Consider the following 48,554-nt stretch of genomic DNA (forward strand, 5'->3'; position numbering starts at 1 on the left):
GAAAGGCTTGAAAATAAAGGCGCTTTTTGCCTTTATCTTCAAGACTGAAGCGACCCGAGCGGCTGGCGCCTGGAGCTAGACAATAAAGAAAAGCGCAAAGTACCATTAAGCATCAAAATGTGGTAGAAACTCAATTAAGTCACCGATGTATTTTGTTAATGTCGGAACAGAAATTCCAAATGTGCTAGCAATTGTTGTTTTTGTTACCCCTGTATCCCGAGACGACTGGAACATGTAATCCGCTGCGGCTGCAAGTGCTGTCGGATTTCGGAATGGATACGAGCGACTGAGAGCCGTCTCGCATAGGGTAAACCACATCTGAAAGAGATGTGTTGCCTGTGTATCCAATGGACGGTATTTGGAATAGAGCATATCCGTTGTCTCTAGTGCACGGATGAATGATTTATCGAATGCTGTTTCCGGCATGAACTCATAATCAAGTCCACTGGTTAGAAACAGTCGCTCCATATCGGAAAGTTTTTCAATATCGATATACGAAGGATGCGAAATAATTTCTTGCTTATGTCCCGATTTACCAAGAAGGTAGAATCCAAACATTCTTTCGCTTCTGTATTCGTTGCGTATTTTACCTAGCAAAAAACTCCTATTTTGTTCCAGTGAATCTGGTTGAATATCTGCCTGGACATCTTTCCATGGCTCGTAGCCAACCTTTGTTGGATCCATTTCAACCAAGGTCGCAAAAGCTTTTCGCGCAACCCCTTCATGTCCTGATAAGTAAGCCGAATGAGCAAACCAGAAATAGAAGCCTACATCCCCGTCAAAACCATGTTTTTGGAGACTCCTAAGCCAATTGTATGCTTCTTTATGTCTCCCGACGAGCGCAAAAGTTGAGCCGAGTTTAAAGCGATGTTCAAATTGATAAGGTTTAATTTTCACTAGCAATTCGAGCAAGGATTCTAGTTCTTCTTCCTGCTTTTCATAGTAATAAAAGACAGCCAGATTGCAAAGAGCATGGATGTTTCCTTTGTTACGATTAAGGACCTCGTGCAGTAATTCACTTGCCCGCTCAGTTTTCCCGATATAGAAATAGGCGAGCGCTAAATTATTATATGCAGCCCAAAATTCAGGATGATCAACAATAATCGACTCAAGTAATTCTACAGCCGTTTTGAAATCACCTGACTCCATAAGACGGCGTGCTTTTTCCTGAAGAAAATAGACTTCCCCATCCGGCATTTCATCATCATTAAACGCCTCTTCCTGTTCCGCGAAATCAATGATTTCCATCGATTCATCAGCAAAAGGACCATCAGGGTCAAGCGATATATATTTCTCTGCATACATTTTCGCGTCACGCAACATTCCCAGATGCGCATGTACTTCTGCCAAATAGAAAATAATTTCCTCTTCTGTCGAGTCGAGTGAATAGGCAGTCATGAGTAATTCATGGGCTTCTTCAAAACGACCTTCTTCCATGACAAGCACTCCGTACTGCATCAGAAATAGCGGATCATTCGGACTAAGTTCCGTAGCCCGCTTCAAATATTTATGTGCATCTCCAAAACGTTCACGCTGTAATGCCTGAACTGCTTTCTTATAATAAAATTCACCGTCTGGAATGAACGAAATGACTTTTCTGTCTTGTTTCTTACGCTTTTTATCCAATCATATTCCCCCGAAAAAATAAGAAGGAACGCACGATACGTCCCTTCTCGTAATGATGCTCATTATATCATACCTTACACCGACGTCATCAGTTTTCAACTTTTTTCATCCGAAAACCAAATATACCTTGGCGTATTTGCGCCCAGATTTTTATCAAGCTTGCTCGATAAATTCACCCGAAAAATCTGTGGCATCCGCCAGAGGATGTAACTTAATTCAGCAAGGGGTTGGGAGCCCCCACTGAATTAAGTTAATTTTTGTTGCCGTTCTCTCATCTGCTCCGCCGTGAAAATAATTTTCACTGGATTTCCACCTGCGAATGAACCTGGCGGTATATCTCGGTTGACAAGTGACGCTGCGGAAACAATCGCCCTATCACCAATCTCCACACCCGGAAGAATCGTCGTATTCGCACCAATCAGTACGTTTTTACCGATGATAACGTCCCCAATCCGATATTCATCAATCAAATATTCATGGGCAAGAATCGTCGTATTAAAACCAATCACTGAGTTATCACCCACTTTTATCCGCTCAGGGAACATAACGTCTGGCATTACCATTAGTGCAAAAGACGTCTTCTTGCCGACTTCCATTCCCAGAAATGTTCGGAACAAAAAGTTCTTCACTGGGATGAAAGGCGTGTACCTTGATAGTTGTATGACAACAAAGTTTTTTGCCACTTTGAAAAATGGAACCGTCTTATAAATATGCCAGAGTGAATTTGCATCACCTTGTGCAGGATACCGTTCTGTGCGTCTCAAATTTCTTCCCCTCTAACAATTTTGAGTAGGTCTGAAATATGATGCAACATATAATCTGGATTGTATGTTTGTAAAAACGCTTCCCCTTTGGCGGACCATGCAACTCCAGCAGTGCGAACACCTGCATTTTTTCCACCTTCGATATCGTGGAAATTATCCCCAATCATTAGCGTCTCTTCTTTCGTGGTATCTAATCTTTCAAGAGCAAGCAGGATTGGTTCGGGATGTGGTTTTGTATTCGTTACATCGTCAAATCCGATGACTGTGTCGAATACTCCTTCTGCGTCTAAAAGATCCAGACCCTTCATCACCATATCATTTTTCTTTGTGGATACGATGGCCATCTTCATGCCGGCCGCTTTCAGAAACTTCAATGTTTCCGATACACCATCGAACTCAATCGCAAGTTCATCATGCATAGAAACGTTCCACGCTCGATACTCTTCTATAAATTGTTCGACCTTTTCAGGATCTACGGAAGCGAACGACTCCATCAATGTAGGGCCAAGAAACGGAAGAATGTCAATCCGCTCATATTTACCGGGGTAATGGTTGTTCAGAACAGATTGGAATGTCTGGATAATCAGCTCATTTGTATCAAGTAAAGTTCCGTCAAAGTCAAATAACAATGTAGTAATTGGTTTAGTCATTTGCAATCGATGCCCCCTTTTTCTTCTGAAGTTCTGTTCGTTTCCAGATAAACGCCACGATAATTGTTAGGACAAATGCCGTAATAACCCGGATAATTAATAGAGGTAAAACGGGTATACCCAGCGGAACGAAAAGGAGTGTATCTTCAATGACCGCATGACAGGCGACAAGGAATATGAACGCGAGCGTCGCATCCTTTTTACTAACGCCATGTTCATGTACTGCTTGAATCATGATACCGGCACCATAAGCTAGGCCAATCACCAACCCAGCGACAAGCGTCATTGAAGCATTCGACTGTACACCAATGACTTTTGTAAAAGGGCCCAATTTCTCGGAAAATCTCTGTAAATAATTCCGATCTTTCAATAACTGAACGACAATCATTAGTGGAATGACAATTAAAGCAAGTTGCAAAACACCAAACGATGCTTTTTGTACACCTAACATCACCAATTCCAACCAGCCAGTCGGTATACTATCCGTTTTGGGTACCATTCCGTACTGCGCCGTCTCACCTCCACCTTTCCAGAGAAGGTTGATAATAATCCCAGACATCGCCGCAAGTCCGAAGCGCACCAGAAGTACAATCCATAATTTCACACCCACCTTTAAAGCGACACCTGTTTCGATAAATAGATTATGTGAAAACGACAGCATAACCGCGATGATGAATACTTCTTTCACAGTCAACTCGAGTGATAAAACACCCGCAATTCCTGCGTATAAATTGAGTGCATTCCCTAGAACTAACGGAATTGCAGCTTCCCCACTCAATCCGAACAAGCCCATAAAAGGAGCAACCAGACCGACAAGCCATGGTAGAACGGGCGTATATTGCAAAATAACAACGAGGATTGTAATGGGAAAAATGATTTTCCCTAATGTCCACGTCGTGTTCAGTCCCGCCTTTAAACCGTTTTGAAGTGTTCCCATTTCCCAGATCCCTTTTTTATTCATCCTGATATGTGGCCTTTATTTTCTGGATATAGCGTCTTACGAAGAAAATCGCAATCGCCGCAACAACCGTAACGACGGAGATAAGTTGCGCAGCACGCAGTTCACCGATGACATACAAGCTATCCGTACGCATACCTTCGATAAAGAACCGACCGACCGAATACCAGACAAGATAAAACAGAAACATCTCGCCCCGCTTCAAACGTACCCTGCGCAATAATAGGATAATGACCAAGCCAACGACGTTCCACAATGATTCGTAGAGGAAAGTTGGGTGATACGTCACACCGTTAATCGTCATCTGATTCATGATCCAATCGGGAATTATCGTATTTTGAAGAAATGTTTCCGAAATGGGTCCACCGTGGGCTTCCTGATTTATGAAGTTGCCCCATCGACCGATAATCTGGCCAATCAGAAGTCCAACTGCTGCGATATCGACCGTTTTCCAGAACGATATTCCACGGTGTTTCGTGTAGAAATACGTCGTTAGGAACGCACCAATCAGCGCACCGTGGATAGCAATACCACCTTCCCAAATCTGAAAAACCGTCCACGGGTTGTCTTTATAATCATCCCAAGAAAAAACAACATAGTAAATCCGTGCACTGATGATTGAAATCGGGACGGCCCAGACGAGTAGATCCGTTAAAAAGTCTGGATGCATCCCTCTTTTCACCATTTCCCGTTGGACAACGATGAATGCAAGGACGATGCCAAGAGCTATAATTATCCCATACCAACGGACTGAAATCGGACCAAGTGAAAACGCCACCGGGTTAATTGCTAGTAAATCAAACACAATCATTCCACCTCTCCCTCAATTTTCTTCGCTTTTAGTTCGATTGCTGAATCCAGTTTCTTTGAAAACTCTTCTGCAGTATTCACACCAAGCTTTTTCATTCTATAATCCATTGCCGCCACTTCAATAATGACAGACAAGTTACGCCCAGGACGTACTGGGACAGTTAGTTTCGTCAATTCAGAATCCATGATTTTCATCTTCTCGTCATCTAGACCCAGTCTTTCATACATTTTTTGAGAATCCCAGGTTTCAAGATCAATAACAATTACAATCCGTTTATCTCCTCTTACAGAACCTGCACCGAACAAAGTCATCATGTCGATAATTCCAACCCCACGAATTTCGAGCATGTGCTCAAGAAGTTTCGGCGCATTGCCAATCAATACATTTTTAGAAACTTGTCGAATTTCTACAAGGTCATCAGCTACTAGACGGTGCCCCCTTTTCACAAGTTCGAGCGCGGTCTCACTTTTCCCAACACCGCTCTTGCCGGTAATTAGAATTCCGACACCGTATACATCAACGAGTACTCCATGAACCGCAGTCATCGGTGCGAGCTTACCTTCCAGATAATTCGTTAACATGCCGGCAAATTTCGTTGTCGGCACTTCCGTTGTCAGGACTGGAACGCCTATACTTTTAGCTGCTTCCTCCAATTCAATTGGCACTTCCATACCATGTGCGATAATAATTGCCGGCGTGTTTTCTGAACATAAACGTACCATTCGGTCTACCCGTTCAGCATCAGATAGGTTTGCGAAAAATGCCAGTTCCCTCTTCCCAAGAATCTGTACACGATGAGGCGTGTAATAATTGAAAAACCCCGCCATTTCAAGACCCGGCCGTGAAATATCACTCGTATGTATTTGCCTCTCATCATCCACACTTCCGATGCTGAGTTCGAGACTGAATGTGTTTTGAACATCTTTTACTGTTACACAAGACACGGATTTGCCCCCTTTATCGCTATTTTTTAACATGCCTACGTTCCATTTTACCATGCCTATTTTCAAATGAAATGAATTTACGCTGAAATTGTCCACTAACAAGCATTCCCCTCCTATCTATCGAACGAGGAGGAATAATATGACAATAATAATGATTGACGCTGGTCATGGCCCGAATACGCCAGGAAAACAATCGCCGGATGGTGTGTTACGCGAATTTAATTTCAATAACAGTGTAGCTGAAATGATCAAACGCCTACTTTTCGAAAATGAGATGACGGTGATCTTTGCACATGAATTGGGAAGGGATGTCCCTCTTGTCGAACGAAATGCATTGGCAAATAAGATGAACGTCGATGCCTTCATTTCTATCCATGCGAATGCGTATGGCCCCGATTGGAATGGTGTAAGTGGAATCGAGACGTTTCTTTATCCTACGGCAAGTAAAGAATCTGCTGCGCTTGCTTCACTTTTGCAAAGTTCCCTCATTGCGGCCTGCAACCGCACAGACCGTGGTGTAAAGAAAGCAGATTTCGCAGTCCTGCGCGACACGAAGATGCCAGCCGTTCTTATCGAATGCGGTTTCATGACGAACCGAGAGGAGGCGACCTTGTTACTGAAAAAGGATTATCGGTTGCAATGTGCCAAAGCGATTGCCTTCGCCATATCTGCGTGGCTGTATCGCGGGAAGAAGTGACATTCGTAACTGTCATGGCTCGGATGAACTGTAAGGTCAATCGGGGAAACTGTCATGGCTCGAGCGAACTGTAAGGGCAATCCCTGAAACTGTGAGGACAACCGTGGAAACTGTCATGGCTCGAGCGAACTGTAAGGGCTATCCGTGAAACTATAAGGACAATCGTGGAAACTGTCATGGCTCGAGCGAACTGTAAGGGCTATCCGTGAAACTGTAAGGACAACCGTGGAAACTGTCATGGCTCGGCTGAACTGTAAGGGCTATCCGTGAAACTGTAAGGACAACCGTGGAAACTGTCATGGCTCGGCCAAACTGTAAGGGCTATCCGTGAAACTGTAAGGGCAATCGTGGTAACTGTCATGGCTCGGCTGAACTGTAAGGGCTATCCGTGAAACTATAAGGACAATCGTGGAAACTGTCATGGCTCGAGCGAACTGTAAGGGCAATCCCTGAAACTGTGAGGACAATCCCTGAAACTGTGAGGACAATCCCTGAAACTGTGAGGTCAATCGTGGTAACTGTCATGGCTCGGACGAACTGTAAGGGCAATCCCTGAAACTGTCATGGCTCACGACATCCATCCAGCTGGCCATCAATATCATTTTAACTCTAAAAGGACTGCATGACACCGATTTTCTCGGTGTCATGCAGTCCTTTCCATTTCAAAGCTGATTATTCAGGTTTCGCATTATAACAAACCAGAACAGATCCAGTTTTCGCTTCACCAAAAATGTGGAGCGGAGATGAATTTCCTTCTACATCTTTTTTAAAGCGAATTGTCCGGTGGAGAAGCTGTTCCTGTTCAGCAGTACGGTTAATATCATCAAGTTGCAAGTCTAACCGTCCCATATTCGAAGCGATTTCGCCCGACAAGGCTACATCTGATGGAATATAGATTTCAACAGAACCGCTCATCGTCTTCGCTTCGATTTTTTCTGCCGCCGAATCCGTTGTCGTTACGACGACATGCCCATTAAGCGACTTCGCTTCCACATCTTTCACTGCACCATCAATGTAGACGCGGCCATTAAATGCTTCTGCTTCAAGCCTATCGCCCGTCATCCCGGTAAGATTAATGGCACCATTGGCCGTTTCAAATTCACCGTCTTTGAAGGTCAGACTTGAAATTTCAATTTTACCGTTTGCTGTTTTCACGCGCACTTTTTCTGCTACAACGTCTTTCATTTTGAAAGAACCATTCAGCAATCGTGCAGAAATTCGCTCATAGTCTTTTTTTGGAATGAACAATTCAACATTCACTTGAATCATCTTCAAGTCGCTCGAAATCCTCATTTTCCCTTCGTCATTAACAAACAACAGCTTATCAAGGAAATCCGCCCTAGCCTTCTCTTCCGAATCACTCGTATACGCTTTCACTGTAAACTCCGCACGTACCTCTTCATCTTCACTCGTATGGACTGTCAATTTCCCATTATCGATATCGACAATCAATTCCTGAATTCCGGCCGCTGTTTTTGTCATCGTATGATTGAAAACGACTGAATTACCGAAAGGTGTTTCAAAATCGAAGGATTTCACTTTCTGTACAGCGGTCTGCATGAATTGCATAAACCGATCGCCGACAGTCGAAAAATCAGTGCGTAAGTCTTCAAGGAATTCATCCATGGAAGGTTGTGCACGACGTTTTCCGTCTGAATCGGGTTTCGTTTCATCAATCGGCCCTACTTCAACTTTTTCACTTTCGGCTTTCTGTTCATGCGATGTATACGTATCTTCCGTCACCTGTTTAGTTTCAACCTGTTTCATTTGTCCCAATTTTTCTAGAAGTGTCAGCGCTTCATCGGTCGTGATTGTCCCATTCTCCAGCATTGCTAAAATCCGTTTCCGTTCATTTTGCATTGTTACTCCCCCTAGTGTTATCGTTTTCCGGATTTCTCCGTTCACCTAACTATATATACGAGTAGGCTCAGAAAAAGTTTCATTGAACTACTTTTTCTGCCTCTTTAATTATCATTTCCGTCCGTTTACGATCACGCTCGATAATCGGTTTCAAATAATGGCCGGTATAGGAATTCTCGAACTCTGCAACCTTTTCAGGTGAACCTGTTGCAATAATCTGTCCTCCTTTATCGCCTCCTTCAGGACCTAGATCGATAATATGGTCCACAGTCTTGATAACGTCCAAGTTATGCTCGATAACCAGCACCGTGTTCCCTGTATCGACAAGTCTTTGCAGGACGACAAGCAATTTCGCTATATCGTGGACATGAAGACCTGTTGTCGGTTCGTCAAGAATGTAAAACGATTTGCCGTACGACCGCTTATGCAATTCGGATGCAAGTTTTACCCGTTGTGCTTCACCACCAGACAAAGTTGTTGCCGGTTGTCCTAACTGGATGTAGCCTAATCCGACGTCTACAATCGTTTGGAGTTTCCGGCTGATTTTAGGAATGTTTTCAAAAAACATAAGACCATCCTCGACTGTCATCGCAAGGACATCCGCAATATTTTTCCCTTTGTAGGTTACTTCAAGTGTTTCCCGATTGTATCGTTTACCATGACATACTTCACAAGGTACATAGACATCCGGCAAAAAGTGCATTTCAATTTTAATAATTCCATCGCCACGACATGCCTCACATCGTCCACCTTTGACGTTGAAACTGAAACGGCCTTTTTTATAACCGCGCACTTTCGCTTCGTTCGTCGAAGCGTAAACATCACGGACATCATCGAACATGCCGGTATACGTCGCCGGATTCGATCTCGGTGTTCTACCGATTGGTGATTGGTCAATTTCAATAACTTTTTCTAATTCTTCAAGTCCTGTCACCGTTTTATATTGGCCCGGTTTCTGCTTTGAACGGTTCAGTTTCTGGGCAAGTACTTTGTGTAACACGTCATTAATGAGTGTGCTTTTCCCTGATCCCGATACGCCTGTCACTGCAATAAATTGGCCAAGTGGGATATCCACGCTGATGTTTTTCAAGTTGTTTTCATTCGCACCTTTGATGGTAATTTTCCGTCCATCTGATTTACGTCGTTCCAAAGGTAGCGGTATGAACCTTTTACCGCTTAAATACTGGCCGGTTAATGAATTCGGATCATTCATCACTTTTTCAGGAGTTCCCGCGGAAACAATCTCTCCACCTGCAACACCTGCTCCTGGTCCGATATCGATTAAATAATCAGCGGCCATCATCGTGTCCTCATCGTGTTCAACGACAATAAGCGTATTGCCAATATCACGCATGTTTTTCAACGTACGGATAAGACGGTCATTGTCTCGCTGATGCAGACCAATGGAAGGTTCATCGAGAATATATAGAACCCCCGTCAAACGCGAACCAATTTGCGTAGCTAGCCTGATCCGTTGTGCTTCTCCACCTGAAAGCGTGCCTGCTGCTCTCGATAACGATAAATAATCAAGTCCTACGTTTATGAGAAAACCAAGCCGTTCATCAATTTCACGCAAGATGAGCTTGGCTATTTGGGTATCTTTTTCAGAAAGCACAAGGTTTTTGAAGAATTGATCCGCTTCCACAATCGATAATTCCGTCACCTTTCCGATATGAATGTCGTTTACTTTTACCGCAAGCGTTTCTTCTTTCAAGCGATAACCTGCACATGTCGGACAAGAGTGTTGCGCCATGTATTTCTCCATTTGTTCACGGATGTAATCTGAGGAAGTCTCTTTGTAGCGGCGTGCGACGTTGGCAATAACCCCTTCAAAGTAAATATTATTATCCCGCGTGCCTCCGAATTCATTCGTATATGTGAAACGAATTTTTTCCTCATTGGAACCATACAAAATCTTATTAAGTTCGTCATCTGGCAATTCACTTACCGGTGTATCCATAGAAATACCGAAATGATTGGCAACCGTTTTCAACAATTCCGGATAGTATTGTGAACTTGTGGGTTCCCAAGGAGCGATAGCATGCTCTTTGAGGGAGCGCGACGGATCCGGGATAATAAGTTCCAGATCGACTTCGAGCTTCGTTCCAAGTCCATCACACTCTGAGCAAGCACCAAATGGGCTGTTGAATGAAAACATTCGCGGCTCCAATTCACCGATTGAAAATCCGCAGAGTGGGCATGCATGATGCTCGCTGAATAACATCTCTTCGCCATCCTGAACGTCAATCAAGACATTCCCTTCCGCTAGGCGAAGTGCTGATTCAAGAGAGTCGCTTAACCGCGGCGCAATATCTTCTTTCATGACAATTCGGTCGATAACCACTTCAATAGAATGTTTTTTGTTTTTGTTCAACTCGATATTGTCATCTAGGTCGATGATTTCACCATCTATACGGATACGGACATAGCCTTGTTTTTTTATATCTTCTATCAACTTCACATGCGTCCCTTTGCGACCAGAAACAATGGGCGCCAATACTTGGATACGCGACCGTTCTGGCAACTGCATTAGGCGATCAACCATTTGCTCGATTGTCTGAGATGAGATCTCTGTACCGTGAATCGGGCAAATCGGTTTGCCGATTCTCGCGTAAAGAAGTCGGAGATAATCGTATATTTCAGTAACAGTTCCAACTGTCGAACGTGGATTACGGCTTGTCGTTTTCTGATCGATTGAAATCGCAGGCGATAACCCTTCGATCACATCCACGTCCGGTTTGTCCATCTGCCCTAAAAACTGCCGTGCATAGGAAGACAGTGATTCAACATATCTTCGTTGCCCTTCTGCGTAGATTGTGTCAAAAGCAAGGGAGGATTTTCCCGAACCTGATAAACCAGTCATAACAACTAATTTGTCACGTGGAATATTGACGTCAATATTTTTCAAATTATGAGCACGTGCCCCTTGTATAACAATTTCCTTATTTCTCATAAGTCCTCACCTTTCCACTTTCAATTCCAATATCGTATCCCTAAGCTCTGCAGCACGTTCGAAATCAAGCGCTTTGGCAGCCTCTTTCATCTCTTTTTCGAGTGTTATGAGTAGGGTTGTTTTTTCGTCTTTCGTCAACTTCTTACCTTGTGTTACTTTTTCTATATAGGATACCGTTTCATCCGCCACTTGTGTCGCACGGATGACATCACGGATTTCTTTTTTGATGGTCGTCGGTGTGATGCCATGTTTTTTATTGTAATCAAATTGAATATCGCGGCGCCGCTGTGTTTCATCAATCGCCTTCGTCATGGAGTCTGTCATACGGTCCGCATACATAATGACATGTCCATTGGAGTTACGTGCCGCCCTACCAATCGTCTGGATAAGCGCCCGTTCAGAACGAAGGAAACCTTCCTTATCCGCATCGAGAATCGTGACGAGTGAAACTTCAGGGATATCGATTCCTTCCCTTAGAAGGTTAATCCCTACAAGTACGTCATATATGCCCAGTCGTAATTCTCGAATGATTTCAATTCGTTCAAGCGTCTTAATTTCAGAATGGAGGTATTGTACTTTAATACCGATTTCCTTCAAATAATCAGTTAAGTCTTCGGACATCTTTTTCGTCAAGGTCGTTATAAGAACTCGTTCATTCTTTTTTGTCCGTTCATTTATTTCATAAATCAAATCATCTATTTGTCCTTCAATTGGTCGAATATCAATTGTAGGGTCAAGAAGCCCTGTCGGACGGATAATCTGCTCAACCATTACAGGTGTATGCTCGATTTCATAAGGTCCCGGAGTTGCAGAAACGAAGATGGCTTCTTTCATATGACCTTCGAATTCCGCAAACGTCAGCGGTCGGTTATCAAGTGCTGATGGCAGGCGGAAGCCATGTTCTACGAGAACACTTTTACGCGCCTGGTCCCCATTATACATACCCCGTATTTGCGGAAGTGACACATGACTTTCATCGACAACAATAAGGAAGTCATCCGGAAAATAATCCAGCAATGTGTAGGGTATCGCCCCCGCCGGACGGAGCGTCAAGTGCCGAGAATAATTTTCTATTCCTGAACAAAAACCCATTTCCTTCATCATTTCAAGATCATATCGAGTTCGTTGCTCGAGACGTTGCGCTTCAAGCAACTTATCTTGTCCTCGCATTATTTTCAACTGTTCCTCCAGTTCGATTTCAATATTTTCAATCGCTTTCACCATCTTGTCTTCTCCTGTGACGAAGTGGGAAGCCGGGAAAATTGCGACATGATCACGTTCGCCTATGATTTCTCCTGTAAGCGAATCCACTTCCCGAATGCGATCGATTTCATCTCCGAAAAATTCGATACGTAGGCATCGTTCATCGCGGGACGCCGGTATCAGTTCAACGACATCTCCTCGGACTCGGAAAGTACCGCGGGTGAAGCTGATATCATTGCGTTCATATTGTATATCTACAAATTTGCGAAGCAGTTCGTTCCGTCCAATTTCCATCCCTGTGCGGAGTGATACGACGTGGGCTCCATATTCCTCCGGTGAACCTAGGCCGTAGATGCAAGAAACGGAGGCCACAATCAAGACATCATTCCTTTCAAACAAAGAAGAGGTCGCCGAATGTCGTAGCTTATCTATTTCCTCATTGATGCTCGAGTCTTTCTCGATATACGTATCCGTTTGTGGCACATATGCTTCTGGTTGATAGTAATCGTAGAAACTGACAAAGTATTCGACCGCGTTATCCGGAAAAAATTCTTTGAACTCACTATATAATTGCCCCGCCAATGTCTTGTTATGAGCAATGACGAGTGTCGGTTTGTTTATTTTTTCTACTACGTTCGAAACGGTAAACGTTTTTCCAGTTCCCGTCGCACCTAGTAATGTCTGGTGTTTTTCTCCCCTGTCCAACCCTTCCAAAAGCTGAGCTATCGCAGAAGGTTGATCACCTTGTGGCGTGTAAGGGGCTTGCAAGTTAAATTTTTGGACCATTGGAGTCCCTCCCAAAAGTAGTTGCTTTTATTTTATCACATTCCTTTAATTTTAACGAGCGAAAAGCGAACAAATGTTTTTTGGGGGATTAAACAAAAAAAGACGTCACATATATACCAACATGTGACGTCCTTTCCTATTTCAATCGTTTTCCTCAAGTTTTAAAAGTCTTTCCGAATACAGAAGAAATACTCGTTCATCTCGACAGTCAAGTGCAAAATCGATTAACCCCATAAGCCTTTCTTTCGTCTGCTCATGGTGAATATGTTTCAAAAACAGGTCCATGTATATTTCATTCAGCAACTTTTCCGCTTGGAGCGATGAACTATTTTTCCCAACGGCTTTCAAAAATTCAGCATATGAATAATTGTTCTCCATCTCGCTCACCCCTGATGCCTTTTATTTAGTATATCTAATTTCAAGGTCAAGTTGCAAGGTTTTTTAGAATATTTCATGTTTTAGTGTAACTTGTTTAACTATATTTCTTCTTTTTCCCGCGTTAATCGAATTGTAGCTTCTGAAACAATCACTATAACAGCCCCTATCAGCAAAGGGGTTATCGACAATCCAAAGACGAAAAATGAAGCTATTATAACAACTACTGCTTGAATCCATTGAACTGTCCGCACAATTTTCTGAATTGCCACAGGGCGGGTATCCTCTTTTTCAGGAAATAACATGTCCATCCGGAATTCATCCCCGGCCCGCAACACATGAATGAGTTGCACTGCGGATGCAAATGCAAGCGCTCCCGCGAAAATGAATATCACAATCGGAAACGGGATGAATACCGCTCCAAGTGCCGATAGGATAGTGAGCCGCACCCACAAACTGAAAATATCATCCGTCCGTATGAATGTCCGTTTGACAAGATAAGATTGTGCAACTGGTTTCCCAAAATTCGACTGACCCGTTAAGAAGCCAAGCCAGCCTCTCCTGCTCACCGACCCTTTCAAATGCGGAACATCCGTGAAGTAGTTAGCAAATCTGTAAAAACGCATCATCCGATTTTGTTCTAGCCTTATGAAATGATCATATGGAAACGGTTTGTTGCTTTTTTTCTTCCCACAAAACATAGTATATAATCCGATGGAAAAACCAGCAATTATCAACAACAGCATGATTCCTTTGAGTCCCGCATAAATAAGCAAACCCGCTAGAATGAAACGAGTCATCCGATCAAGCCAAACCATCTCCCCATTTCCTGCATGCCGGAAAGCGTATTCCGATTTGACAAATACCCATTTCATAAGAAACAGGAGAAGCGCAATCCAAATGTATGTCTGTTTATCACCAGTTCCCGTAGCGGCCAGTACTGGCAACGTTACTATATAGAGGATAAACGGCAACGGAAGCTGTGAAAAAAGAGTCCAACGCAATGACCGTTGCAAATAACTCCCAAACTTCACTTCAAGTGGTAGAAAATAGACCGCATCCGCAGGCTTCAACAACGTTACGGGAGGTGAATAAACAAGTATCGCCGCAATCAGAACAGCCGTAAGTAGCGCAGCTGGAAAATTCGCTGGCACTTCTTTCAACCATTCACTATATGCATAGCCGCCCGCCCCGATTGTGAAGACAAAGACTATTGCCAAGTGGCCTGTAAATACATACTTCATATATTTTTGGAGTTCGGTCATATAATGAATAAACCGTGCCCCCCATATTTCACGTAAATGGTTCATAATCATTATCCTCTGTCATCGCGATATACAAATCGTCCAGTGACGCATCTGGACGTCCGAACGCCTTGCGCAAATCGTCCATCGTTCCTTCAGCTCGCACACGACCATCATGTAGCAAGATGATTCTGTCGCAATGTTTCTCCGCAGTTGATAAGACGTGTGTCGACATAAGAATTGATGCTCCGCTCTCTTTCCTCTCAGTCATCTGTTCCAGAAGCGATCTAATGCCGATGGGGTCGAGTCCAACGAACGGTTCATCAATAATGTATAAAGAAGGATTGACGAGAAACGCACACATAATCATCACTTTTTGACGCATTCCTTTTGAAAAATGGGCCGGGAACCATTTCAACCTTTTTTCCATGCGGAATTCCTTCAATAACTCATCGGAACGTGCTTCAAATACGTCCTTGTCAAGTCCGTATGCCATCGCGGTCAACTCGAGATGTTCTTTAAGCGTCAACTCTTCATATAGAATCGGCGTTTCAGGAATATATGTGAATGCCTGTCTATATTTTTCCGGATCTTCACTAAATGTCACATCGTTCACACGGATTTCACCGCGTTGAGGATTCATAAGTCCGATAATATGTTTGATTGTCGTACTTTTACCCGCCCCGTTTAGGCCGATTAGACCAACTAACTCACCATGTCCGATTTCAAAGGATAAGTCATGTAGAACGGGTTTACGTGTATAACCGCCTGTTACATCTTTTAATTCGAGAATTGCCATGTTCATCCCCCATTCTTCTTTCCAGTTTATCAAAATACGTTACAAAATGCTTTGTTCAGAACATATCCCTCACTTAAAAATATGCTACACTTATCTCAATCATGAAAGGGAGTGTCGAAATGACAGAATGTATTTTTTGTAAAATCATTGATGGTAGTATTCCTAGCGCGAAAATCTATGAAGATGAAAATGTCTATGCCTTTATAAATATTATGCCTGTTACAAAAGGCCATCTTCTCCTCGTTCCGAAAAAACACGTCGAAAATGTGTATGATTTTTCCGAAAAGGAAGCATCGCAACTATTTGCAGTAGCACCCAAAATCGCAAACGCACTCAAAGATAAATTCAAACCTGTTGGGATGAATTTATTGCAAAACAACGGTGTTGCTGCGGATCAAAGCGTCTTTCATTTCCACTTACACTTCATCCCACGCTATGACGAAACAGATGGATTCCAACTATCATGGATTACAAAGGAAGCGGAATATAACACCGAAGATCTACAACAAATTGCAGCAGCTATTCGAGAGGAAATCGGAGAATAAAATACCTCCCACTTATGAACCAAATACTATTATTTCAATAACACATTAACAATACAAGCGCTTTCCATCTTTTTCGGAAAGTATTTTTTTACTATTTAGCCGTTTGTATTTTTCTTTTGTTGCTCATACCGTCATTGCATGTTTTAATAAAATTATATAAAGGAATACTATTTGTAATGAAAGGAGTGCATAAATCAATGAGAATATCCACATTTTTCCTTGGTCTTGTGACAGGGTCAGTTGCAGCCGCAGTTACAGTAATCTATTCGACTCCCCAATCGGGAAGTGAACTCCGGTCATCCGTTAAGAGTGCCTCAACAGATATGAAAGGGAAATTCGGAGAGGTTAAAGTGAAAATTGCTGAATTGAAAGAATCTATTACCCATATGACGAAGGAAGCCAAGGAAAATGTTCCAATCGCAGTCGAAGGTATCAAAGATTCAATTCAACATTGGCAACAATCTACTGAGCCTATCAAAGAACGGATGGAAAAAGAAATTGCTGCAATCCAAACGGCTCTTGAGAAGCTAGAAAAGTCAATCGAAGTACGATAAAGTTAATCTTCAATCAGTGGGGGTTCTTCATCCCCCATTGATTGTTAGTTTAGCCATTCGGGATTTAAAGCGGAATCGAACTATATTCCGCAAGCTCTTCGGGCAGTTGATCCCCCACTTATTCTTCTTGTTTCCTCAAAGAATTGAAGTGGGGGGTCTTACTGCCCGTTAATGCGGGATAAAAAATGGTGAAAAGGTTATCCTCTCCAAACTGGATAACCTTTTTCATTTACCAATAAAAAGTTTTTTTGCAATTCTTACTTTTCTCCTCTTTGTTTTCCTGCTATAATAAAGTGAACCTTCAAATCGTGGGGGTTTTTCGACGCACAGGACGTGCTGGTGCAGACATTGCGACAGGACGTCGCAATATTCCCCCCACTTACGTTTCTTCGGGTATCATTAAACCTTGAAGTGGGGAACTTACTGCCCGTTAATGCGGGATAAAAGAAGTCTAGCAGAATTGAAAGTGGGTGTTTCCAATGTCAGAACAAAAGATTTCTCTAAAAGATGCAATGATTTTCAGCCAACGCGTTGCGCAAATGTCAAAAGCACTATGGAAAGCTGTAGAAAAGGATTGGCAACAATGGATTAAACCTTATAACTTGAATATTAATGAGCATCATATTTTATGGATCTCTTACCATCTTCAAGATGCAACAATTTCTGACATTGCTAAATTTGGGGTTATGCATGTATCGACGGCATTTAATTTTTCAAAAAAACTAGAGGAACGGGGCTATTTAAAGTTTTATAAAAAAGAGGACGACCGGCGTAATACATACGTTGCTGTAACAGACGAAGGCAAGAATCTATTACTTATAATGAACCAAGGCTATCATAATTCAACGCATGAAGTTCTAGAAGGCTCATTCCCGATTAGGGATCTTTATGGGAAATTTCCAGAGTTCCTTGAAGTCATGTCGGTCATCCGTAATATTTACGGAGAAGATTTCATGGAAATTTTCGAACGCGGATTCGATAGCATTAAAGATTCATTTGACGCGCCCAGTGATCAACTAATTGCCGTAAATCCAAGTGAAATTAATGAAGTACCTGAAAATCTCTCACCTACTGCAGAAGAAAAATAATTTCTTTTCACACAGACTTCTGCTATGATTACTTTGTTAAGTCGAAGAGGAGGAATGGACTTGATCCTTATCATTACAGTTCTGTTCTCATTATTCTATTTGTTCCAAATCAATAAAATGACCTATGCGCTATGTGAATCTCGGGAAATACCCGAAGAGAAGCAGCCTAAAATATACAGGACGGTAAACGTACTCGTTACAATTCTTATTTTATCATTTTACGTCGAAATCCTGTTAAAGGCATAAGAAAAGTCCATTATCCCCTATCCGGGGAAATGGACTTTTTACATTGTCTAGGCTCCAGATGCTTTTCTTTCATTAATACAAGAAGGCTGCGCCGACAATGATTAATAGGATGAACAATACAACAATCAACGCGAAGCCTGAAGAACCTTGGTTATATCCGCTCATAGGAGCACCCCCTCTCTCTATGTATCCTATGCATATCATTTATGACGTTGTAGGCAGATACTACGGGGGAACCTTTTTGTTTTAGAACCGTTTCTATGGTATAGTATTTTCTGTTCCATATTAAAGTTAGGAGAGATTTTAAAATGAAAAAAACTATGTTAGCATTCACAATGGCCGCATCCGTTCTTGCATTATCGGCATGTAATAATAATAGCGCAGACGATGCAGTCCTCGTTAAATCAAAAGCAGGAAATGTAACAAAAAATGAGCTTTATGAAGAAATGAAGAGTGCCGCTGGGGAACAAACATTACAAATTTTGGTTCTAGAAAAAGTACTTAACGCAAAATATAAGATTTCTGACAAGCAAGTTGAGGCAGAAGTTAATAAAGCAAAGGAACAGCTTGGTGAAAGCTTTGAACCCTACCTAGCTCAACAAAAACAAACCGAGGATAGCTTTAGAAAAGGCCTTCGCCTTGACATGTTACAAAAAGCTGCACTAACTGATGGCATCGAAGTGACAGATGAGGAATTCGACAAACGTATTGAAGAGATGAATACGGAAATAAATGCAAAACATGTTCTTGTTGCAGACGAAAAAACCGCCCTCGAAGTTAAGAAGAAACTTGAAGGCGGCGAAGACTTCGCTAAAATCGCTAAAGAGTATTCGACGGATCCGGGTTCTAAGGATACTGGTGGCAAACTGGATTGGTTCGGTTATGGAAAAATGGTCAAAGAATTTTGGGACGCTGCATATGTACTTGAATTAAACAAAATAAGCGAACCGATTAGATCGCAAAACGGTTTCCATATTATCCAAGTGACAGAAAAACGCAAAGTAGAAGCCAAGGAATTGACGAAAGATGAACAAGAGACAGTTCGTAATGAATTGAAACTTGATAAGGCCGATACAAGCACACTCCTTGAAAAAGTTACAAAACTAATGAAAGACGCTGATGTGAAAGTTGAAGATAAAGATTTGAAATCAGCACTTGATATGTTTTTGAAAGAGAAAGAACCAGTTGACGAAAAAGACAAAGATAAAAAGTAATTATCAACAGACTTCCATCTTGGAAGTCTGTTTTTTTATTTAATCTACTGAAAAAAAAACACCTTCGAAAGACAATTGTCCTCCAAAGGTGCATCGAAATACTATTATTCAATCCCCGGCTTGTAAAACGACCGATTATCCAATGGGAAAATACGTTCCGTGAATTCCCCTGGCTCAGTTTTTCCAAGCGCACGGTCAAGCATATTCATCTTCGCATCGATATTATCGATATAATGGAGAATTTCTGCCTCTTTCAGCATCGGACGTTTTGGGCTTCCCCATTCCTCCTTGCCATGATGGGATAATACCATATGCTGAAGCAACATCACTTCCTCACCTGCGATTTCAAGCTCGTCAGCTGCTTTCGAAATTTCATTCACCATAATTGTTATATGACCAAGAAGATTCCCTTCAATCGTATATTGCGTTGCGATTGGCCCAGAAAGTTCCACTACTTTCCCAACATCATGCAAAATAATACCTGCATAAAGCAGGTCCTTATTGAGCGATGGATACAAGTCGGCAAGCGCCTTGCCAAGTTTCAGCATGGATACAACATGATCGATCAGACCTGATACATAATCATGATGGTTTTTAGTTGCTGCCGGATACGTCATGAAGGCCGACTGATGTTTTTTCAATAAATGACGGGTAATTCGCTGGATATGTGGATTTTTCATTTCAAAAAAATATTGCATTAGTTCTTCCAATAGTACTTCTTTACTTTTTTCCGCTGATGGTACAAGTTCGGAAATTGAGATGCCTTCGTCTTCTTTCACAGGGCGTATCGTCTTGATACGCAATTGATTCTTACCACGATAGTCATGCAATTCCCCGCCTACTTTGACAATCGATGCTGCGGCGTATAATAGCGCATGTTCTTCCTTTGTATCCCATAATTTCGCCTCAATATCACCGCTTTTATCTTGCAAAACAAGCGTCATAAATGAGCTCCCTTGTTGCGTGACACCTTTTATTGATTGTTTGATGAGCAAATAGAGGTCTATCGACTCGCCTACTTTATAATCCGCAAGTTTCTTCATAAAACCATCGCCCCCTGACCGCTTCCGATGTCGGAAACGTTTAGTAGTGTTGCATCCGCCCATTGTTCTTTCATCATTTCATGGCATGTGAAATAGATGAACTGATGCTTTTGTTGTAATTTGTCTAGTACGTTAATCATACTAGAAAGTCGCCCCGCGTCAAAGTGTACGAATGGATCATCCATCATAATTGGTAACGGTGCAGATACGAATACGGAAGAAGCTAGAGAAAGCCGAAGTGAAATGTATGCCTGCTCTTTTGTCGCCTGACTTAGTTCAGCAATCGGATAACGCATTCCATCCATCGATAAGGCTTCGAAATGACCCGTCTCCGTCACATTAAATGCTGTATATTTCCCGTCTGTTAATTCGCAGAATAGCTTCTCTGCAACGTCAAGCACTTCTGGTAGTTTTTTCTCTTTCAATTCTTCCATCGTCCTCCTAATTGCTTCAGCGACTACTTTACGCGTGGACCATTTTTTTGCAAGTTCGGCAAATTCCGCTTTCTTCATTTCGAACAATTGCAGTTTTTGTCCAGCTGTTTCATCTGTAAGAAGCCGTTCGGTTTTATGGACGAGGGCTGCTTGTTCCGCAATGAGGTTATGAAGTTCCTCTGTAATCATCAGGAATGACAGTCTATTTTCTTCCTCTTTTGATACTAGTTCTTCCTCAGTTACACCGGTAGGCAATTTTAGTCGATCATGTGTAGCTAGTTGCTCCATGACATCATTCAGTTGTTCTGTTAAGCGAACAACTTCCTGGTAGCCATCATGTGCACTGTAAAATTCAGATTCTGTTTCAGCCTCTGCTTCAGCAAGTAAACCCTGTATAGTTGCTTGAAGGGAATTTGAAAGTTCGATGTTCTCCCTCAAATTCGATTCGATTCGCTCCATACTCCCCTGTAATGATTTGGCCGTGTCCGCCTCTTTTCTCAACTGTAGAAATTCCCTTCTCAGCATCTCATAAATCAGCTCTTGTGGCACGTTTTTTTGCAACACTTTTTCTGCTTCTGCAATCCGTTTATTGATAGCATCTTGGGCTGTCTGGCGTTTTAACAAAGCCTCTTCCCTATTACGTGAAACTTCCTGCACCTCTCTGATCATACGGAATAATTCAGGGATGACACCGCTCAAAGGCATCCCCTCAAAACCATATTGCCGTAAAAAGTCAACAAGTCCCATTTCAAGTTGCCGCCTTTTATCATGTAGACCATCTAGTTTGGCTTCTGTCTGACTGTATTGTCGTTCAACTGTCTTAAAAGCTTCTTGCAACCGTTCTTTTTCTCTATTATAGGAATCATTTCGTTCCGTAAAATCTGCCATCTGCTGTTCTTTCCCATCATGGGTGGCAATGATGTTCTCCATCTCATGTAAGTACGAATCATCCGTTGAACGAGCCCCTTTTTTCGAATAAAGAAAGACCCCTACAGCTCCAATAATCACTCCTACTACGACCACAAGCCATTCTTGTTGGATTAAACCGAATAGGATGCAAGCAAGCGCGAGCAGGAAAAGGATTGCGGGAACAAGTAGCGAATTCTGCAAACTTGGGCGTCCACCCAATGCAACATATGCTTTCGCTTCGGCAAGTTGCTGTCGTATTTCAGGCCACTTCCGTACATCTTCCTGATCCTTCGCAGAAGGTGCCACTTGTTCAGCTGACTCGATTTTTTTCTCCATATCAATCAAGTCATTTTCAAGTTGCCTAAACTGGTACTCCGTGAATTTAATTTGCTGATCATAGTCGTCTCGCCTTCGAATTAACCCATGCATCTCTTCTTCCTTCTGAATAGACACATCCCTTTGAAGCAGAAACTGCTCTGCCTCTTTCTCTTTTATGCCAAGCCTGTCGAGCAAGCGTCCCTTTTTCCCCATCAATTGACGGAGTTCGTCTTCTGTCGCCTTAGATACAGTATGCCAACCATGCCATTCCGATTCTGTCGCTATCAAAACTTCAATCTTAGTGATTCGTTCTGCACCAAATTGTTCCGGCATTCGAGAACCCATTTCTGACAGTTCCTTTTCCATTCGTCGTTTTGCTGCTTCCGTTTCTGTTATCTTCCCCGTAAGCGATTCAAAACGTCCTATACCATTCGCTGGAAATTCTATGTTGCTTAATTGTGCTAGCCGAGATTCAAGTGTTTGTTTTTTTTGATGAAGAGGAAGGAGCTGACGTACAAGGGTCAATTGCTGTGAGTCATTCTGGAGCATTTTTTCTTGTCCCCGAAGTTCCGCAAGACGCTGATTGATTTCCTGAATCCGCTCAATGGACGGTGCATATGCCGTCGCTTTGCCCTGCTCTTCTTTCAGTTCTATTTCTAGTTCCCGAAGCTCCGCCATTTTAACGTTCATCTCTGGATTGCGTCCTGATTTTTTGAACAGCTCGCCCATTTCCTTTTCCATTCTCTTTTCCAGCTGTAAGAGAGAATCGACACCCGTCGTGCCTGATGCAAGAAGGGTACGACTTAGCTCGTCCTCATCCATTTTTTCGAATCCCTGCAACTGCAGAAGGGAAAACGAAAAGATAGATTCGAATGAAGCGCGGTCGTATTGGCGAAGAAGAATGGTTAAATCCGCTTCTACGCCCTTTTTCCCATCCTCGAAGTGAACGATCACATCACCCGCCGATTTTCCACGAACCCGTTCGACGATACATTTCCCGTATGTCTCATCGAAGAGATGTACTTGCCCGCCATATTTCCCTCCTGACTTCGGTTCATAACGAAGTGATGCACTGTTTTTCTGTGGGAATCCAAACAATATATGGAGGATGAACTGTTGAATCGTCGTCTTTCCGGCTTCATTCACCCCGTAGAGGACATTCATGCCTGAACCTAAATCGACAGTAACATTTTCATGTTTTCCAAATCCGTAAATGATTAGTTTTTCAATTTTCATAGAATCACCTCATTCCGCTTCTGACATTTCTGCCGCCAATACTATTGTCGCACCAGCCTTGACCTCACGAATTTCATCTTCCGTCAATATATCTAAATAGTTTACGCCCCGTGCATGTTGGTACACATCTTTCAAAACGTCTCTCCACTCATTTCCTGTCCACCCGTCCATCATTCCGATAACAGACTGCATAAGTGCACCTGAAACTACTGAAGAAGTTGCCTGTTCAGCAAATGAAATTTTCTGTACCCAAACAAACGGCTCGCTTTCCCCACTTGTATCGCGAAGCACATCCAGCCATTCTTCTTCCGTCGATTGGCTAAACAGGTCCGTAGCTCTACTATCGACATCGATCATCGACAACTCTACGATTCCCGGCCCGTGCTGCGATTTGAAGGATTCAAGCGCCTCCGTACAAGCCCTTAGCCATTCATTGGCATGACTAATTCCTTCACAAGACACTTCCACACGTTCAAAAACAATGGCAGATGCTGGGATGAAATGAAGCGACGCCCCCGTTTTCGATAATTCCACTTCATAAAATCCTTTCGGTCCACGCTCATTGCGATGACGTCCTTGCAGATTACCTGGATAGACAATCGGAGGATCTTCCTCCAATAACTGTCGAACATGAATATGTCCAAGCGCCCAATAATCGTATCGTTTGGCAAGCAGCTCACTTTTTGTAAACGGTGCATAGACAGCATGTGTTTCGTCCCCCGCCAAACTGCCATGCAGCATGCCAATGTGAAGCGTATTATGCCCTTTTGCAACTGGATAAGCGTCCACCATCTTATCCCGAATATGCCGTTCTTTATAGCTAAAACCATAAATCGATATATCCTGTCCGTGCACGTTGAGTCGCACTTCTTCAACATCCTCGCTAAAAACATGCACGTTTGGTGGTAAGTCAAAACGCGTCCATCTTCCTGCGAGATGATCATGATTGCCATGCGAAATAAATACCGAAATACCTGCCGCATTTAACTTTTCCATTCCTTCATGGAATTTCATCTGCGCACGTAGACTGCGATCCTCCCCATCATAGATATCCCCAACAATAAGCATGAAGTCCGGCTTTGATGTGAGGGCATAGTCTATTAATCTTGCGAATGCGGTGAATGTACTTTCGCGCAATGCATCGAGCCGATTCAAAGGCAAACCCGTCATCCCTTTGAACGGACTATCTAGATGCAAATCAGCAGTGTGGATAAAGCGGATTGTAGACAAGTGGACCACTCCTTCAATGGAACGAATATTTGTTCTTATTTTACCACATATACAGTATTTTTGGTAACGAATTTCTACAGAAATAAAAACCCTGCAACGAATGAACGTTTGCAGGGCTTTCCATTATTCTTTACCAAGCTGAATTGCTTTTTTAATATCTTTCAACGACCTTGATGGTCCATACATAAGAACGCCGCCTCGATACACTCTTGCACCGAACCAACCGAGAAGGAAAATCGTCACGAGCATGATTGCAATCGACAATAACGGTTCCCACAACGGCAAATCTAACATGCCAACTCGGAGGAACATGACGAGCGGTGCAAAGAACGGGATATAAGAAGCAATCTGCAAATAACCTAGTTCTGGATCACCAAGTCCCGTCATTGCGATGATGAATGCAGCAACGATTAGCATCGTCATCGGCATGATCATCTGCTGCACATCTTCCGTTCGGCTAACAAGTGATCCAAGAAGAGCCGCAAGTGTTGCATAGAGGAAGTAGCCTAACAAGAAGAAAATAACTGCATAGACAAGCGTACCTGTGCTGATATCCGAGAAGCTAAAGAAATCAGTGAACCCTCCAGGAATATCAGTGGAAGCTGTTTTCATCGCAATGAAGCCGGCGATTCCGTACAGTACAATCTGTGCAAGTCCGAGTGAGCCGATGCCAAGTACTTTCGCAAACATATGCTTAACTGGCGAAACACTCGAAATAAGAATTTCCATAACGCGTGAAGATTTCTCCGTCGCCACTTCTGTCGCAATCATACTAGAATAAAGGATGACCGCAATATAGATGACGAACATAAGCACATATACAAGCACACGTGCCTGGTTTAACTCTTCCTCCGATTTAGCCGAAAGCGACACGTTTTTCTGTTCAAATTGAATTGGCGAGAATAGCGTCTGCACTTGCTCCCCCGACAATGACAACCCTTCCGCTTTTAGTTCCGTCTGAATCGACTGAAGTGCATCTTGAATTACCCTCGGAAGATTGAAATCAATAGCGCTCATCGTCGTATAGTTTGCTTGGATTGTTTTCGTATCGTCCAACGCTAGGGTAAGGAATGAATCGATGTCGCCTTCCTTCACCTTTTTCGTCAATGCCTGTTCCGATTGATCCGACAGTTCCACTGTAATGCCGGTTTCATTCGCACTGAACTGTCCATTCAATCTATCGGCAAGTACCCCACTCGTATCAATGACTTGCAGTGTCTCCTCTGAATCGCCGCCACCTGTGACACTTTGAACCGTATCAATGATTTTCGATAGATTCGAAAAGAGGAAAATTGCCGCAATCATAATTGCTGTCGTAATGATGAACGATTTTGTTTTTGCTTTTGTACTAAATGCTTGTTTAAAGATAATCCAAAACTCACGCATGCTCTTTCCCCACCTTTTCAATAAATATATCTTGAAGTGAAGGCTCTTCAATCGCGAAATGGCGAATCGGACCTGCTTTCAATGCCTCTGTCAAAAGTGCGTCCGCTACAAGTTCAGACTCGACTTGATAAACAGCACCCTCAATCGATTTATGCACAGATGTGACGCCTGCAATTGAATCCAATAACGTTAAATCATTATCCGATTTAATACGCACATTTTGTTTACCAAAGGATCGTTTTACATCACGAAGTGTCCCACTAACAATTTGCTTCCCTTTATCAATAATACTTAGTTGCTCACAAAGTTCCTCGACATGATCCATCCGGTGACTGGAGAATACAATCGTCGCACCTTGATTGCGGAATTCGAGTATCGCTTTTTTCAACATTTCCACGTTTACCGGATCCAACCCTGAGAATGGTTCATCCAGAATAAGAAGTCGGGGGTTATGCATAAGAGAAGCAATTACTTGGATTTTCTGTTGGTTTCCTTTGGATAATTCCTCAACTTTTTTATTTGCATAATGAGGGATTTCCATTCGCTCAAGCCATTTCTTTAGTTCGGACTTGGCATCCGCCTTGCTCATACCGCGCAATTGCCCGAGAAAAATAAGTTGATCTTCCACTTTCATTTTCGGATACAATCCACGTTCTTCCGGCAAATAGCCAATTTCAGGACTTGTTGCGTAGGTAATCTTTTTATTGTTCCATGTTATTTTTCCTTCATTGGCATTCAGAAGACCCAAAATCATTCGGAACGTCGTTGTCTTACCCGCCCCATTCGCTCCAAGGAATCCATACATCGTGCCTTCTCCTACCGTCAGCGTTAAATCATCAACTGCGGTAAAATCTCCGAAACGTTTTGTCACATTTTCAAGTTGTAAAGTCATCGTGTTGCTCCCTTCCTATTTTCCCTCTCGTAACTATACGAATCTGGTTCACCAAAGTTTCAACTTAATTCTTTTTATCCGCAATGGCAGCCCCAATGCCATAGGTTATCATCGCAAGTACGTATACTCCCGAAATCAGGAAAAATGAAAGACTAGCTCCCTCAATAATAATAATGATCGCCCATGCAATGACGAGTGTAAAAATAGTGACAGCCCACGAGAGAGATCTTGCTTGTTCTTGAATTCGTTTATATCGTTCATCGTATCGCCGTTGCCTTTTACCTCTTTTCCAAACAAAATAGCCAATACTCAACGTTATCACAAGCCCGAGTGGCAATCCCAATAAAAAAGCGAGTAAGTCGAAGTCTTCACGCATACTTATTCCTCCTCCGGTGTAAAAATATCTTCGATGCGACAATCAAATAGTTTTGCAATCTTGAATGCCAAAACAAGTGACGGGTTGTATCTACCTTTTTCAAGGGATATAATCGTCTGCCTTGAAACTTCCAGCTTTTCCGAGAGATCATCTTGCGTCAACCCCATTGCAGTTCGTTTTTCCTTGATCAAGTTATTCAGTTTGATGCTCCACCTTTCATAAGTAAAGGTCGCTTTACGTAAAGTTTACTTTACTAAACATAATATGTCAAGCATCCTTTACATATATTTCAGTAAGGTTTTATGCTATAATTGGATGTAGATAAACTGGATTAATTAGATTAATAAAATATAGAATAGGAAATGAGAGGAGGTACACTATGACAGAGCGTGAATTGCTTGAGTTATTACTAGAGAAAGTCACTGGCATGGACACAAAAATAACTAACATAGAAACTGAACAACAATCTATGAAGAAAGATTTGCGGGGCCTGAAAGATGATTTGCAGGGTGTGAAAGATGAACAGAAATCCATGAGAGTTGAACTGCAGGGTGTCAAAGATGGTCAGCAATCTATGACAGTTGAACTGCAAAACGTGAAATCTCAACTTGACGAAAACACTCAATTGACTCGTGCAATTTATGATCGTCAAGAAGTAGCAGATGCAAAATTTGAGGCTTTGAGTATGGATGTAAATGAACTCCATGGAAAAGCGGCTTATAACAGTGAAAAGATTGACTCCGTTGCGGAAGACCAGAAGTCCACAAACGAAATACTGGGTGAACATGAAGTTTCCATTCGGACATTGAGACGCAGAGCTGTTTAAGTTCGTTTCATGAAATCCGAAGCGAATGAAACCGAGTAGGAAGGGTGAAATTTTTGAAAACATATAAACTAACTGCATACGAAAAATCCGGAAAATTAATTACTGCGGAATCATTCACAGCAGCTACTGACGATGAGGCGAAAGAAAAAGGCAATGCAATGCTCGAAGAAAAAAATCTTCTTGAGCAAACACACCGCCTCGCATCACCCGCCGGAAAACTATTATTGTTCCATTCGTAAAAAAAGTGCAACCAGGCGAAATTGTCGCTTGGTTGCACTTTTTATTCGCTAAAATTACGGCACGTGGACTGTTGTTATGGTATCTTAAAGGTAATTCAGATTGTTAATAACGGAGGTACGAACTAATGGATATTGCGCTAATTGCCCATGATCAGAAAAAAAGTGAAATGGTGAATTTTACGATTGCCTATGAACAGATTTTTTCCAAACATACATTATTCGCAACAGGTACCACCGGGAAAAGAATAATGGAAGAAACGAATCTTTCTATAAACCGGCTAATGTCCGGACCTTTAGGCGGTGATCAGCAAATTGGTGCGATGATTGCGACTGGGAAATTAGATTTGATCCTCTTTTTCCGTGATCCACTGACAGCTCAGCCACATGAACCTGATGTCAGCGCATTACTACGGCTTTGCGACGTCTACGGCATCCCCCTTGCCACGAATATCGCAACAGCAGAACTGCTAATCCTCTCTGTTGAAAAAGGTTATTTCTCTTGGCGTGAAACAGCCGACAAATATAAATAAGAAGAACCCACTCGATTCCATAATGAGTGGGTTCTTCTTATTTATAGTGCTTATACACGAATACGTTGATTTAAATTATTGATTTCAGCATCATGCTCGCCTGTTTTTCAAGTTAAATACTTAACATCGATTTTAATGCCTTTTATTTCATCAGAAACGACTTGAAAGGTATGTTGTTGTTGTTCTGTTCCAACTAAGATTCAACATGCTTGAAATGACTTCTATTTTCGGATTGATTATGACGTACATCATCTTTCAGTTCACTTAGGTCCTGTTCAACCTTATCGAAACGTGCATCCATTTGATCAAATCTCTTTTCCATCTGACCCATAAACTGTTTTAATAATTCTTCCATTCTTCTCACCCCTCTTTTCATCAAATTCAACCATCCTGCTATGTTTTGTATCTTGTTGTTTATGTTTATAATTTAACTATTACTCGTCTATTCATTAGATAGGATTAGGCTTGCGTTGACAAAAAAGTATCGGACATCTACCCTGTTAGGATACTGTCCGATACTTTTCTCAATTTCCTTTGAATTCCGGTTTCCGTTTCTGCACGAAAGCCTGAATGCCTTCCAAATGATCACCCGTTTTACGCATCGCCACTTGCGCTTCATTTTCCATTTTCAGCACGTTTTCAAGCTCCGCCTTTTTCTGCTCATGTAAAATGTTTTTAGATGCAATCATTGAAGTAATCGGTGCTGCCAGCAGTTTGGTAGCATATGCTTCAGCATGTACCACAGATTGACCATCCGCCACTACTCCATCAATCAGTCCTTTTGCAAGCGCTTCGTGTCCGTTCATCACTTTACCTGACCAGATAAGTTGCTTGGCTTGCGGCACGCCGACACGTTCTTTCAAAAAGAAATGTCCTCCTCCATCTGGCACAAGACCAATGCCAATGAAGTTCATCGCTAGCTTACTATTTTCCTCCGCAATTATGTAATCACAACCAAGGACAAGACTGAAGCCTAGACCAGCAGCCGCACCATGAACGGCCGCAATTGTAATTTGCGGCAAGGTATATAATGCTTTCGCAAGACGTGACACACACACCATCACTTTTCCTATGTCCAATGGGTTATTCGGATCAATCATCTTCTTGATATCTCCACCCGCCGAAAACGTACGACCTGCCCCCTGGATGATTAGAACTTGGACTGTTACATCACTTTTCAACGATTCAAAGACATCCGCTAGCTCTTTCATCATGACATCATCCATCGCATTCATTGATTCAGGTCTGTTCAATGTCAGACGTGCAAGACGCCCTTCCTTAACCAATTCAACTGTTTTATACATGAAAAGACACCTCTTTTTTCGATTGAATGAATAACCATTCACTTCTTTAATTCGGCATTTTTCTTGTAATCCCTCTATTTCATAAGCAACTCATAAGATTTCCTATAATAATGTAAAAAAAGACACCTATCAAAACAGTGGATATCCACTTCCTTGATAAGTGTCTATATCAAAAAGCCTTTATTTACCCCGCAGTAATGGGCAGTAAGACCCTACTTGAGGGCTTTAAGAAACCCGAAGAAGTGTTAGAAAGGATGAGGCAGAAATACGCGACGTCCTGTACGTCCGCCTCCCCTAATTGACGTTTCATCTTATTAACTGTAACTGTAAATTACGCTTTTATCTGGTACTCACAAGCCCAAAGTATTTGGTAATATAGTATTGACCCTCTGGATAAGAATAGATCTCCTCACTCATTTTATCCATAAGACCACGGTACCATACCCCGTCTATCATACCTTCAAAAAATTTATGAGAAGGCCCTGGGGTCATTGACATAACGTAGATTGTATGGGCTCTCCAGTTGGGCCCTGAAGTTATTGTGGTTACCTGTTGATGATTTTGAATAGAATTTGATTCGGCAGCAAATACAGTAGAAGAAGATACAAAAACACTTGATGCAAAAACACTGAACACAACTAAAACGGTGATACTGAATTTCTTCAACAGTTTGTACATTTAAAACACTCCTTTTCGTTTTACTTTTTATATCGTAACATAAAATGTAACCAATTACAATTTATAGGGTAAACAACACAACGTGATAAAAGTACCTCAATTTAGGTAATCAACCAATATATAGAACCTAACACTTTTTACAATTAAGAACTTCCTTGTTATATTTCACTGAATCAATACCAAAGTCTTTTCTTGACATGAAAAGTTATACAAAAAAACACCTGTGTCCTTCATAGTTAAAAGGACGACCAAACAACAAAAGAGATAAACAGATTGAACTTTCATTTTGCTGGTCTTCTACTTGATTTAAAAGAGCTCCCTATTTCCAATGTCGAAAATATTCAGGACGATTTTTTTATTCATGTCCAACCAGTCGACTCTTTACAAGCTTGTCCTTAGGTAACATTCATAGCTTGGTCTACATGAAACCTCAAACACTGTGCACAGTTTCTAGTCAATTTGTTTATTGTATAACCAAGACACCTTTTTCAAGAAACAAATAATCGTTCACTTCTTGAGTCTGGTGTCTTTGTTGTAAATCCTTTATTTATTCCCAGTTGTAGGAAGTATCGCGTCCAAATTCAACAATTTCTTATTAAAGGGGAATACTAATATTTCATAACAGTTCCCGTATAATACGTAATGTAATAGGGACCATCTGGATCAAACTGCTGACTAGATTGATACAACCTACCTTTGTACCATTCTCCTCCGATGGGACCGACAAAATAGATAGATATAGGTCCAGGGGCTGGTGACACAACCTTGACTGTGTGAATAGGCCCGTAAGGTGGAATAGAATCTGAAGCCATTGCAGATACTTGTTGGTGACCTTGAACAGAATTTGATTCGGCAGCAAATACAGTAGTAGAAGATACAAAAACGCTTGATGCAACAACAGTGAATACAACTAGAACAGTGATACTAAATTTTTTCAACAGTTTGTACATTTAATACACTCCTTTTCATTTTACTATCTACATACTATCATAAGTTGGAATAGATTACAATTTTTCGGATAACGTTATTTGGCGTAATAAAAATACTTAAAAATAGATTATTAACCAAAACATAGAATGCAATACTTTTTACAACTAAGATTGACTGGGGGATTTAAACTGTTGGTTCATACTAATTTAGTACCCATCTTCTTATACAACAGATAAGAGATAGCGACAGTACATGCAGTATAAATAGCCAATATTAATCATTTTTTTAATCCATTCATAACTTCCTTTCAATTTGTTTGTAACATAAACAAAAAGACACCGAATAAGGAAATTAAGTTCCATTAATTTCTCTAATTCGGTATCTTTCTTTGTAAAACCTCTATTTATTCACAGTAACCGGAAATATCGTATTCAAATGAGCTAGTTTCTTCTCAATTGATTCCTCGTATGACAGAATATAAGCCGCTGGATCTTTTGGGTTGTAGAACTGTGTGATTTTTCCTGTCTCAGGCTCGATGAACTTGCTGGAAGCCCCACATCCAACGCCAATGATTGTCTGTACTTCCTCCATAATGACAATGTTGTAGATGCTTTCTTCACCAGGCTTTGAATAGCCAACATTTTCAAGGTTGCCTAGGATGTTCTTCTGACGATACAGATAGTAAGGTTCATAGCCATTTGCCACGTTCCATTCTTCCCCAAGCTTCATCATCTGCTCGACCGTTGCTCTATCCGCAACTTTGTATTTGTCCTTATTGCGTGTCATTTCGGATGCTCGTTTGAATGAAAGTGTATGGATAGTCAGTGATTCCGGCTGCATCTTTTCCGTTTCAGCGAGCGAATGCTTGAACTCTTCCATTCCTTCATTCGGTAAACCAATAATCAGGTCCATATTTATATTTTTCATGCCCATATTGCGCGATAGCCAAAACTTATCAATCGTCTCTTGAACGGAATGATGACGGCCGATTGCTTTCAATGTTTCATCCGTGTAGGATTGCGGATTGACACTGATTCGGTCGATGCCCCACTTCTTCAGCACGTCGATTTTAGCGGGTGTAATCGTATCAGGACGACCCGCTTCCACTGTGATTTCTCGGACATTATTCATGTTTGGGAATGAAGCATACATCGTTTCATACAATGCATCCATTTCTTCAGCTTCAATACTAGTCGGCGTTCCTCCGCCAAAATAGATTGTGGTGATTTTCATATCGCGTTCTGTAAGCCATTTCCCCATCTCACGAATTTCTTCGTGCAGACCATCCAGAAACGTCTCGACCCGGCCGTTTTTACGATTGATTGCATAAGCCGGAAATGTGCAGTATGCACACTTTGTTGGGCAGAATGGTATACCGATATAAATGCTTACTTCGTTCTTCAATTCATACAGATCAGGCACTGCACGAAGTTGAACATCCGCAATTTTCGATAAAATCTCACTCTTATCACGTGAAATACGATGCCTTTTCATTAATATTTGTCGAACCTCTTCAAAACTACACCCTAATTGACGATACTTATGGTAGAGCTTCATAGGACGGATACCCGTCAAAATTCCCCACGATTGGCGCATACCAGTTGCCTGTTCAAGGACATCGAGGAAAATATGAGAGTAAATTCGTTTCAATTGGCGGGTTTTCACTTTCGCATCTCCGTCTTCTTCGATTTCTGAAAACTCGGCAAAATAGTCTATGCCATCTCGTGTAAGGGATGATCTACCAAGGAGACCTCCAGCCGAATTCCGTTCCAAAGACATACTTGCTTGTATCGCATCCACATCATCCTCAAGAATGATGTTGGATTGTTCAAAGAAAAGGTTTGCAAGATGCGTAAACATCCGAATCCAATCTTGTTCGAATTTTTCTTTAATAATGATTTTCTGCATTTTCTGTACCAACTTTCTATTTGCAAGTGAATTTCAATTGTCCCTTAAAATGGGACTAAGGAGGAACTGTCATTGGCCTTTTTTTTCAAGAAAAACAGCGGGATCGAACAATCACTTATTGAACGTGCTACACATGAGTTAGTAAACGTCCACATATCAAACGACTTGGATAGAGATATCAAAACACAATTAACAATGATTGGCCTTAACGAAAATGACTTGGCTATGCTTCGTGTTTTGACACCCCTTCTACAAGAGAACGTGAAGTCCATTGTAGCAAACTTTTATAAGAATCTCGAAAATGAATCCTCACTTTCTTCCATTATAAAAACGCACAGCACGATTGCGCGATTACGCGTTACACTGGAACAACATATTTCAGAAATGTTTGATGGAAAGATTGATAACGCTTTTGTTAAAAAGCGACACCGTATCGCGGTCATTCATGCGCATATCGGGCTTGAGCCGAAATGGTATCTTTCCGCCTTTCAAGATATATTAAATAACTTCTTCACCATTATTGAAAAGACTGATTATACAGGTACAGACAAGTTTTATGCAATTCATTCCATTTCTAAAATATTGAACTTTGAACAACAACTTGTCCTTGAAATATATGAAAAAGAACATACACAACAGATGATTGATGAAAATGAACGGAAAACTGTATTAATGGAAGAAATTCATCAAAGTTCTTCTTCCCTATATGATATTATCAACAAAACGAACGGAGATATCGCGGATATGACGGATGTCCTCGGCAATTTACGTTCTCTTTCCAATGATAATACCAATTTGGCTGACGATATTTCATCCGCCGCAAATAAAGAAAAACGATTACTTGAAGAAACGGAAAACCAAAGTGATATCCTCCAGACAAATATGAATAACATCCGTATTCGTGCCGGAGAACTTCATAATCTGACCGAAAAAATCTCATCTATTGCGAGCATCGTAACAGGGATTGCAAACCAGACGAACCTACTCGCATTGAATGCTTCAATCGAGGCGGCACGCGCAGGTGAACACGGAAAAGGCTTCGCAGTCGTTGCAGAAGAAGTCGGAAAACTTGCAGCACATACAAAGTCGACATTAGCGGAAGTCGACGTTATCCTTGATGAAACGGAACGAACGGCTACGACGATTACTTCCGAAGTTGGGGTGTTACAAAAATTAATCTCCAAGGAACGTGAACAGATTATCGCTTCTGGCTCTTCGTTTGCGTCCATCGTCCTGTCTATGGAGAGCTTGAAGGACAGAAATAATGAACTTCACTTAGATATTCAAAGGCTTTCCGCAAATATCGAATCAGTCCACGAAAGTTCTGAAGAAATGGCTGCATCCGCGGAAGCCTTGTCAGATATGTGAAAACAAAAAACCGGCATCTGCCGGTTTCAGTCGATTGATTCGTATATTTCCTGCACAGGTTTCATAAGAACACGGTTTACTTCTTCAATCAGTCCGCTCAATTTCATTTCAGCTTCGAGCATCTTCATGATTTTCGGATTCTGCTGTGCAATTTGCGCGGTTTTTTGTGCGTATTCAAGTTCTTCAGGTAGAACTTCCTCTCCTTGCATCTGCTTCTCTTGTAGTGTCACCTGAATTTTACGGAAGCTTTTAAACAGCTCAAACGCTTCCGTGTCCTCTTTCACCTCTATGACTGCTTGCTGCACTTTAGCAAACTCATTTGTTTTTCGGAATGTGGATTCCAATCTGTTTAAATCATCGTAAATATTTACTGTCATCTGTAGTTCCCCCTAGGATAAGTTTGTAAAATAGACAATTAGGCCTTGAACAATCCCAATCATACCCCCAAGCAATGCACCGAGTACAGTAATCATTTTGAACTCGCGCTTTGAAATACCAAGCACGAGATCTTCCAGTATGGCGACCGGAAACGAATCTACTTGTTCTTTTACCATCTCATCAATTTTCAGTTTACGCATTGATAGTTCCATCTGCTGTTCAGCCTGTTTAAATGCAAAACCAACAAGCATCGGCGTCACATTGTCCGCCGCCCATACCGCCCCATCAGGCCAATAATCGCTAATGGTTTTACTAAGACGTGCTTCTAACGCAAGCTCTTTCCTAGCATATGTTTTGACCGAATCGAACAGTCCATCTAAATCAAAATCGGAAAGTAATTCATTCACAGGACGTTTCTGCAGTTTCACCCACTCGTTATGGATAATGTTGTTGATAAGGTCGTGTGTGCCTGGTGCCGCGATGAATTTCAATGCTTCCCGTTGTACTTTCCCAACGAGCGATTCGGATTCCCCGAAGAACATATTCACCATGTTGCCTAGTGTCCCTTTCGATGCCAGAAAATCATCAATCATTTTCCGAAACATCGCTTTGCCTTCTTCAGATTCGAAATATTGCTCTGATCGACCAAGGATATACGCTGTCACACCTGGAATTCGTCCTTCCAATTCCGTCAGCCACTTCTCTGGAACCACTTCGCTGACGGTTCCGGTCGTCAGCTTTGTTCGGATTGTAAGAAGCTGTGTGTCTAGCACTTCTAGCACTTTCCGTTCCGCCTTCGCAGCAACTCCCGTTGCACCCGCTATCGTAAGCCAATCATTTAAAGTTTTATCCGAATGGAGGATATGCTCTTCTAGCTTTCGTTGAACAAAATTCTCCGTTTTTTTCTCCATGTCAGGCGTCAACAGTTTCTTTCGGAATGTTTCCGGAGTCAAAAGATAATTTGTCACCGTCTTACCCAGCTGCGTCGCTAACTCATCCCGTCGTTTGGGTATCAACCCGGGTGTGAAAGGCAAACGCCATTTCCCGATATATTTTGCTTCATGAGGTCGAAATAACATCTTGATAGCAAGATGATTCGTGAATCCCCCAATCAGCGCGCCGATAATAGCCATGAATAACAATGTCCATAAAAAGTTCAATCGCTTCACCTTTTTCTGTTTCTTCAACTTCCAATTATAGCAGAAGTAAGTCGAACCGAAAAATGAGAAGCCTTGTCCTTCGGTATGTGTTTTCGAATTCCGCTATTCATCGAACTATTTCACAAGCCTAATTAGCAAGATGACAAGATTTCATTTCAATGATAGGCTGTTTCTAAGAGTCAGAACGTTCTAGCTATGATTCTCCAACCAACATCAACTACTAATCGAGGTGTTCGAAATGATCCGTTATCCAAATCCTCTGCGTACCGGCCAGACAATTGGCGTTACAGCTCCATCTTCCGGCGTAGGGAAAGATCTTCATTCATTATTACAACTATCCAAACAGCAATTCGAAAAACGAGGCTTCAAAGTGGAGATTGGCGATACCGCTTGGTCGCAAATAAAGGCTGCTTCTGCTACGAAAGAAGTCCGTGCCGCTGAACTGACGGCTATGTTGAACAACTCCACGATCGGTGCAATTATCCCTCCATGGGGCGGCGAAATCTTGATGGAAATCCTGCCTCTTATCCACTGGGACGAAATCGAACCGAAATGGATTCTCGGGTACTCTGATTTGAGCACGCTTCTTTTCTCATTGACCTTGAAAACGGGTATCGCGACGGCTCATGGAACGAATTTCATCGACTTACGGAGTGATGAATGGGATTCAGTGACAGGCAAATTCCTAGAGGTGCTATCCGCATCAACAGGTTCAGTAATCGAACAGCAATCATCTAAGAAGTTCCAATCTGAATGGCAGCATTTCGCACCTCTCGACCCGTATGTTTTCAAATTGGATAGTGAGACACGGTGGGAAATTATTGGTGGTGGGGAATTCAAAATCGAAGGGCGATTTCTCGGGGGGTGTCTTGATACGATTGGTAAACTTGTTGGCACGCCCTATGGAGATGTCGCCGCATTCCAGAAAAACCATTTGAACGACGAACCGATCCTTTGGTATTTAGAAAACTGTGAAATGTCTGCGACAGACTTTCATCGCACGGTGTTGCACTTTGCATATGCAGGGTGGTTTGATAACGCTGCGGGGATTATTTTCGGTCGGTCGCCTGCGGGTCAGTCGGTCGATGGATTCACCGTAGTTGATTCGATGGAACGTTTGCAGGAATTGACGGGCTTGCCGATTGCCTATAATGCCGATATCGGCCATGTTCCTCCGCAAATCACCTTTGTGAACGGGGCATACGGCAGCGTTTCTATCTTAGACGGCGAAGCTGTAATTAGTACGGAATTCAAGTAAACCTTAGAATTAGATGTAGGGAGCTAATAGCTTGAATAAAGAAATCATCGACCATCTATATAGATTGAACAAATGATTCCACTAAATAACGCTTCGGCGCTAGGGTATGCCTCCCACCATAAGCCAAGCCGCCAGTCTTATGGCTCCGGCTAACCCTTGGAAGGCGCCTTCGCTGGATTGGTAGGTCACTTTCAATAGTTCGTCATATCTAGGAATAACTGTAACGTATGAATTTCCACCGAAGCGAATTATCTCCCTTTGCCCAGGCATTACGGAAACACTATTTGCACTCGAACTGGAAAATGAGATTGCCGGATGCCATTCCTATTGTTGTTGATGGTGAACTGTTTTGGTATGGCGCAAAGATGATGGAAGCAGTCGATTATTTCAAAGAGCAATTTTATTCATTATGAAATCAACAAAAAATCCCCCAGCCGTATAGTTCAAATTCGGTAGGGAGATTTTTCGATTTCGCTTATACTTGGCAACCTGCGCCGACAGTCGTTCCATATTTCGCTTTTGCTTCGATACGGCGACTATGCAAGATTGGCTCTGTATAGCCGTTTGGCTGATCGTATCCTTTAAACACGAGGTCGCAAGCAGCTACAAACGCAATTGAATCGTCAAAGTCCGGAGCCATCGGATGGTATAATTCATCACTGGCATTTTGTCCATCTACGACTCTCGCCATCCGTTTCATCGTTTCCAATACTTGCTCTTCCGTACAGATTCCGTGATGGAGCCAGTTTGCGATATGCTGGCTAGAAATACGCAACGTCGCACGATCTTCCATCAGATTAACGTTATTGATATCCGGCACTTTAGAACAGCCGATGCCTTGGTCAACCCAACGAACAACATAACCAAGAATTCCTTGTGCGTTGTTGTCCAATTCCGACTGGATTTCTTCCGTCGACCAATTCATATCTTCCGCAACCGGAATTTGCAAGATTGTATCTTGGTAGTCTTTTAAACTTTCAATGCCATGTTGCACTTGTTTTACATTCACTTGGTGGTAGTGAGTGGCATGTAAAGTCGCAGCAGTAGGTGAGGGTACCCATGCTGTGTTGGCTCCCGCTTTGGGGTGGACAATTTTCTGCTCCAACATCGCCGCCATCAAATCTGGCATCGCCCACATCCCTTTTCCGATTTGTGCATGACCTGGTAAACCGCAATCGACACCGACTGCCACGTTCGACGATTCATATGCTGCAAGCCAAGGAGTCGCCTTCATGTCATTTTTACGAATCATGACACCCGCTTCCATAGATGTATGCATTTCATCTCCCGTACGATCGAGGAATCCTGTATTGATGAATCCAATCCGCTCTTTCACTTCATGAATACATGCTTTCAAGTTCAATGATGTACGACGCTCCTCATCCATCAAACCGATTTTCAGCGTATGGCGTTTCAGGCCTACAATATCTTCAATGCGATCAAATAATTTATTGGCGAATGCCGCTTCTTTTGATCCATGCATCTTCGGTTTAACAATATAGACTGATCCGTGATCGGAGTTTCTGAATTGAACATTGTCACCCATATTATGTTTTGCGATTAAACTTGTTATGACCCCATCGATAATTCCTTCCGGCACTTCGCGTCCGCCTTTATCGAGAATTGCACTATTCGTCATCAGATGCCCGACATTACGGATAAACATCAACGAACGTCCAGCCAGCGTAATCTCACCGCCACTCGGTGACGTATACGTGCGGTCAGAGTTCAATGTACGTATAATGGTCTTTCCATCTTTTTCAAGGGAAGCGGATAAGTCCCCTTTCATTAAACCTAACCAGTTGCGGTAAATCAGCACTTTGTCTTCTGCATCAACAGCAGCAACGGAATCTTCACAATCCATAATTGTAGAAAGTGCCGATTCCAATAGAATGTCTTTCACGCCCGCCGCATCCTCTTTGCCAATCGGGTGATGATGATCGATTTGAATTTCAATATGCAGCCCATTATTGACAAGCAAAATAGCTGTCGGGATTTCTGGTTGCCCAACGTAGCCAATCAGTTTTGTCGTATCTTTCAACTGTGCCATTTTCCCGTCAGGAAGCGTAGCGGAAAGTTTATTGTCAACAATTGCATACTTTTCTACATTTACATGCGAGGCATCTACTAATGCGACCGATTTGTCGAGGAAATCTTTCGCGAAAGCGATAACTTTTGCACCGCGTATGGGATTATAACCTTTTCCAATTGCTGTTCCACCCTCTTCACTAATTGCATCCGTTCCGTACAGCGCGTCATACAGACTACCCCATCGCGCATTTGCAGCGTTCAACGCATAGCGGGCATTACTCAGGGGCACAACCAATTGCGGACCCGCTAGTCGTGCAACTTCATTGTCCACATTTTCAGTAGAAACATCGAATTCTTCCACTTTCGGCTCAAGATACCCAATGGCTTTTAAAAAGTTTTTATACTTCATGAAATCGGTGTTTCCCTTGTTTTCCTTATGCCATGTATGGATGGCTTGTTGCAGGCGAGCCCGCCCAGCCAACAGCTCCCTATTTTCTGGAATGAATTCATGGATCAATGCGTCGAAATTTGGCCAGAATTTTTCGTCGTCCACTCCCGTTCCAGGTAACACTTCCAAATTCACAAAGTCATATAGTTCTTTAGCAACTTGAATGTTTCCTGTTTTCACGTAGTTTTGCACATCTATCCACTCCTATAAATTAGTCTTCGCTAGTAATTAAATTACTGTATTACAACAGAATAAACTATCATATGATATACTATAATAGAAGAGGGATTGGAAATCAACTGAATTGTAAAAACTTTTTTAGAGCGCATTATACATCGTTGAAAAACGTATCGCATGCTCAATTTCATCATGCATTGCGATGAATAGCGGATTGTATGCCTGTTGAAACGGAATTGTCAGTAACATTTCTTTATACATTTCTACCGCATCTAATTCATCGACCAACGCCCGTTTTGCACAATCCTTCAACTCATAACAAGGCAATGACTTTTTTGGATTTTGAACAAATGTCCCCGTCATCATATAATAGAGCTGTTGGAACATTTCATAGTGGCTTTTTTCATCTTCATAAGCGTGTTTGATGAAATCTTGCCAGTACGGATCGTTCGTCAATCCGTACATGGATTTATAAAAGTGATAAGACTTGTATTCGTCTTCAATCGCTTGCTTTAATTTATCTACAAACAATTCAGCACCCTTTCGCATCTTTTACCCAATTTTATGCGTACAAACTACATCTTATGAGAGGAGTAATCGAATGCTGCAACATTTCAGCTACAAGCCGATGTATGAAAATAAACAATTACCTGGTTGGACATTTGCATTTTTCTTTCAAAAAAAAAGGTATACAGGTGACTATTTGCCCGATGGAACAATGACTTGGATTGGAGACACGCCATCCGATGAAGAGAATGTGAAAAAGATGATTCACGAATTAATGACTTTCCATGTGTACGATTGAGTCCATGTGTTTTCGGGAATGCTACACTTCATGACGAGTGAGGAGGCGTAGTATGTCTAAAGAGAAAACACCGGAAGAACTCCGTAAGGAAAAGGAACAATTGAAGATACAGGATCAGAAAACCGAAAATGTCTTTGAAGACAAATCGCATGTTCCCAGTGAGCAGAATCGTTTTAAGGACACCGAAAATCCAAGAAGTCAAAGAAATTAAAGAATCCGCACACCTGGAATGATAAGGTGTGCGGATTTTTTCAATGTCATAAACAAACCGTTTAAAAAGGGGGAACTCCCCTCAATCGCTATTCGATTGAGAGGATGTTCCAGCCTGCAATTTATACATTTGTGCATATTGACCGTCTTCAGCAAGCAATTCATCATGCGAGCCGCTTTCGACAATTTCACCGCGGTCTAATACTAAAATTCGATCCGCGTTTTTAATAGTAGAAAGTCTGTGGGCAATAATGAATGTCGTCCGCCCTTTTTTCAGTACATCCATCGCATGCTGGATAATTTCTTCTGTTTCTGTATCGATGTTGGACGTTGCTTCATCCAAAATAAGAATCGCTGGATCGAATGCAAGCGCTCGTGCGAATGAAATCAGTTGACGCTGTCCGGAAGAGAGCGTACTCCCTTTCTCCACAACTTCTTCGTCAATTCCATTCGGCAAATGCTTCAGCACCCGTTCCCCGCCAACTGCATCAAGTGATTGCTGGACTTTTTCACGTGTAATACGCGGATCACTCAAGCTAACATTCGATTCAATCGTTCCACTGAACAGATATGGATCTTGTAGAACAATGCCCATATGAGACCTTACAGTCTGCCGAGGCATATCCCCGATGTCCATACCATCGATTGTAATTTTCCCCTTCGACGCATCATAGAAACGGAATAACAAGTTCATAATCGAACTTTTTCCGGATCCTGTATGTCCGACGAGTGCAACCGTTTCACCTTGTTTCGCTTCGAAAGAAAGTTCTTTCAAAACATATTCTTCTTCTTTATAAGCGAACCAGACGTTTTCAAAGCGAACATCTCCACGGTATCGATCAATTTTCTCATCACATACCGGTTCCCCTTCTCGATCTAGTAGTTTAAAGACACGCTCCGCCGCTACAAGGGAATGTTCTAGATGTGCAAATTGGTTAACGACACCTGTTATCGGGTTGAACAGCCTTGTAATATAGTCGACGAATGCATAGAGCATCCCAACTGAGATGACACTTTCCGTGGAAAGCGAAGCCCCTCCGAAATACCATATGAAGAAAATAAACGTCAACGAGCGAATCACATCAACGAGATTATGTGATGTTGCTGCTTCCACTTTCAACAGTTTGTTCTGATAGCGGTAGTGTTCATCGTTTAACCCGCTAAATTCTTCATCCATTTGTTTCTCGCGCCGGAACGCTTGAATAATTGTCATCCCATTAATGGATTCATTAATCATCGCGTTCATGTCACTCACTTTTCCACGGATGACATGATTTACTTTTGAAGCGAATTTCCGATACATCTTCATCCAAATATACAAGATCGGCAAGACAAATAGCGTAATAGCCCCCATCTTCGGATCCAAGTAGAATAAAGCGACGAAAATCCCAATCATATACATTCCACTAATTGCGAACTGTGACACAACGGTTACATACAGGTTACGGATTGCTTCTGTATCATTCGTAATCCTTGCGACGACTTTCCCAGCTGGTAAGTTATCGAAATAACGAATGGGCAATGTTTGAATATGTTCATATAAATCATTACGCATTCTCTGAATAATGCGATTCGCTGCTTTTTGTAGCAATAAATACTGGAAATAGCGGAATATCGCAGTTACGACTGCAAGCCCGAAAAAAACGGCAAGCAATTTAGCAATCGGCTTGAAATCAATGCCGCCACCCGTAGCTCCTGCAATATGGTCGTCAATAATTCTTTTGGCAATCATCGGCCCCATCAAGTCTGCCGCCACTGCGACACCAAGAAGGAGCAAGCCCCCAATTAGCAGGTTTTTATAATCAAGTGCATAGCGAACTAAGCGTTTACCGGTACTCATCCTATTCAACCTCCCCAATCTGCTGGCGGTCGAATTGCTCTTTGTACCAGCCGTTCTTTCCAAGCAACGTTTCATGCGTTCCTTCTTCTATGACACGCCCATCGTCAAGGACAATAATCCAATCCGCATGTTGAATAGCGGACAATCGATGTGTCGTAATAATTGTCGTTTTACCAGAACGTTCTGCTTGAATATTTTCAATGATTTTCGACTCCGTTTTCGCATCGACTGCGGAAAGCGAATCGTCTAAAATGAGAATTTCAGGATTTTTAACAAGTGCTCGCGCAATTGAAATCCGCTGTTTCTGTCCCCCTGATAAGGCGACACCCTTCTCACCGACGAGTGTATCAAGTCCTTCTGGAAGCATTTCAAGATCTTTTTCAAAATACGATAGGCGGATGGTTTCCGCAATATCCGATTCCGTTGCTTCTGGTCGACCGAACAAGATATTTTCTCTGACAGACCTAGAGAAGAGGACGTGATCCTGTGGCACATAACCAATCCAATCCCTTACCTGATCTTTCGTTAATGATTGAAGCGGCACGCCTGAAAAAGTAATTTCACCTTCACCTGACGGGTATTCACGCAGCAATTGTTTGACGAAAGTAGTCTTCCCACTACCCGTCTTCCCGACGATACCAAGTGTGTCTCCACGATTTAACTGAAGCTTGATATTATCCAAGTTGACCGAATGAGACATCGGATACGTAAAGACTACGTCACGGAAACCGACACTATCAGGATTCAAAACGTTTACCGGCTGTTCAGGATCTTTCACATCTTCCTCGTAATCAAGAGTCTCCATCACGCGATCAAGTGATGCGTTCCCTCTTTGCAGGACATTGATCAGTTCGCCGATTGCAAACATCGGCCAAACAATCATCCCGAGATAGACGTTGAATGTAACTAGATTTCCGAGTGTCATAGTTCCCTGAGATACAAGAAACGCTCCATATCCAAGTCCAATCATATACGTCAGCCCTGTAAGCACCTTCGAAATCGGCATGAACAGTGCATCAATCTTCTCAACATGCATGTTTTTCTGATAGACATCTTCCGTCATCTCAGCAAAATCTTTTTCAGACGCCCGTTCTTGGACGTACGCGCGCACAACCCTTACACCCGCGACAGCTTCAAGAACATTATCATTTAAATCCCCGAATGCTGCCTGCGAGACCATATATCTTTCATGAACTTTCTTCCCCAATACTTGCATAATGAATGCGAGGATCGGCAGCGGTAAAATCGCCGCCAGTGTTAATTCCCAGGACACCAGAAAGCCCATCGTTAAAACAAGTGTTAATAAATAAAGCGTTGAATCAACGAGCGTCATAATCCCGAAACCAGCCGTTTCTGAAATCGCACGCAAATCATTCGTCGATCTTGCCATCAAATCGCCCGTCTTATTCTTCTCATAAAACGTCGGCGTCATTTTCAAAAAATGACGCATAAGTCGGCTACGTAATTGCCGTTCAATGACATACGCACCGCCGAACAACTGATATTGCCAGACATAGTTACTCGCATAATTGAAAAGTATGATGACAAGCATCGCCCCAAGAATAGTAGCGAGAAGTTTTCCAGTCAACGTCTGCGTGTAAATCGCATCAATTGCTTCACCGATTAGCCACGGAGGGATAATAACAAGAACATTTGTCACCATTAAGAGAATGAGAGCAACTGTATACCTCTTCCGATTCTCCTTAAAAAACCATTTTAACTTAAATAAAACTGAAAACATAAATCAACCAACTTTCTTCCTTTTTCTTTTACGGCTATCCGCTTTCTAGAGATTCCTTTTCTAATAATTTCCGTTGCTGTTTGATGATCAACATAGCAAACACTCCTTTTCTTTTTTATTTATGTGACACGCATTGCGTGAAAACACCGGATTATCTTAAAGTAGATACAAAAAAGCACACGCTCTTAACATAAGCGTGTGCTCATAAAAAGGAACGGCAGAACGCGCCACTCCAAGTTAATTATTCTGGGATGATATAGATTTTGGCCAGGCACGGCATGATTATGCAATTGTTTAGGACAACTTGAACGTTTTTCATTTTCCGTGCCTCCCTTTCTATTTCGAGTATCTAACTATCTCAGATTACCATTGCTATTTTAAGAATGTCAATACTTTTTAGAAAATTTTTTTAAATCATATCTTTAGGCCATGCCTCATTTCACCAATTCATCCCAAGACAACTAACAACTGCTTATGATATTCCATCAGTCATTTTTCTATGAATATACAATCGAAAAGTGAAAGCATTTGTTTTTTCTCTAAAAGTAAATTATCATTAGACTAACTATCTATTTAACCATCACAGGAGGTGTACACTTTGTTCTCCCCCTCATCCGGGTTTGGGACAAAGTAATTATTTGGAGATTGCCATACGATTGACAGCGTTCGCTGTCTTGATCGCCCTCACCGCATTTTTTGTTGCGAGTGAATTTGCTATAGTGAAGGTAAGGAAAACACGCATTGATCAGCTTGTAGCTGAAGGAAATCATAAAGCTATCAATGCTAGAAAAATTATTGGGAATCTGGACGAATACTTATCCGCTTGCCAGCTGGGAATCACAATCACCGCTCTCGGTCTAGGGATGCTCGGTGAACCGACCGTCAAATTGATTTTGAACCCAATTTTCAACCATTTCGATTTGACACCTAGCCTTTCCAGTCTTCTTTCATTCATCATTGCGTTCACGTTCGTAACTTTTTTGCATGTTGTTGTAGGTGAATTGGCTCCTAAAACGATTGCGATACAAAGAGCGGAAACCACTGCATTAAATTTCGCAAAACCGCTTATCTTATTTTATCGTCTCATGTACCCTGTCATTAAAGGTATGAATGGTTCCGCACGTTTCTTCATAGGTCTTCTCGGGTTCAAATCGATTGCAGAATCCGAAGTTGCTCATACGGAAGAAGAGCTTCGTATGATTTTATCCGACAGTTTAAAAAGCGGTGAAATCAACCAAGCTGAATATAAATATGTGAATAAGATCTTCGAATTCGACGACCGAATCGCCAAGGAAATTATGGCACCCCGGACAGAAATGATGATTATCGACAAAGAGATGACTTTGCAAGAAGTCTTCGAAGTCATCGGTGTCGAACAATACACACGCTACCCGATTACAGACGGTGATAAAGATCATATTCTGGGACTTGTCAACATGAAAAACTTATTGACTGCGTTCATTAAAGACCCAACTACGGGTGATCATCCCGTTATCGAGTATATGCAGCCGATTATCCGTGTTATCGAAACCATTCCCATCGGTGATCTTCTACTTAAAATCCAACGGGAACGAATTCATATGGCGGTTCTCATGGATGAGTACGGTGGTACATCCGGTATAGTGACAATCGAAGATATCTTGGAAGAAATCGTTGGGGATATACAGGATGAATTCGATATGAATGAAATTCCAGAAATCCAACATCTCGGGGAAGGTCATTATATTTTCGATGCGAAGATGTTGATTGAAAATATCAATGATATCCTAGGCATTTCAATCGATGAAGAGGATATTGATACAATCGGTGGTTGGTTCATGACACAGCGCTTCGAAGCGATTCAAGGTGAAAAAATTATTGAACAAGGCTATGAATTTATGGTTGAAGATGTAGATGGGCATCACATTCTATATCTTGAAGTTATTAAACATATAGAGGGAGAAACTAAGGTCATCGAAGACCTATCTGTTGATTCCTAAAACTGCGACTCTCCACTAGGAGGTCGTTTTTTAAATTGATAAACTTCAGTTGACAATTATCTTTTATTCTGATAATATTAATTCATCTTACAGAAAGCAGGTGAAATTTTATGGCTATTTTCATAATGTCTATTGTCACTCTGAACGGACCCATACTTTCACCTGCAGTGCTTTACTAAAAAGCATGTCTATTCTGTTATGCGCGTGAAACCGTGGGTCCGATCAGGAGCCACGGTTTTTTTATATGCATATAACAGGAGGAAATTAAATTGACAAAACTCAATGAGTACGGTTGGAATACATTTCATGAAGCTAACTGGGAAGAATTAAATGATAGATTTAAAATGAAGAAGTGCGTGCCAGCTCGTGTCACGCTTGAACATAAACGAATGTACCGTGTGATCACGGAAGAAGGAGAATGGTTATCCGTCTGTTCCGGAGCATTCCAATATGACGCGGTAGAACGACGAGACTTCCCCGCTGTCGGCGATTGGGTTGCAGTAGAAAAGATGCCAGGTGAAGAACGCGGAATCATCCATGCGATTTTACCAAGAAACTCCCTCTTTTCAAGAAAAGTAGCGGGAGAGGCAATTGCAGAACAAATTATCGCTGTAAATGTCGATATTGTCTTCCTTGTTATGTCGATGAACCAAGATTTCAACGCCAGACGACTTGAGCGGTATCTCGTTGCAGCCTATGATTCTGGTGCAAATCCGGTTGTCATTTTAACGAAGAAAGATGTGTGCGATAATCCTACTTACTATATTGAAGAAGCGCGGAACATCGCATTTGGCGTAGATGTTTTTGCGGTGAGCAACGTAACAGGCGAAGGAATTGAACAGCTCACTGATTTATTGAAAGATAGGAAGACAGCCGCTCTTTTAGGTTCTTCAGGTGTTGGAAAATCATCACTAACAAACGCCATTTGCGGCGATGAGATGATGGTTGTGCAGGACATCCGGGGTGACGATGACAAAGGTCGACATACGACGACTCACCGGGAACTGGTGAAAATTCCGACTGGCGGCGTGCTTATCGACACGCCTGGAATGAGAGAGTTTCAACTATGGGAGAACAGCGAAAGCCTTGATTCGGGATTTAAAGATGTGGAAGCATTTGCAGATGCATGCAAGTTCAATGACTGTCAACATGGCAATGAACCCGGATGCGCAATTCAAGAAGCGCTCGCTACTGGTACTCTAGCTGCGGATCGCTATGCGAGCTACTTGAAACTCCAAAAAGAGTTAGCGTTTCTCGAACGAAAAATAGATCGCGCCGCCCAATCAGCAGAGCGCAATAAGTGGAAAAAAGTAACGAAAAGTATGCGGAAGAATCCTTCTAAAAAGAAATGATATAAAAAAGGCGTTCTCTATGCGGAGAACGCCTTTTTTATATGAGGTTTATTGTTATCACCGCCTTGATGGGGTTTATCACCGCCTTGGCCTACTTTATCACCGCCTTGGCGCACTTTATCACCGCCTTGGCGCACTTTATCACCGCCTTGGCGCACTTTATCACCGCCTTGGCGCACTTTATCACCGCCTTGGCGCACTTTATCACCGCCTTGGCGCACTTTATCACCGCCTTGGCGCACTTTATCACC

At 42.1% G+C, this 48,554-nt stretch carries 47 protein-coding genes and 1 pseudogene; 16 read left to right on the forward strand and 32 right to left on the reverse strand.

Annotated elements, in window-relative coordinates:
* Window positions 1-105: 105 nt before the first annotated feature.
* The 6 genes from H4683_RS09645 to hprK form a co-directional block, all read right to left on the reverse strand.
* Window positions 106-1,626: a tetratricopeptide repeat protein gene (locus H4683_RS09645; protein ID WP_192598638.1), complete on the reverse strand. Its 1,521-nt coding sequence runs from the start codon at window positions 1,624-1,626 to the stop codon at window positions 106-108.
* 245 nt (window positions 1,627-1,871) lie between these two features.
* Window positions 1,872-2,390 (reverse strand): acyltransferase, encoded by a 519-nt coding sequence (locus tag H4683_RS09650; protein ID WP_192598639.1) that lies wholly within the window; start codon window positions 2,388-2,390, stop codon window positions 1,872-1,874.
* Window positions 2,387-3,040 carry a pyrophosphatase PpaX gene (gene ppaX / locus H4683_RS09655; protein ID WP_192598699.1) on the reverse strand — a complete coding sequence of 218 codons (654 nt, stop codon included), beginning with the start codon at window positions 3,038-3,040 and terminating at the stop codon, window positions 2,387-2,389. Before ppaX ends, H4683_RS09650 begins: the two co-directional genes overlap by 4 nt.
* The gene (locus H4683_RS09660) at window positions 3,033-3,977 is read right to left on the reverse strand and encodes a nucleoside recognition domain-containing protein (RefSeq protein ID WP_192598640.1); all 945 of its coding nucleotides are present in this window, start codon (window positions 3,975-3,977) and stop codon (window positions 3,033-3,035) included. Before H4683_RS09660 ends, ppaX begins: the two co-directional genes overlap by 8 nt.
* Window positions 3,978-3,993: 16 nt before the next feature.
* The gene (gene lgt, locus H4683_RS09665) at window positions 3,994-4,809 is read right to left on the reverse strand and encodes a prolipoprotein diacylglyceryl transferase (protein WP_192598641.1); all 816 of its coding nucleotides are present in this window, start codon (window positions 4,807-4,809) and stop codon (window positions 3,994-3,996) included.
* The gene (hprK, locus tag H4683_RS09670) at window positions 4,806-5,753 is read right to left on the reverse strand and encodes an HPr(Ser) kinase/phosphatase (protein WP_338062445.1); all 948 of its coding nucleotides are present in this window, start codon (window positions 5,751-5,753) and stop codon (window positions 4,806-4,808) included. The genes lgt and hprK overlap by 4 nt, the downstream gene beginning before the upstream one ends.
* Window positions 5,754-5,892: 139 nt before the next feature.
* Here hprK and H4683_RS09675 point away from each other — a divergent pair, with 139 nt between their 5' ends.
* Window positions 5,893-6,450, forward strand: a complete 558-nt coding sequence (locus H4683_RS09675) for an N-acetylmuramoyl-L-alanine amidase family protein (protein WP_192598642.1) — start codon at window positions 5,893-5,895, stop codon at window positions 6,448-6,450.
* A 672-nt stretch (window positions 6,451-7,122) separates the two neighbouring features.
* Here H4683_RS09675 and H4683_RS09680 read toward each other — a convergent pair.
* The 6 genes from H4683_RS09680 to H4683_RS09705 all read right to left on the reverse strand — a co-directional run bounded on the left by H4683_RS09680 (window position 7,123) and on the right by H4683_RS09705 (window position 15,670).
* Window positions 7,123-8,310: a DUF4097 family beta strand repeat-containing protein gene (locus H4683_RS09680; RefSeq protein ID WP_192598643.1), complete on the reverse strand. Its 1,188-nt coding sequence runs from the start codon at window positions 8,308-8,310 to the stop codon at window positions 7,123-7,125.
* Between the two features lie 79 nt (window positions 8,311-8,389).
* Complete coding sequence (uvrA, locus tag H4683_RS09685) at window positions 8,390-11,263, reverse strand: excinuclease ABC subunit UvrA (RefSeq protein ID WP_192598644.1); 2,874 nt, start codon at window positions 11,261-11,263, stop codon at window positions 8,390-8,392.
* A 6-nt stretch (window positions 11,264-11,269) separates the two neighbouring features.
* The gene (gene uvrB / locus H4683_RS09690) at window positions 11,270-13,252 is read right to left on the reverse strand and encodes an excinuclease ABC subunit UvrB (RefSeq protein WP_192598645.1); all 1,983 of its coding nucleotides are present in this window, start codon (window positions 13,250-13,252) and stop codon (window positions 11,270-11,272) included.
* 141 nt (window positions 13,253-13,393) lie between these two features.
* Entirely contained in the window at window positions 13,394-13,630 is a 237-nt protein-coding gene (locus tag H4683_RS09695; RefSeq protein WP_192598646.1) for an IDEAL domain-containing protein, read from the reverse strand.
* 98 nt (window positions 13,631-13,728) lie between these two features.
* Entirely contained in the window at window positions 13,729-14,937 is a 1,209-nt protein-coding gene (locus tag H4683_RS09700) for an ABC transporter permease (RefSeq protein WP_192598647.1), read from the reverse strand.
* Window positions 14,921-15,670 (reverse strand): ABC transporter ATP-binding protein, encoded by a 750-nt coding sequence (locus tag H4683_RS09705; protein WP_192598648.1) that lies wholly within the window; start codon window positions 15,668-15,670, stop codon window positions 14,921-14,923. The genes H4683_RS09700 and H4683_RS09705 overlap by 17 nt, the downstream gene beginning before the upstream one ends.
* Before the next feature lie 119 nt (window positions 15,671-15,789).
* Between H4683_RS09705 and H4683_RS09710 the strand changes: the two genes are divergently transcribed.
* The 4 genes from H4683_RS09710 (at window position 15,790) to H4683_RS09725 (ending at window position 18,103) form a co-directional block, all read left to right on the forward strand.
* Window positions 15,790-16,215 (forward strand): HIT family protein, encoded by a 426-nt coding sequence (locus H4683_RS09710; RefSeq protein ID WP_192598649.1) that lies wholly within the window; start codon window positions 15,790-15,792, stop codon window positions 16,213-16,215.
* Between the two features lie 197 nt (window positions 16,216-16,412).
* A complete protein-coding gene (locus tag H4683_RS09715; protein ID WP_192598650.1) occupies window positions 16,413-16,769 on the forward strand; it encodes a YtxH domain-containing protein in 357 nt (118 codons plus the stop codon).
* Window positions 16,770-17,248: 479 nt separating this feature from the next.
* Window positions 17,249-17,857 (forward strand): HTH-type transcriptional regulator Hpr, encoded by a 609-nt coding sequence (locus tag H4683_RS09720; RefSeq protein ID WP_192598651.1) that lies wholly within the window; start codon window positions 17,249-17,251, stop codon window positions 17,855-17,857.
* A 54-nt stretch (window positions 17,858-17,911) separates the two neighbouring features.
* Window positions 17,912-18,103 (forward strand): hypothetical protein, encoded by a 192-nt coding sequence (locus H4683_RS09725; RefSeq protein ID WP_420826553.1) that lies wholly within the window; start codon window positions 17,912-17,914, stop codon window positions 18,101-18,103.
* A 72-nt stretch (window positions 18,104-18,175) separates the two neighbouring features.
* On the opposite strand, the gene H4683_RS09730 is transcribed toward H4683_RS09725, so the two are convergent.
* A complete protein-coding gene (locus tag H4683_RS09730) occupies window positions 18,176-18,268 on the reverse strand; it encodes a YjcZ family sporulation protein (RefSeq protein WP_192598653.1) in 93 nt (30 codons plus the stop codon).
* A 143-nt stretch (window positions 18,269-18,411) separates the two neighbouring features.
* Between H4683_RS09730 and H4683_RS09735 the strand changes: the two genes are divergently transcribed.
* Entirely contained in the window at window positions 18,412-19,317 is a 906-nt protein-coding gene (locus H4683_RS09735) for a peptidylprolyl isomerase (protein ID WP_192598654.1), read from the forward strand.
* Window positions 19,318-19,421: 104 nt separating this feature from the next.
* On the opposite strand, the gene yhaM is transcribed toward H4683_RS09735, so the two are convergent.
* From yhaM to H4683_RS09770, 7 genes are all read right to left on the reverse strand, one after another.
* Window positions 19,422-20,360: a 3'-5' exoribonuclease YhaM gene (gene yhaM / locus H4683_RS09740; RefSeq protein ID WP_192598655.1), complete on the reverse strand. Its 939-nt coding sequence runs from the start codon at window positions 20,358-20,360 to the stop codon at window positions 19,422-19,424.
* A complete protein-coding gene (locus tag H4683_RS09745) occupies window positions 20,357-23,257 on the reverse strand; it encodes an ATP-binding protein (RefSeq protein WP_192598656.1) in 2,901 nt (966 codons plus the stop codon). Before H4683_RS09745 ends, yhaM begins: the two co-directional genes overlap by 4 nt.
* Window positions 23,258-23,266: 9 nt before the next feature.
* Window positions 23,267-24,487 carry a metallophosphoesterase family protein gene (locus tag H4683_RS09750; RefSeq protein ID WP_192598657.1) on the reverse strand — a complete coding sequence of 407 codons (1,221 nt, stop codon included), beginning with the start codon at window positions 24,485-24,487 and terminating at the stop codon, window positions 23,267-23,269.
* A gap of 123 nt (window positions 24,488-24,610) precedes the next feature.
* On the reverse strand, window positions 24,611-25,873 hold the full coding sequence (locus tag H4683_RS09755) for an ABC transporter permease (protein WP_192598658.1): 1,263 nt from the start codon (window positions 25,871-25,873) through the stop codon (window positions 24,611-24,613).
* The gene (locus H4683_RS09760; protein WP_192598659.1) at window positions 25,866-26,765 is read right to left on the reverse strand and encodes an ABC transporter ATP-binding protein; all 900 of its coding nucleotides are present in this window, start codon (window positions 26,763-26,765) and stop codon (window positions 25,866-25,868) included. Before H4683_RS09760 ends, H4683_RS09755 begins: the two co-directional genes overlap by 8 nt.
* A gap of 64 nt (window positions 26,766-26,829) precedes the next feature.
* On the reverse strand, window positions 26,830-27,141 hold the full coding sequence (locus tag H4683_RS09765) for a DUF2178 domain-containing protein (protein ID WP_192598660.1): 312 nt from the start codon (window positions 27,139-27,141) through the stop codon (window positions 26,830-26,832).
* 2 nt (window positions 27,142-27,143) lie between these two features.
* Entirely contained in the window at window positions 27,144-27,341 is a 198-nt protein-coding gene (locus H4683_RS09770; protein ID WP_225942016.1) for a helix-turn-helix transcriptional regulator, read from the reverse strand.
* A gap of 179 nt (window positions 27,342-27,520) precedes the next feature.
* On the opposite strand from H4683_RS09770, the gene H4683_RS09775 reads away from it, so the two are divergent.
* From H4683_RS09775 to mgsA, 3 genes are all read left to right on the forward strand, one after another.
* Entirely contained in the window at window positions 27,521-27,967 is a 447-nt protein-coding gene (locus tag H4683_RS09775; protein ID WP_192598661.1) for a hypothetical protein, read from the forward strand.
* Between the two features lie 53 nt (window positions 27,968-28,020).
* On the forward strand, window positions 28,021-28,206 hold the full coding sequence (locus H4683_RS09780; protein ID WP_192598662.1) for a YhzD family protein: 186 nt from the start codon (window positions 28,021-28,023) through the stop codon (window positions 28,204-28,206).
* Between the two features lie 125 nt (window positions 28,207-28,331).
* On the forward strand, window positions 28,332-28,736 hold the full coding sequence (gene mgsA, locus H4683_RS09785) for a methylglyoxal synthase (RefSeq protein WP_192598663.1): 405 nt from the start codon (window positions 28,332-28,334) through the stop codon (window positions 28,734-28,736).
* Window positions 28,737-28,929: 193 nt separating this feature from the next.
* Here mgsA and H4683_RS09790 read toward each other — a convergent pair whose 3' ends face one another.
* From H4683_RS09790 to H4683_RS09810, 5 genes are all read right to left on the reverse strand, one after another.
* Window positions 28,930-29,091, reverse strand: coding sequence for a hypothetical protein (locus H4683_RS09790; protein WP_192598664.1), 162 nt, complete (start codon window positions 29,089-29,091; stop codon window positions 28,930-28,932).
* A gap of 169 nt (window positions 29,092-29,260) precedes the next feature.
* Window positions 29,261-30,040: an enoyl-CoA hydratase gene (locus tag H4683_RS09795; protein ID WP_192598665.1), complete on the reverse strand. Its 780-nt coding sequence runs from the start codon at window positions 30,038-30,040 to the stop codon at window positions 29,261-29,263.
* 339 nt (window positions 30,041-30,379) lie between these two features.
* A complete protein-coding gene (locus H4683_RS09800) occupies window positions 30,380-30,718 on the reverse strand; it encodes a hypothetical protein (protein WP_192598666.1) in 339 nt (112 codons plus the stop codon).
* A gap of 608 nt (window positions 30,719-31,326) precedes the next feature.
* Window positions 31,327-31,668 carry a hypothetical protein gene (locus tag H4683_RS09805; RefSeq protein WP_192598667.1) on the reverse strand — a complete coding sequence of 114 codons (342 nt, stop codon included), beginning with the start codon at window positions 31,666-31,668 and terminating at the stop codon, window positions 31,327-31,329.
* Between the two features lie 379 nt (window positions 31,669-32,047).
* Entirely contained in the window at window positions 32,048-33,556 is a 1,509-nt protein-coding gene (locus tag H4683_RS09810) for a coproporphyrinogen III oxidase (protein WP_192598668.1), read from the reverse strand.
* 72 nt (window positions 33,557-33,628) lie between these two features.
* Between H4683_RS09810 and H4683_RS21725 the strand changes: the two genes are divergently transcribed.
* Entirely contained in the window at window positions 33,629-34,924 is a 1,296-nt protein-coding gene (locus H4683_RS21725) for a globin-coupled sensor protein (protein ID WP_192598669.1), read from the forward strand.
* A gap of 26 nt (window positions 34,925-34,950) precedes the next feature.
* Here H4683_RS21725 and H4683_RS09820 read toward each other — a convergent pair whose 3' ends face one another.
* Both H4683_RS09820 and H4683_RS09825 read right to left on the reverse strand, forming a co-directional pair.
* Complete coding sequence (locus H4683_RS09820) at window positions 34,951-35,301, reverse strand: YlbF family regulator (protein ID WP_192598670.1); 351 nt, start codon at window positions 35,299-35,301, stop codon at window positions 34,951-34,953.
* 12 nt (window positions 35,302-35,313) lie between these two features.
* Window positions 35,314-36,489: a DUF445 domain-containing protein gene (locus tag H4683_RS09825; RefSeq protein ID WP_338062441.1), complete on the reverse strand. Its 1,176-nt coding sequence runs from the start codon at window positions 36,487-36,489 to the stop codon at window positions 35,314-35,316.
* Window positions 36,490-36,700: 211 nt separating this feature from the next.
* On the opposite strand from H4683_RS09825, the gene H4683_RS09830 reads away from it, so the two are divergent.
* Both H4683_RS09830 and H4683_RS09835 read left to right on the forward strand, forming a co-directional pair.
* Window positions 36,701-37,720 (forward strand): S66 family peptidase, encoded by a 1,020-nt coding sequence (locus tag H4683_RS09830; RefSeq protein ID WP_192598671.1) that lies wholly within the window; start codon window positions 36,701-36,703, stop codon window positions 37,718-37,720.
* Window positions 37,721-37,947: 227 nt separating this feature from the next.
* Complete coding sequence (locus H4683_RS09835) at window positions 37,948-38,133, forward strand: hypothetical protein (protein WP_192598672.1); 186 nt, start codon at window positions 37,948-37,950, stop codon at window positions 38,131-38,133.
* A 62-nt stretch (window positions 38,134-38,195) separates the two neighbouring features.
* Here the strand turns inward: H4683_RS09835 and H4683_RS09840 are convergent, their stop codons facing one another.
* Both H4683_RS09840 and H4683_RS09845 read right to left on the reverse strand, forming a co-directional pair.
* Entirely contained in the window at window positions 38,196-40,391 is a 2,196-nt protein-coding gene (locus H4683_RS09840; RefSeq protein WP_192598673.1) for a malate synthase G, read from the reverse strand.
* A 126-nt stretch (window positions 40,392-40,517) separates the two neighbouring features.
* A complete protein-coding gene (locus H4683_RS09845) occupies window positions 40,518-40,907 on the reverse strand; it encodes a ferritin-like domain-containing protein (RefSeq protein ID WP_192598674.1) in 390 nt (129 codons plus the stop codon).
* A 70-nt stretch (window positions 40,908-40,977) separates the two neighbouring features.
* On the opposite strand from H4683_RS09845, the gene H4683_RS09850 reads away from it, so the two are divergent.
* The gene (locus H4683_RS09850; RefSeq protein WP_192598675.1) at window positions 40,978-41,181 is read left to right on the forward strand and encodes a YheE family protein; all 204 of its coding nucleotides are present in this window, start codon (window positions 40,978-40,980) and stop codon (window positions 41,179-41,181) included.
* A 52-nt stretch (window positions 41,182-41,233) separates the two neighbouring features.
* On the forward strand, window positions 41,234-41,392 hold the full coding sequence (locus H4683_RS09855; RefSeq protein WP_192598676.1) for a hypothetical protein: 159 nt from the start codon (window positions 41,234-41,236) through the stop codon (window positions 41,390-41,392).
* A gap of 81 nt (window positions 41,393-41,473) precedes the next feature.
* On the opposite strand, the gene H4683_RS09860 is transcribed toward H4683_RS09855, so the two are convergent.
* The gene (locus H4683_RS09860) at window positions 41,474-43,231 is read right to left on the reverse strand and encodes an ABC transporter ATP-binding protein (protein WP_192598677.1); all 1,758 of its coding nucleotides are present in this window, start codon (window positions 43,229-43,231) and stop codon (window positions 41,474-41,476) included.
* A gap of 1 nt (window position 43,232) precedes the next feature.
* On the reverse strand, window positions 43,233-44,972 hold the full coding sequence (locus H4683_RS09865) for an ABC transporter ATP-binding protein (RefSeq protein WP_192598678.1): 1,740 nt from the start codon (window positions 44,970-44,972) through the stop codon (window positions 43,233-43,235).
* A gap of 656 nt (window positions 44,973-45,628) precedes the next feature.
* Between H4683_RS09865 and H4683_RS09870 the strand changes: the two genes are divergently transcribed.
* A complete protein-coding gene (locus H4683_RS09870; RefSeq protein WP_225942012.1) occupies window positions 45,629-46,951 on the forward strand; it encodes a hemolysin family protein in 1,323 nt (440 codons plus the stop codon).
* A gap of 269 nt (window positions 46,952-47,220) precedes the next feature.
* Window positions 47,221-48,303 carry a ribosome small subunit-dependent GTPase A gene (gene rsgA, locus H4683_RS09875; protein ID WP_420826554.1) on the forward strand — a complete coding sequence of 361 codons (1,083 nt, stop codon included), beginning with the start codon at window positions 47,221-47,223 and terminating at the stop codon, window positions 48,301-48,303.
* 17 nt (window positions 48,304-48,320) lie between these two features.
* On the opposite strand, the pseudogene H4683_RS09880 reads toward rsgA, so the two are convergent.
* A pseudogene (locus H4683_RS09880) lies at window positions 48,321-48,554 on the reverse strand (hypothetical protein); the annotation flags it as partial.

The organism is Sporosarcina limicola (assembly GCF_014873855.1).
Lineage (GTDB): Bacteria > Bacillota > Bacilli > Bacillales_A > Planococcaceae > Sporosarcina > Sporosarcina limicola.

Coding starts and splice junctions, on each gene's coding strand:
- ppaX (WP_192598699.1), bottom strand. CDS start 3,040: ATGACTAAACCAATTACTACATTGTTATTTGACTTTGACGGAACTTTA.
- H4683_RS09660 (WP_192598640.1), bottom strand. CDS start 3,977: ATGGGAACACTTCAAAACGGTTTAAAGGCGGGACTGAACACGACGTGG.
- lgt (WP_192598641.1), bottom strand. CDS start 4,809: ATGATTGTGTTTGATTTACTAGCAATTAACCCGGTGGCGTTTTCACTT.
- H4683_RS09675 (WP_192598642.1), top strand. CDS start 5,893: ATGACAATAATAATGATTGACGCTGGTCATGGCCCGAATACGCCAGGA.
- H4683_RS09680 (WP_192598643.1), bottom strand. CDS start 8,310: ATGCAAAATGAACGGAAACGGATTTTAGCAATGCTGGAGAATGGGACA.
- uvrA (WP_192598644.1), bottom strand. CDS start 11,263: ATGAGAAATAAGGAAATTGTTATACAAGGGGCACGTGCTCATAATTTG.
- uvrB (WP_192598645.1), bottom strand. CDS start 13,252: ATGGTCCAAAAATTTAACTTGCAAGCCCCTTACACGCCACAAGGTGAT.
- H4683_RS09695 (WP_192598646.1), bottom strand. CDS start 13,630: ATGGAGAACAATTATTCATATGCTGAATTTTTGAAAGCCGTTGGGAAA.
- H4683_RS09700 (WP_192598647.1), bottom strand. CDS start 14,937: ATGAACCATTTACGTGAAATATGGGGGGCACGGTTTATTCATTATATG.
- H4683_RS09705 (WP_192598648.1), bottom strand. CDS start 15,670: ATGGCAATTCTCGAATTAAAAGATGTAACAGGCGGTTATACACGTAAA.
- H4683_RS09710 (WP_192598649.1), top strand. CDS start 15,790: ATGACAGAATGTATTTTTTGTAAAATCATTGATGGTAGTATTCCTAGC.
- H4683_RS09715 (WP_192598650.1), top strand. CDS start 16,413: ATGAGAATATCCACATTTTTCCTTGGTCTTGTGACAGGGTCAGTTGCA.
- H4683_RS09720 (WP_192598651.1), top strand. CDS start 17,249: ATGTCAGAACAAAAGATTTCTCTAAAAGATGCAATGATTTTCAGCCAA.
- H4683_RS09725 (WP_420826553.1), top strand. CDS start 17,912: ATGGACTTGATCCTTATCATTACAGTTCTGTTCTCATTATTCTATTTG.
- H4683_RS09730 (WP_192598653.1), bottom strand. CDS start 18,268: ATGAGCGGATATAACCAAGGTTCTTCAGGCTTCGCGTTGATTGTTGTA.
- H4683_RS09735 (WP_192598654.1), top strand. CDS start 18,412: ATGAAAAAAACTATGTTAGCATTCACAATGGCCGCATCCGTTCTTGCA.
- yhaM (WP_192598655.1), bottom strand. CDS start 20,360: ATGAAGAAACTTGCGGATTATAAAGTAGGCGAGTCGATAGACCTCTAT.
- H4683_RS09745 (WP_192598656.1), bottom strand. CDS start 23,257: ATGAAAATTGAAAAACTAATCATTTACGGATTTGGAAAACATGAAAAT.
- H4683_RS09755 (WP_192598658.1), bottom strand. CDS start 25,873: ATGCGTGAGTTTTGGATTATCTTTAAACAAGCATTTAGTACAAAAGCA.
- H4683_RS09760 (WP_192598659.1), bottom strand. CDS start 26,765: ATGACTTTACAACTTGAAAATGTGACAAAACGTTTCGGAGATTTTACC.
- H4683_RS09765 (WP_192598660.1), bottom strand. CDS start 27,141: ATGCGTGAAGACTTCGACTTACTCGCTTTTTTATTGGGATTGCCACTC.
- H4683_RS09775 (WP_192598661.1), top strand. CDS start 27,521: ATGACAGAGCGTGAATTGCTTGAGTTATTACTAGAGAAAGTCACTGGC.
- mgsA (WP_192598663.1), top strand. CDS start 28,332: ATGGATATTGCGCTAATTGCCCATGATCAGAAAAAAAGTGAAATGGTG.
- H4683_RS09790 (WP_192598664.1), bottom strand. CDS start 29,091: ATGGAAGAATTATTAAAACAGTTTATGGGTCAGATGGAAAAGAGATTT.
- H4683_RS09795 (WP_192598665.1), bottom strand. CDS start 30,040: ATGTATAAAACAGTTGAATTGGTTAAGGAAGGGCGTCTTGCACGTCTG.
- H4683_RS09800 (WP_192598666.1), bottom strand. CDS start 30,718: ATGTACAAACTGTTGAAGAAATTCAGTATCACCGTTTTAGTTGTGTTC.
- H4683_RS09805 (WP_192598667.1), bottom strand. CDS start 31,668: ATGTACAAACTGTTGAAAAAATTTAGTATCACTGTTCTAGTTGTATTC.
- H4683_RS09810 (WP_192598668.1), bottom strand. CDS start 33,556: ATGCAGAAAATCATTATTAAAGAAAAATTCGAACAAGATTGGATTCGG.
- H4683_RS09820 (WP_192598670.1), bottom strand. CDS start 35,301: ATGACAGTAAATATTTACGATGATTTAAACAGATTGGAATCCACATTC.
- H4683_RS09830 (WP_192598671.1), top strand. CDS start 36,701: ATGATCCGTTATCCAAATCCTCTGCGTACCGGCCAGACAATTGGCGTT.
- H4683_RS09835 (WP_192598672.1), top strand. CDS start 37,948: ATGAATTTCCACCGAAGCGAATTATCTCCCTTTGCCCAGGCATTACGG.
- H4683_RS09850 (WP_192598675.1), top strand. CDS start 40,978: ATGCTGCAACATTTCAGCTACAAGCCGATGTATGAAAATAAACAATTA.
- H4683_RS09855 (WP_192598676.1), top strand. CDS start 41,234: ATGTCTAAAGAGAAAACACCGGAAGAACTCCGTAAGGAAAAGGAACAA.
- H4683_RS09860 (WP_192598677.1), bottom strand. CDS start 43,231: ATGAGTACCGGTAAACGCTTAGTTCGCTATGCACTTGATTATAAAAAC.
- H4683_RS09865 (WP_192598678.1), bottom strand. CDS start 44,972: ATGTTTTCAGTTTTATTTAAGTTAAAATGGTTTTTTAAGGAGAATCGG.